This window comes from Tsuneonella dongtanensis, from assembly GCF_001698205.1.
Classification (GTDB): Bacteria; Pseudomonadota; Alphaproteobacteria; order Sphingomonadales; family Sphingomonadaceae; genus Tsuneonella; species Tsuneonella dongtanensis.
This window is the reverse complement of sequence record NZ_CP016591.1, coordinates 506,478-557,484: the sequence shown is the minus strand read 5'-3', so window position 1 is coordinate 557,484 and position 51,007 is coordinate 506,478. Positions and strand designations below refer to the sequence as shown.

Sequence of the window (51,007 nt, the reverse complement as noted above, 5' to 3'; positions counted from 1 at the left end):
GACATGACGATCGAACTGCTGGTCGAAGAAGGCGAGGAGGTGTCCCCGGGAGCGGACCTGATGCGCCTCGAAGGCAATGCCCGCGCGATGCTCACCGCCGAGCGCAGCGCACTGAACACCGTGCAGCATCTGTCGGGAATCGCGACGATGACCCGCGAGTATGTGCGGGCGATGGACAATCCGGCCTGCACCCTGCTCGACACGCGCAAGACGATCCCAGGTCTCCGCCATCTCGAAAAGTACGCCACCCGCATGGGCGGCGCGGCGAACCACCGGATGGGCCTGTGGGACGCGGCGATGATCAAGGACAACCACGTGCTGGTGGCGGGCACCGTGGGCGAGGCGGTGCGCCGCGCGGTCGCTGCGGGTGTGCAGGAGATCATCTGCGAGGTCGACCGGATCGACCAGATCGAACCCGCGCTCGCCGCCGGTGCCACCCGCCTGCTGCTCGACAACATGGACCCGGCCACCTTGCGCGAAGCGGTCGCGCTCGTCGCGGGGCGCGTCCCGACAGAGGCGAGCGGGGGTATCAACCTCGACACGATCAAGGCGAAGGCCGCGACCGGAGTGAACTACGTTTCGGTCGGCCGCCTCACCCAGAGTGCGCCCGCAGCCGACATCGGGCTGGATTTCACGCCGCTGTGACCTTTGTGAAGGGTCCGCGACCGCTGGCTGTTCGCGCTTTCGCCATCCTGTGCATCATGGCAGCGTTGCTCGGCTTGCTCGAAAGCCTGAGCGATTTCGGCTTCCTGCACGGAGACGGCACGTGGCATGTACCGGCCGACGAGGGCGAACGCGTCCGCGCTGTCAGCCTGACGTGCGCGCGGTTGAGCATCGCATTGATTCCCCTGGGGTTCATCTGGTTCCGCGCCAGCAACGCCGCCCGATGGCTGATCTTGATAGTCAGCGGAGTGAAGGTGTGGGCCACCGTCATCTCGGCCCGGGACAGTTTCGAGTCTCCCGCTGCACATCTCGACCCCCTGGGCGCGTTGGTATCATTGATCGGAGTCGTCGCCGCCGCCTTGTTGTTCACTCCCTCGGCCAACCGATGGTTCGCGGCCGCGCGGCAGCGGGTCGGATCCGTCTTTGAATAGGTCTTCCCTCCGGTCAGTCGCAGCGGCAGCGCTCGCCGGCGCCTTGCCGACGGCGGTCCACGCTCAGGCTTACCAGTGCCGCGCGCCCCAATCAGTGCAAGTGCCGCGAGTCCAGCCCGACGGGCCTGCTCGGCGTGTGCCGATCACCGCCTACACGTTCGCCCTCAGCTGGGCGCCCGAGTTCTGCAAAGGCCGCGAGACCCGCCCAGCGGACGCGGTACAGTGCTCGGGGCGCAGCGGGCGGTTCGGGCTGGTCGTGCACGGGTTGTGGCCCGAAGGACGCGGCACCTGGCCGCAGTGGTGCCCGACCGCCCGCAAGCTCGCGCCCGCCGAAGTGCGCCGGAACCTCTGCATGATGCCGTCGGCGCGGATGCAGGCGAACGAGTGGGCCAAGCACGGCGCGTGCATGGTGCGCCGCCCCGAGACCTACTTCCGGGTGACACGCATCCTGTGGAGCAGCCTGCGCCTGCCGGACCTCGACCGGCTGTCGAAAGAGGACAATCTCACCGTGGGCATGCTTCGCGACAGGTGGACCTATGCCAACCCCGCCTGGCCGCGCGAAGCGGTCGGCGTGAAGCTGAATCCGCGCGGATGGCTGCAAGAGCTGCGACTCTGCTACGATCGCAAGTTCATGCCCGAAGCGTGCGACAAGCGGCGAACCGGCGCAAAGGACGGCGCACCGCTGAAAATCTGGCGCGGGCTCTAGCGCCGCTCGCGGAAGAAATCGCGCAAGAGCGCTGCCGCCTCGCCCTCGCCGATTCCGGCCACCACCTCTGGCTTGTGAAGCGCCTGCGGGTGATCGAACACCCGTGCGCCGTGAGCGACCGCCCCGCCCTTGGGATCGGGCGCGGCGTATGTGACCCGGGCGAGCCGCGCATGGACGATCGCCCCCGCGCACATCGCGCAGGGTTCGAGCGTGACGAACAACTCGCACCCCGTCAGCCGTTCGTTGCCGAGTTCTTTCGCGGCGGCGCGAATCGCCGCGATCTCGGCGTGCGCAGTGGGATCGTGGGTCTCGCGCGGCGCATTGCGACCTTCGCCGATCACCGTTCCGTCCTTGACCACGACCGCGCCGATGGGCACTTCGCCCGCCTCGGCCGCCTCTCTGGCGAGTGCGAGAGCGCGCTGCATGGGCAGGGGAATCGGCCAGCGAGTCATCGAGCGGCTCTAGCAGCCGCTTGACGATTCGCGAGCCTCTCGCTAAGCGCGCGCCTTTCCCGGCACGGCCGTAACAGTTTACCGAAGAGATCAGTCATGTCCCGCATCTGCGAACTCACCGGCAAGGGCCGCCAGGTCGGCCACAACGTGAGCCACGCCAACAACAAGACCAAGAAGGTCTTCCTGCCCAACCTGCAGAACGTGACGCTGATGAGCGAGAAGCTCGATCGCAGCTTCAAGTTCCGCGTCTCGACCCAGGGCCTCCGCTCGGTCGAGCACAACGGCGGGCTCGACGCGTGGCTGCTCAAGACCAGCGACGAGAAGCTCTCGGCCAGCGCGCTCAAGGTGAAGCGCGAGCTGAAGAAGGCCGACAAGGCCGCGTAACTCGCCCGGAAGGCGATTGAAGGGGCGCCCGGTTCAGGCCGCGGCGCCCTTTTCGCGTCTATTGCGGCGGCAGGAACAGCAGCGGATCGAGGCGCGCGCCCTGCCATTCGAGCGACCAGTGGAGGTGCGGGCCGGTCGTGCGGCCGCTGGCGCCGACATAGCCGAGAAGCTGGCCCTGCGAGACCCGCTGGCCTTCGGTCACCGCCAGCCGCTGCGAATGCAGGAAGGCGCTGTTGAGCCCGCCGCCGTGATCGATCATCAGCAGATGGCCTTCGAGCGTGAACGGGCTCGTTGCCGCCAGCACGACAACTCCGTCGGCGGGAGCGACATAGGGAGTTCCCGCCCCCGGCGCGATGTCGAGGCCGGTGTGGTAGGATCCCGGCTCACCGCGATAGATGCGCTGCGAGCCGAACCGGCCCGAGATGCGCCCCTTCACCGGCCAGACGAAATCCTGCCGCCAGCCGCCCACGTCGCTTTCCACCTTGCGCGCGGCGGCGATGCGCGCAAGCTCGGGGCGACGCAGCGCCATGAAGGCCTCGGTCGATCCGCCCGGTCGGCGCGCGGCGTTGATTCGCTCGATCCGCCACGCCCTCGGCGAGACGGAAAGCGGGCTGCGCACCGTCCGCCCATCGGCGAGGCGCGCGGCGAGTGTGACGGTGCCGGGTGAATCGCGATCGAACGCAGCAAAGAAGCGTCCGTCGGAATCGAGCACCAGCGGCCTGTGCTCCAGCGTCGCGCTGACCGTTCCGCCCGGCGCCTCGCCCACGATCCAGCCGCCCTGTGTAAGCTCGCCGTCGAAGACGAAGGTGGGGGAACCCGTGACAGCGGGCGCCGGTGTCGGCACGGGTGCAGGTGTCGGACCGGGGGCCGGGGCGGGACTGCGAACCGGCTGGACTACCGCTACGCTCGTCGGCTGCGGCTCCCCGTCGCCCGCTGTGCAGGCGGCAAGCAGGATCGTCACTGTTGCGACCGCCGTACCTCTCACTCGCGAAGCAGCCTCCGCGTGGCGAGGTCGGCACTCGCATAGGCTTCCTGGAAATCGACGCTCCAGTAACGCAGCTCCTCGAGCGGTACCGCGACGCCGCTCACCGCGCAGAGCACGTGATCGCCGGGGCGCATTACGCGAAACCCGTTGGGACCGTAGATCAGTTGCGCGGGGCTGCTGCCCGATTTCATCAGCATGGGACGGGTCCTATCACCGATGCCTCACCCGAACAAATCGTCCTGTCGCCGGGGCGGCTCGGGTCGTTTGGATGAAGGCTGGGCGCGCGGCTTGCGCTGGACGCCGTCGACCGGAGCGACATCGAGCGGCCCGTCGCGGAAATGCAGCGTCAGCGCGGGCTCCTTCTTCGCCGCCGCCGCCTCGACCAGCGTGCGGCCGCCGGTTCCGGTCACCCGGACGTATCCCCTGCCGAGCAGGGTATCGGGGTTGAGCGACGCCATCAGCCGCGCGGTGGCCGCCAGCCGGTCCTGCGCGCGTTCGAAGCGGTGGCGAATCAGCGCCGGCGACAGCCTTGCGCGGTCGTGCTGGAGCGCCTCGCGTGCCTGCGCCGCGCGGTCGCGCAGCCCCTGCCGCAAGCGCGCCGCAAGATCGTCGAGCCGCTGCGCCTGCGGGGCCAGCAGTGCGTCGATCCGCGGCATCCGCCTGACCCGCGCCTCGAGCCGTTCGCGTCCCAGCTCGACCGGGCGCAGCGCGCATCGCTGCTTGCGTACGGCGAAGTCGGCAAGCGTTGCGACGAGGTCGCGGCGCACCGGCACCGCCATCTCGGCCGCCGCGGTGGGCGTCGGCGCGCGGCGATCCGCGGCGAAATCGGCCAGCGTGGTATCGGTCTCGTGGCCCACGGCGCTGATCGTCGGAATCGTGGAGTCGGCGATAGCCCGGACGACCACCTCTTCGTTGAAGGCCCAGAGATCCTCGATCGATCCGCCGCCCCGCGCGACGATGAGAAGGTCGGGGCGCAGCGCATGCCCCTCGGGAAGCGCGGAGAACCCGCGCACCGCCTGCGCGACCTGCGCCGCCGCGCCCTGCCCCTGCACGAGCACCGGCCAGACCACGACCCGGCTGGGGAAACGATCGGCCAGGCGGTGGAGGATGTCGCGGATCACTGCGCCGGTGGGCGAGGTCACTACGCCGATGGTGGTCGGGATGAACGGCAGCGGCCGCTTGCGCGCGGGGTCGAACAGGCCTTCGGCCGCGAGCCGCTGGCGCGTCTTCTCGAGCAACGCCAGCAGCGCGCCCTCGCCCGCGAGTTCGAGGCTGTCGATCACGATCTGGTACTTCGAGCGACCGGGATAGGTCGTCAGCTTCCCGCTCGCGACCACTTCCAGGCCATCTTCCGGCAGGAACGCGAGCCGTTCGGCCGAGCCGCGCCACATGACCCCGTCGATGACCGCCTTGTCGTCCTTGAGCGCGCAATAGAGATGACCCGAAGCCGCGCGCTTCACGCCCGACAGCTCGCCGCGCAGCCGGACGTGGCCGAAGCGATCCTCCACGGTCCGCTTGAGCAGGTTCGAGAGCTCGGAAACGCTGAGCGGCTCGGCGTTGTCGCCGGGCCGTCCCTTCGCTACCAGCGCCCCTTCTTCGGAATACGGATCATCGGGAGCGGGCATGAACATCCTTTTGCTGGGCAGCGGCGGGCGCGAACATGCGCTCGCGTGGAAGCTCGCGCAATCCCGCCTGCTCGCCGGGACAAGCGATACCCTCTACGCCGCGCCGGGCAACCCGGGGATCGCCGAGCACGCGCTTGCGGCGAGCCTCGACGTCTCCGACCATTCCGCGGTGGTCCATTTCTGCGAGACGCACCGCATCGGCCTCGTGGTGATCGGGCCCGAAGCGCCGCTGGTCGACGGGCTTGCCGATACTCTGCGGGCTGAGGGGGTGAGCGTTTTCGGCCCCTCTCAAGCGGCCGCGCAGCTCGAGGGCAGCAAGGGTTTCACCAAGGACCTGTGCAAGCGCGCCGAGATCCCGACCGCGGGCTACGTACGTACGACCTCGCTCGACGAGGCAAAGGCCGCCCTCGCCGATTTCACCCCGCCTTATGTGCTCAAGGCCGATGGGCTCGCCGCGGGCAAAGGCGTGGTCATCGCCGAAACCAGCGAGGACGCCGAAGCCGCGCTCGCCGAGATGTTCGGGGGCCAGTTCGGCGATGCCGGCGCCGAGGTGGTGATCGAGGAGTTCATGGAGGGCGAGGAAGTGAGCTTCTTCGCACTCACCGACGGTGCCAGCGTCCTCGCCTTCGGCAGCGCTCAGGATCACAAGCGCGTGGGCGAGGGCGATACCGGACCCAACACCGGCGGCATGGGCGCCTATAGCCCCGCCCGCGTGCTCACTCCTCTGCTGCGCGGTGAAGTGATCGAGCGGATCATCGCCCCGACCGTCCGCGCGCTGGCCGACGACGGCACCCCCTATTCGGGCGTGCTCTTCGCCGGGCTCATGCTGACTTCGGAGGGGCCCAAGCTCATCGAGTACAACTGCCGCTTTGGCGATCCGGAGTGCCAGGTGCTGATGATGCGGCTGGAGGACGATCTGGGCGAAATCCTCCTCGCCTGCGCCGAGAACCGCCTCAGCCGCGTGCAGCCGGTCAAGATGAGCAAGGACATCGCGCTGACGGTCGTCATGGCCGCCGACGGTTACCCCGGCACGCCTGCCAAGGGCGGCGCAATCGACCTCGGCGACGCGGAAGCGCTGGGCGCCAAGGTCTTCCATGCCGGCACGGCGCATGCTGCGGACCAGCTCGTTGCCAACGGCGGGCGCGTGCTGAGCGTCACCGCCAAGGGCGCAACCGTTCGCGACGCGGCGCTGAAAGCCTATGCCGCTGTCGACGCGATCGACGCGCCGAGCCTGTTCTGCCGGCGCGACATTGGCTGGCGGGAGATCGCGCGCGAGATGGACGCTGGCGCGGGTGCCTGATAAGAAGGCAGAATAAGGGGTCGCGGCAACCTGGGGAGGGATAGCCGTGCCGTATCGCCATGCGCATTACTATGTCGGGTTCGTCCTGCTGGTCATTTTGACCGGCTTCTGGGCGAGCTATTTCGCACCGATCGGATCGGTGCCGCTCGCGTTCCATGTCCATGCCGTCACCGCGATGACCTGGCTGGGCTTCCTGATCGTCCAGCACGTGTCGATCCATCGCCGGATGAACGCACTGCATCGCCAGGTCGGTCTGGCGAGCTTCGCGCTCTTCCCTCTGCTGATCGTGGGCCTGACGATGATCATCAACTTCTCCGCCGATCGACTCGCGGCGAACGAAGGCGAGTTCATCGCCTACGCCGGGCCCTCATTCGCGATCGGCATGGTCATCGCCATCGTTGCCTACCTCACCCTGTTCTACCTTGCGCTCAAGAACCGGCGGAACGTGAAGCTGCACGCCGGCTACATGCTGGCGACCCCGCTGATCCTGTTCGAATCGCCGTTCAGCCGGGTCATGGGTGATTACCTGCCGTGGATGAACGTGATCGGCAGCGAAGGTCCGCAGGCCATCTTCGATACCATCGCCATCAGCGACACGCTGGCCACGATCTTCGCGCTCGCGCTCTACTTCCGCGATCGCAAGAACGGCGCGCCGTGGCTGGTCGCCTCGGCCTTCATGATGACGCAGGCGGTGGTGATGTGGGTCACCCCCGGGAGCGCGGCGGTCCGCGAGATTTTCCGCGCCTATGCCGCGGTTCCCGATGCCGTCACGTTATCGGTTGCGGCCCTGCTCGGCCTCGCCGCGTGCTGGTTCGGCTGGAAGGCCGCGCCATCGCGTCCGCGTCGTCCCGAGATGCCGGCGGCTGCCTAGCCCAGCTTTTCCGCCATAAGCGCCTTGAGGTCCGCTTCGGGCCGTGCGCCGTAGTGACTGATGATCTCCGCCGCGCAGATCGCACCGCGCTTGAGGCAGGTCTCGAGCGCTTCGCCGCGGACGTGGCCATAGAGGAAGCCCGCGGCGAACAGGTCGCCCGCGCCGGTGGTGTCGACCACCGTGGTCGGCACGGCGGGCACCTCGGCCCGCTCGCCGCCGCGCACCGCGACCGCGCCCTCGGCACTGCGGGTGACGACAAGCGTCGGGACCTTGCCGTGGAGCGCCGAGATTCCCGCCTCGAAGTCCGAAGTGCCGGTCAGCGCCTCTAGCTCGGTGTGGTTGGCGAACAGGACGTCGATCAGGCCTTCTTCGATCAGCTGGCGGAAATCGTCGCCGTGGCGGTCGATCACGAAGACCTCGGACAGCGTGAAGGCGACCTCGCGGCCCGCGGCGCGTGCAGCCCCGATCGCCCGGCGCATCGCCGCGCGCGGTTCCTCCGGGTCCCACAGGTAACCTTCGAGATAGAGCACCTTCGCCGCGGCGATGGCGTCTTCGTCGAGCGCGGCTGCGGGGAGGTACTGGCTCGCCCCGAGGAAGGTGTTCATCGTCCGCTGCGCATCGGGGGTGACGAAGATCAGGCACTGCGCGGTCGGCGGCTCCGCTTCGCTCCGGACCGGCGTGTCGAAGTCGATACCGCCGGCACGGATGTCGTGCGCGAAGACCTTGCCGAACTGGTCGTCGGCGACCTGGCCGATGAAGGCACATTTCGCGCCCAGCGCGGCGAGACCCGCCAGCGTGTTCGCCGCCGAACCGCCCGAGATTTCCTTGGCCGGCCCCATCGCGTCGTAGAGCCGCCGCGCGCCCTCAGCGTCGACCAAAGTCATCCCGCCCTTGTTCAGCGAGAGCCGCTCGATCGTCGCGTCGTCGCTCGGCGCCATGATGTCGACGATCGCGTTGCCGATGGCGATGACGTCGTAGCGGGGTTCGGTCACTCGGATATCCTTGGAAGGGGAGACAAAATCCCGGCGCGCCTAGCGGGTTGCGCCGCCGAGGCCAAGCGGTAGGACACGACGGATGGCTGGAGTCTTCTCATCGTTCGCGCGCGCATTGGGCCAGCTCGGGGATGGCCGCGTGCTGCGCGTGCTTGCCAAGAGCATGGGGGTAACGCTGGCGATCTTTGCCGCGATCGGCTTTGCCGCATGGCGCGGCGCGGCCCTCGCGATCGAACGCTATGCCGCCGGGTGGGGCGAGGTCGGCGGGCTGGTCGCCCTCCTCCTCGCGGTGATCGGGGGCTGGCTGCTGTTCCGCATCGTCGCGCTCGCGGTGCTCCAGTTCTTCGCCGACGAGGTCGTGCGCGCGGTCGAGGTGCGGTTCTATCCCGACGAGGCCGCGAACGCCCGCGACCTGCCCTTCGCCGAGGACGCGAGGAATGCGCTCGGTGGCCTGTGGCGCGCCGTGCTGGTGAATGCGCTGGCGCTGCCGGTCGCGCTGCTTCTGCTGGTCACCGGGGTCGGCACCGCGATCCTCTTCTGGGCGGTCAACGCCTGGCTGCTGGGGCGCGAGCTGATGGACATGGTCTGGTTGCGACACCGGACCTCTCCAGAGGACGCTCCGCCGCTCTCCGGCTTGACACGGTTCGCGCTGGGCGGGATCGTCGCGGGCATGTTGCTCGTGCCGTTCATCAACCTGCTGGCGCCCGTGCTGGGGGCGGCGACGGCAACCCACCTCGTCCATTCGCGCAAAGGTCGCCCGTGAACCGATTGTTTCTCCTGGCCCCGCTCGCCCTTGCCGCCTGCGGACCGTCGACGGGGACGAAAGTCGCCTCGGCCTCGGCGCCGATTCCCGTGCGCGTGACCACCGTGCCCGCGCAAAGGCCCGCTGCGCCGCCTGCCGCTGGTTTCCGCACCGCGCGGGTGATGACCCTGCCGGGGCTGGAAGGCGTGATCGGCGCGGACACCGGCGCGCTGCAGCGCCAGTTCGGCACGCCCCGGCTCGATGTGTGGGAAGGGGACGCGAGGAAGCTGCAATTCTCTGGCGAAGCCTGCGTGCTCGACGTTTACCTGTACCCGCCTGCACCGGGCGGACAGCCGCTCGCGACCTATGTCGATGCGCGGCGTGCGAGCGACGGGCTCGACGTCGACCGCGCAAGCTGCGTCAGGGCGCTGAAAAAGGGTTAGTCGCCGAACTCGAGCGGCGCTTCGGCACCGCCCTGCTTGGGCCGCGGACCGCGCGGCGGCACTGCCGGGATTGGCATACCTGCCTCAGGCGGACGGCGCCGATGCCGTCCCGGACGGTTGCGGAAGATATCCGCCATCATCGCGTCGGTGCGCTTGCGGCGCTCCCTGTCTGCGGCGTTCGAAGCCCGTACCTTGGCGAAAAGGCCGAGGGCCATCAGAAGGAGGGTTGGTGTGCGGCTCACATAGCCATCATACCATGAAACTCTCGCCGCAGCCACACGCGCCCTTGGCGTTGGGATTGGCGAACACGAAGCCGGCAGTGAAATCGTCCTCAACCCAGTCCATCGTGCTGCCGACGAGGTAGAGCACGCTCGGCCCGTCGATGTAGAACGTGCCACCCGGGGTCTCGATCCTCTCGTCGAACTTCGTTTCTTCCGTCACGTAGTCGACCGAGTAGGCGAGGCCCGAGCAGCCACGCCGCGGGGTCGACAGCTTGACGCCGATCGCGCCCTCGGGAGCCTTTGCCATGAGGTCGGCCACCCGCGCCTCGGCGGCGGGGGTCAGGATCACGGCGGCGGGGCGCTGGCGGGCGGTGGTCTGGGTCATGGTCGGTTCCGATATGGGGACTTCTTAAAGCATTCCCAGTTCGAGCCGGGCCTCGTCGGTCATCTTGTCGGGGCCCCACGGCGGGTCCCAGACGAGATTCACCTCTGCATCGCGGACGCCCGGCACGCTGCCGACGCGCAGTTCGACCTCGCCCGGCATCGATTCGGCGACCGGGCAATGCGGGGTGGTGAGCGTCATGGTGACCTTGGCGTCGCCGTCCCCGGTCACCTCGACGCCGTAGATCAGGCCGAGATCGTAGATGTTCACCGGGATTTCCGGATCGTAGATCTCCTTGAGCGCATCGACGATCGCCTCGTAGAGGTCGCCGCCGGGCTCACCCGCGTGGGCCACCTGCGGCTTCTGCGCGAGGAAGCCTTCGAGATAGTCGCGCTTGCGCTCGAGCTTTTCTGCTGCCGTTTCAACGACATCTTCGACCGAAGCACGCGGGGGCTTGGCCACGCTCTCGACTTCCTCGGTCTCGATCCGGGTTTGCTCGTTCATGAAAAAATCCTCCGGGCGCGCTCGATCCCGCGGATCAGCGCGTCGATATCGGTATGGTCGCTGTAGAGCCCGAAGCTCGCCCGCGCGGTGGCGGGAACGCCGAGATGCTCCATCAGCGGCTGGGCGCAATGGTGGCCCGCGCGGATCGCCACGTTCTCCTCGTCGAGGATCGTGCCGAGGTCGTGCGGATGGATTTCATCCACGCTGAAGCTGACGATTCCTGCACTTTCATCAGGCCCGAACAGCGTCACGTCGTTCATCGGGCGCAGCGCATCGCGCAGGTGACGAACCAGATCGGCCTCGTGGGCGTGAATCGCCTCGAGCCCGATGCCGGACACGTAATCGCAGGCAGCCGCGAAGCCGATCGCCTCGATGATCGCGGGGGTCCCGGCCTCGAACCGCTGCGGCGGCGCGGCATAGGTCGTCTCCGCGAACGTCACGCGGTCGATCATCGAGCCCCCGCCCTGCCACGGGGGCATCGCATCGAGGTGCTTCGACCACAGCGCGCCGATCCCCGTCGGACCGTAGAGCTTGTGCGCGCTGAAGGCGTAGAAGTCGCAGTCGAGCGCGGCGACATCGACAGGCATGCGCGGCACGGCCTGGCAGCCGTCGAGCAGCAGCTTCGCGCCCACCGCGTGTGCCAGCTCGGCCGCGCGCTTCGCGTCGAGCACCGAGCCGAGCACGTTGGAGACATGCGCAAAGGCGACCATCGTGTGCTCCGGCGTCAGCATCGCCTCCGCCGCGTCGAGGTCGATCCGCCCATCGGGGGTGAGTGGGCAGACGTCGACCTGCCACCCGGCAAGCTGCCACGGCACGATGTTGGAGTGGTGCTCCAGAACCGACAGCAGCACCCTGCCCTTGCGTGGATAGCTGTAGGCGACGAGGTTGATCGCCTCGGTCGCGCCGCGGGTGAAAACCAGTTCCTCCTCGCGCCCGCCGACGAAGGCTGCGACCCGCCGCCGCGCCGCTTCGTAGCCGAGGGTCATCTGGGCCGAGCGGGCATAGACCCCGCGGTGCACCGTCGCGTAGTCCGCGCCCATCGCCCGCACCGTCGCGTCGATCACGCCTCTCGGTTTCTGCGCGGTGGCAGCGGTGTCGAGGTAGTGCCAGCCGCCGGCGAGGCCGGGGAATTCGTCCTTGCGGGTCATGGCCGTCATGACGTTCATGTCCGCGAATCCAGCACCGACAGCGCCGCTTCGAGCAGTGCGTCCGGCTCGCCGTGCGCCGCGAAGGCGTCGGCGACGAACGCGCGCACCAGCAGCGCCTGCGCGGCTTCGGGCGGAAGCCCGCGCGCGGCCATGTAGAACCGCGCCGCCTCGTCCATCTGGCCGACCGCGGCGCCGTGGGCGCATTTCACGTCGTCGGCGAATATCTCGAGCTCGGGCTTGGCGTTGGCCGAGGCGCCGCGTTCGAGCAGCAGGCCCTTGAAGCTCTGCGCCGCATCGGTCTTCTGCGCATCGCGCGCGACCGCGAGGCGGCCGAGGAAATTGCCCACGGAAGCTCCCCAGTGGACGCTGCGCACGACCTGGTTGCTGGTCGCGTTCGGCTCGGCGTGGTTCACCCGCGTGACGATCTCGCGCACGGCATCGCCGCCGCCGATGGTGACGCCGCCGAGTTCGAAATGGGCGCCGTCATGCAGCGTCACCTCGACCTCGAGCCGGGTGTAGGCGGGCGCCGAGAGGACCGCGAAGAGCTCGGCCCGCGCGCCCGCCCCCACGTCGATCCGCACGCGGTGGACGCCGGGATGGCCGGCATCGAGCACAAGGTCCTTCGCCCGCGTCTCGCCGGGAGCGAGCACGGTGTCGTGCCACGCGTCGAGGTCGGCGGGGACGAGCGCCTCCAGCGCCGCCGGGTCGGCATAGCGCCAGTCCTCGTCATGCGTGGTGGGGCGCCCTTCGAGCATCACGCGCCCTTCCCGCGCTTCAGCGCGAGTTCGGCGATACCCTGCCCGCGGTGCCGGGTCATGCATGTCTGCAGCGAATCGAGCTTGGCGCGCATCCGCAGCTTCTTGTCGTCCTCGGTCCCCTTGCCGTCGGCGATCGCCTTCAGCTCGGGATAGGCGGGTTTCACGCAGGTAAGCGTGGCGAAGCACCCGATCTTGTCGACCTCCTCGTCGCCCGAAGTCTTGACCGTGCGGCAGGCGAGCTTGCCGTCGACCGCGGCCCAGGTCCCGCGCCATTGGCGCAGCTTCTCGGTGATCACCGGCACCTGCGCGGCGACCTTGGGGTCGACCTTGGAGGTGTCCACCCCCGCAGGCGCGGCGGCTTGCGCAAGCACGAACAGGACGGACGCGAGCATGCTCATGCCGCGACCGCCTCGTAGCCCTCGCGTTCGAGCTCGAGCGCGAGTTCGGGTCCGCCCGATTTCACGATGCGGCCCTTCGACAGGATGTGCACCCGGTCGGGCTGCACGATGTCGAGCAGGCGCTGGTAGTGGGTGATCAGCAGCACCGCCTTGTCGGGCTTGCGCATGATCGTGTTGATCCCTTCGCCGACGACGCGCAGCGCATCGATGTCGAGGCCGCTGTCGGTCTCGTCGAGCACAGCCAGCTTCGGGTCGAGGATGCCCATGTGGACCATCTCGGCGCGCTTCTTCTCGCCGCCCGAGAAGCCGACGTTCACCTGCCGCTTGAGCATGTCCATGTCGAGCTGGAGCAGCCCCGCCTTCTCGCGCGCGAGCTTGAGGAAATCGCCGCCCGACAGCGGCTCCTCACCGCGCGCCTTGCGCTGGGCGTTCAGCGCTTCGCGCAGGAACTGGACGTTCGACACGCCGGGAATTTCGACCGGGTATTGGAAACCGAGGAACAGGCCAGCGGCGGCGCGCTCGTGCGGGTCCATCGCCAGCAGGTCCTCGCCGTCCAGCATGGCCGACCCCGCGGTCACTTCGTAACCGGGCCGTCCGCCGAGCGTGTAGGCGAGCGTCGACTTGCCCGCGCCGTTCGGGCCCATGATCGCGTGGACCTCGCCCGCGCCGATCTCGAGGCTGAGGCCGCGCAGGATCTCGGTCTCGCCGACCATGGTGTGGAGGTTGTCGATCTTGAGCAGGGTCATGAGGAGAATCCGGAAAAGTTGGCGACCGCATGGGCGATCTCGGCGTCGAGCTTGCGCGCGACCGCAGCCTTCGCGTCAGGCCCGGCGGCGGCGGCCATGCGGTGTTCGCGCACGCGCTTGATCTGCGCGCCGCAGAACGCGCGCACCTCGATCACTTTGGCGGCAAGCTGGGTCTGCCCGGGCGAGGTCGCGCCCGCGAGCAGACATCCGCGCAGGCGCGATTCGGCCAGGTCGGGCGGCACGTCGTCGGCGAGGGCAGGGGCGGCGAGGCCGAGGGCGAGCGCCGCAAGGGCGATGGGACGGATCATTCGCGGTTCTCCCGTGGCCGGCGGTTCGGCCGCTCGTAGTCCTGCCTGGGGTTCGCCGCGGCGTGTTCGCGCGCGCGGGTCTTCTTGTCGGCGATGCGCATCCGCATGCCCGCGGTGATGCGGGCGAGGACTGCGTCCATGTCATTCAGCACATCTGCCGCCGCGATCCGCATCACCTTGATGCCGACCGCGTTCAGGCTCTTGTCGCGGCGCTTGGCGATCACCGGGTCCTCGCCCTCCTCGTCGAGCATGATCGCCATGCCGAGCGTGGGGCTGCCGAAATCGACGATCGCGCTGCCGATCACCGCGTGGCGGGTGAATTTCCACTTGCCGAGGTCGGCCTTGGCGAACCGCTCGGCGAGCGCCTTGTGTGCCGGGCTCGAATGCCGCCGCTTCTCGCGCGCCATGTCGTGCAGCGCATCGAGCCGCTTCTCCGAGATTTCCCACCCGCGACCCTTCTTCTTGATCGCCGGTTCGGCATCGGCGGTCTCGTCGGGCGAGCGGAGCTGGAGGGTTTTGCGGTTAGTCATTGGCTTTCGCTCTTGCGATGAGTGCCAGCGCGAGCAGACCGGCGACGATTACCCACGGCAAATAAACCACTGTAACAGTGAACGGGTTGACCGGCGGCAAGTACGGAAAGCCGAGCATAAGAAAGCCGATCAGGAGACCAGCGCCCGATATGGCGAGCCATACGCCAAGCAGGATTCCGATCGAAAGGTGTCTCACCCCACACTCCCTTCTAAGGAGATCGCCAGCAGCTTCTGCGCCTCGACGGCGAATTCCATCGGCAGCTCTTTCAGCACCTCTTTCGCGAAGCCGTTGACGATCAGCGCCACGGCTTCCTCCTGCCCGAGCCCGCGCTGCATGGCGTAGAACAGCTGGTCGTCGCTGATCTTGCTGGTGGTCGCCTCGTGCTCGATCTGCGCGGTGGGGTTCTTGACCTCGATGTAGGGCACGGTGTGCGCGCCGCACTTGTCGCCGAGCAGCAGCGAATCGCACTGGGTGAAGTTGCGCACCCCGTCGGCATTGGCGGCGACGCGGACGAGGCCGCGGTAGGTGTTGTTGCTCTTGCCCGCCGAGATGCCCTTCGAGATGATCGTCGAGCGGCTGCCGCTGCCGTTGTGGATCATCTTGGTGCCGGTGTCGGCCTGCTGGAAGTTGTTGGTCACCGCGACCGAGTAGAACTCTCCGACCGAATCCTTCCCGTTGAGCACGCAGCTCGGGTACTTCCACGTCACCGCGCTGCCGGTTTCGACCTGGGTCCAACTGATCTTGGCTCTCGCGCCCTGGCACAGCCCGCGCTTGGTGACGAAGTTGTAGATCCCGCCCTTGCCCTCGGCGTTGCCGGGGTACCAGTTCTGCACGGTCGAGTACTTGATCTCGGCGTCTTCCATCGCGACCAGCTCGACCACCGCAGCGTGGAGCTGGTTCTCGTCGCGCATCGGCGCGGTGCAGCCTTCGAGATAGCTGACGTAGCTGCCCTTTTCGGCGACGATCAGCGTGCGTTCGAACTGGCCGGTGTTCTCCGCATTGATGCGGAAATAGGTGCTGAGCTCCATCGGGCAGCGCACGCCTTCGGGGATGTAGACGAACGTCCCGTCGGAGAAGACCGCGCAGTTCAATGTCGCGAAGTAGTTGTCGTGCTGCGGCACCACCTTGCCGAGCCACTTCTTCACGAGGTCGGGGTATTCCTTGATCGCCTCGCTGATCGAGCGGAAGATCACACCCGCGCGTTCGAGCTCGGCGCGGAAGGTGGTTGCGACGCTGACGCTGTCGAACACCGCGTCGACCGCGACCTTGCGCGCACCTTCGACCCCGGCGAGCACTTCCTGCTCGGCCACCGGGATGCCCAGCTTGTCGTAGACCGCCTTGATTTCGGGATCGAGCTCGTCGAGCGAGGCGAGCGTCGGCTTCTTCTTCGGCGCGGCGTAGTAGTACGCGTCCTGGTAGTCGATCGGCGGGTAGCCGAGCTTGGCCCAGTCGGGCTCCTTCATCGTCTGCCACAGGCGGAACGCCTTCAGGCGCCACTCGAGCATCCACTCGGGCTCGCCCTTCTTGGCGCTGATGAAGCGGACGGTGTCTTCGCTGAGGCCCTTCTCGGCGAATTCGGTCTCGATGTCGGCCGACCAGCCGTGTTCGTAGTCGGCGGCCTTCGCGGCGGCCTCGCGCGCTTCGCGGTCCTGGATGTCTGCGCCGTCGCTCATTGCGCGGTCTCCGCTCGATAATCCTGCGCCAGCCGCGTCAGCGGGACGCCGGCCAGCGCGCCCCTCAGCGTTTCGTTGACCAGCGGCCAGTGCGGCCGGACGCGGCAGTCGTGATCGACCGCACACTCGCCATCGATGCACGCGGCGAGCGCGATCGGGCCCTCGACCGCCTCGACGATATCGGCCAGCGTGATCGCCGCCGCGGGCCGGGCGAGCTGCAATCCGCCGTGCGCCCCGCGCACCGAGCGCAGGAGACCGGCGGCGGTCAGCTTGCTCACCACTTTCGCCACCGTCGGGCCGGGCAGGCCGGTTTCCGCCGCCAGCTCGCCCGCACTCGTCCGCCCCCCGCCGCAATGGCGGGCCGCGGCGCTCATCGTGACGACGGCGTAATCGGCGAGATTCGAAAGACGCATGGGTTCCTTGCCGGGCCCTGTGCGCGACAGCGCTGCGGGCTAATTCGGAATGATTCGTTCCGAATTGCAGCTAGGCGTCATCGTCGTCGCTTTCAAGTCGCGGGAGCGGGGCCACGTTGGGCTCGATCTCGCGGAAATTGCGCACGTCGAGCAGCGTCCGGACGATCGAATCGTCGTCCGCCAGCAACCGGGAGGGGGTCCGGCCGGTGAACTCGCGAATCTCGCGGATCATGTGCGACTGGTCGTAGAACTCGTCGGTCAGCGCGGCGACGCGAGCGTCGCTGACCCCCGGTTCGGAGAGCAGGGCCACCACGCGGGTCGCGCGGTAGGCGCGGACGAGGTGGGTCGGGCTCGATCCAAAATACCGGGCCACGATCCGCTGGACCTGGCGCGGCGAATAGCTGCTCGAATCGTACAGCGCCTGCACCGGCGGATGGAGGCTCGACCCCAGCCATGCCGTCACTTGTCCCACCACTTCCATGTGCGCCTTGGGAAGGGGACGCAGCCGGGCCCGCACGAACTCGTCGGCCATCTCGGCGAGGGCGCTTCCATCGGTCGTGGGGTCGCGCTCGTACGCGGCGCGAACCGCTGCGCCGAGCTCTCCGGCACCCGGTCCAAGCACCGCATTGGCATCGTGAAGCCGGTCCGCCGCCTTGTCGGCCGCAAGCCCGGTCAGCGCCGCCCAGCCAAGCGCGGACAGGGCAGCGCCGAACGTATGGAACGGGCCCTCGACATCGAAAGGCGCGGCTACGGTCGTCGGACCCTGCAGGGTCTCGGGAAACGATCGGTCGGTCCGGCCGTGGGGATAGAGCATGCGGCCGTGCCCGCGCAGGTAGACCTGCAGCTGGCCGACCGCGGCCGGCTGGACATCGCGAATGACGTGCTCGTCGCAGCGGAACAGGAAATAGGTGGTGACGAACGGCTGCAGATCTGCGGCAGGCGGGAGATAGGTCAGGCTCATCTTCTCGGCGGCCGTCAGGCCGGCCTCAGCGCCATCAACCGCGTTGGTCCACGCGGCGTCCCCGGTCGCCCGATCCATTGCACGCTTCCCCGAATTCCACTCCGCAACCCTGCCGGTGCCGGTAAAGGCAACCACGCCCTCGATCAATCTGTCGCCGACCGTGGAGCCATTCATATCGCGAAAAAAAGGCGGCCCCTGCCGAAGCCGGGGCCGCCATTGAGTGGAGGAACTCGTTGCCGTTCAAAGCTTCGAGCCCTTCGGGTCGCAGCGGCTGATTAGCCCGATTCGCTTGGGGGTGATTGTATGAAAGCGACGGAAACCGGGTCGCTTCGATGACAATCGTTGTAGGATTTGGACAATTTGCGCACATTCGTGTCGCCTCGACATCGCGTCGGCCCCGCGCCATAGGCCCGCACCGATGCTCTATCGCCTCGCCGCCCCCGCCCTTTTCGCGCTCGATCCGGAGCGCGCGCACCGGCTCACGATCGCCGGCCTCAAGCTGGCGCCCGTTCTGCCCCTTCCGGCCCCCGGTCCGCTGGCGACGACCGTCGCCGGGGTCGCATTCGCCAACCCCGTCGGCCTCGCCGCGGGGTTCGACAAGGACGCCGAGGTGCCCGACGCGGCGATGGGGCTCGGTTTCGGATTCGTGGAGGTCGGCTCGATCACCCCGCGACCGCAGGCGGGCAACCCCAAGCCGCGCCTGTTCCGCCTTGCCGCCGACCGCGCGGTCATCAACCGGATGGGCTTCAACAACGGCGGAGCGGAGGCCGCTGCGACACGTCTAGCGAAGCGCGAGCGCCGGGGCGTGCTGGGCATCAACGTGGGCGCGAACAAGGATTCGGCCGACCGCATCGCCGACTACCTGAACGGGATCGCGACCTTCGCGCCGCTGGCCGATTACCTGACGGTCAACGTGTCCTCTCCCAACACCCCGGGCCTGCGCGACCTCCAGTCCGAAGGCGAACTCGCCGCCCTGCTGTCCGCCATCGCGGGCGCGCGCACGGCGGAAACGCCGCCGGTCTTCCTCAAGGTCGCCCCCGACCTTGCCGAGGGAGATCACGAACGGATCGTTCGCGCCGCGCTCGACAACGGGATCGCAGGGCTGATCGTCTCGAACACGACCGTTTCCCGCCCCCACCTGCGATCGGTCCACGCTGGCGAGGCGGGCGGCCTGTCGGGCGCTCCCTTGCGCGACCTCGCGCTCGACCAGCTGCGCCGGTTCCGCTCGGTCGCCGGATCCGAGCTGCCCCTGATCGGTGTCGGCGGCATCGCTTCGGCCGAGGATGCCTGGGCGCGCATCCGCGCCGGCGCGAGCCTGGTCCAGCTCTATAGCGCGCTTGTCTACGAAGGACCGGGGCTGGCGCGCACGATCGTGCGCGGGCTCGAGCGCCTGATGAAACGCGACGGCTTCGTGTCGATTGCCGACGCGGTCGGGACCGAGTAGCACTGCGCCCAATGCTGCGTCGTTTTCTAGCCCCGTTCGCCGCGCTGCCGCTTCTCGCGGCGTGCGCCACCCTCCCCTCCCAAGCCACTTCGCCGGTCGTTCCGTTAGCCGGCAACGTCAGCGCCGCCGACCCGCGCGCCGAGGAAGCAGGTCTCGCCATGCTGCGGCAGGGAGGCAACGCCACCGACGCGGCGATCGCGACGATGATCGCGCTGACCGTGGTCGAGCCGCAAAGCTCCGGGATCGGTGGCGGCGGATTCCTCGTGCGCGGCACGGCCGACGGCACGGTGGCCTCCTACGACGGCCGCGAGAAGGCACCCGCGGGCGCCTTTCCCGGCTGGTTCCTCGACGAAGCGGGCAAGGTCCCGTCGTTCGATGCCTCTGTAAAGAGCGGGCTCAGCGTGGGCGTGCCGGGCAATATCGCGATGGCGGCCAAGGCCCATGCCGAGCACGGCAAGCTGCCCTGGCCCGAGTTGTTCGAACCGGCGATCGCGCTGGCCCGCGACGGATTCCGGATGAATCCGCGCCTCGTCCAGTCGCTTACGAACACCGCCGATCGCGCCGGCTGGACTGCCGGGGGCCGCGCGCTGTTTTTCGGAGCGGACGGAAAGCCGCTTCCCGCGGGTACGCTGGTGAAGAACGAGGAGCTGGCGAAGACGTTCGAGGCGATCGCCAAGGCAGGGCCGGCCGCATTCTACTCCGGCCCGCGCGCGGAGGAGCTGGCCCGCACCGTCGCCGCGGCAACCCCGCGACCGCAACCCATGAGCGTTTCCGACCTCGCGGCCTACGACGCCAAGCAGCGCCCGGCGGTGTGCGGCGACTACCGCGGATATCGCCTCTGCGGCATGGGCCCGCCGAGCTCGGGCGGCATCGCCGTGCTGCAGATCCTCGAAATGCTCGAACGCTTCGACCTCAAGGCGCTGGGCAAGGACAATCCGGTGACCTGGCACCTGTTCCTCGAGGCGCAGCGGCTCGCCTATGCCGACCGTGAGCTCTACGCGGCGGACAGCGATTTCGTAGCGGTCCCGGTCGCGGGACTGATCGATCCGGCCTACCTCGCGGCGCGCTCGGCGATGATCGATCCGGCCAAGACCATCGAGAATCCCCGGGCGGGCACTCCGAAGGGCGCGAAGACCGCGCTCGCAGATGGCGACGAGCCGGAGGAGCACGGCACATCGCACTTCGCCGCGACCGACGCGAGCGGGACGATGGTCAGCTACACCTCGACCATCGAAAGCGCCTTCGGCTCGGGCCTGATGACCGGCGGGTTCTATCTCAACAACGAGCTGACCGATTTCAGCCGCGCGCCCGAGGTCAACGGGGTACCGGTGGCCAACCGGGTCGAGGGCGGCAAGCGACCCCGCAGCTCGATGGCGCCGATGGTGGTGTGGGACCCGGCGGGCAAGCCGTTCCTCGTCGTCGGCGCGGCAGGCGGAGGTACCATTCCCGTGTCCACCACCCGCGCGATCATCGGCATGATCGACTTCGGTCTCGACGCCGAAACGGCGCTCGGCCTTCCGTTCGTCATGGCGTTCGGCCCGACGATCCTGGTCGAAAAGGGCACCTGGGCCGAAGCCGCCATCCCGCAGTTCGAGGCGCTCGGGCACACGAAGTTCATGGCGCGCGAGGCACCCATAAAGGTCAATGCGCTGCTGCGCACGCCTGCGGGATGGCAGCGCGCGCGCGAACCGCGGATGGACAGCCTGATAGAAGCGCCCTGACCCGTCTTGCCGCTGCCGCGTGTGCGGCCTAGTGCGGGTGCGACCGCCAAAGGCGGCACGATGCAGGTGGAGCAGGAGATTGGCTTGCAGCTGAGCGATATCGATTCGGCGGGCAACCTCGTCGAACTATTCCTGAAGCGCGCCGACGCGCGCGGGAGCCGGCCGTTCCTCGGCGCGCGGATCGGCGGGCAATGGAAGACGCAGAGCTGGCGGGAGGTTGCCGACAAGGTCTGCGTGCTGGCGGAGAACCTGCGCGGACTGGGCCTCGAGCCCGGCGACCGGGTCATGCTGGTGTCGGAAAACCGCCCCGAATGGTGCATCGCCGACCTCGCGATCATGGCTGCGGGCTGCATCACGGTGCCCGCCTATGTCACCAATACCGAACGCGACCACCAGCACATCCTCGACGATTCGGGCGCGCGCGCCGTCATCGTCTCGACCGAGAAGCTTTCGGTCCCGCTGATCCCGGCGATCATGCGTTCGGGCCATGCCGAACACCTGATCCCGATCGACGGCATCCGCCATTTCCAGGGCGGGCAGGTTTCCTGCCACCCGTGGGCGAAGATGATCGAGGGCGACGCCGCAGCGGCCCGCCAGGCGGTCGAGGCGCGGATCGCCGGAATCGCGCGGAGCGACACCGCGTGCATCATCTACACCAGCGGCACCGGCGGCAGTCCGCGCGGCGTGATGCAGCACCACGGCGCCATCCTCTGCAACGTCGCCGGCGCGGCCGAGGTGCTCGCCGAGGATTTCGGGCTGGGCGACGACGAGCGGTTCCTGTCGTTCCTGCCGCTGTCCCACGCCTACGAGCATACCGGCGGTCAGTACCTGCCGATCGCCTGCGGGGCGGAGATCTATTTCTCCGAGGGCCTGGAAAAGCTCGCCAGCAACATCGAGGACACGCGCCCGACGGTCATGGTCGTGGTCCCGCGCCTGTTCGAGGTCCTGCGCACGCGGATCATGAACCAGATCGAGAAGCAGGGCAAAGTGCCCAACTACCTGATGACCCGCGCGCTGCAGATCGCGTCCCAGCCGAGGAAGCGGCTGCGCGATCGCCCCGCCGACCTGGTCATCGAGAAACTGCTCCGCCCCAAGATCCGCGCCAAGTTCGGCGGCCGGATCAAGGCGATGGTTTCTGGCGGCGCGCCGCTCAATCCCGAAGTCGGCAACTTCTTCGAAGCCATGGGGCTGACGATGCTCCAGGGCTACGGCCAGACCGAGGCCGGGCCGGTGATCTCGTGCAACCGCCCCAAGGCGGGAATCAAGATGGACACGGTCGGCCCGCCGCTGAAAGGCGTCGAGGTGAAGATTGCGGAGGATGGCGAGATTCTCTGCCGCGGCGAGCTCGTCATGCACGGCTACTGGCAGAACAAGGCCGAGACCGAGCGGGCGCTCAAGGACGGGTGGCTGCACACCGGCGACATCGGCCATCTCGACGAGAAGGGCCGCATCGTCATCACCGACCGCAAGAAGGACATGATCGTCAACGACAAGGGCGACAACGTCGCCCCGCAGAAGGTCGAAGGGATGCTCACCCTGCAGCCCGAGATCGCGCAGGCGATGGTCAGCGGCGACAAGCGGCCCTACCTCGTCGGGCTGATCGTGCCCGACGCCGAATGGGCGCTGGAATGGGCCAAGGCCAACGGCGAGAAGTTCGACCTCAAGGCACTGCAGGACCTTCCCGCCTTTCGCAGCGCGGTCCGCGCCGCGGTCGATCGGACCAACCAGGACCTTTCGGTGATCGAAAAGGTCCGCCAGTTCGCCTTCGCCGACGAGCCCTTCACCACCGACAACGAGGAAATGACCCCGAGCCTGAAAATCCGGCGGCACAAGATCAGGGAACGCTACGGCGCGCGGATGGACGGGTTGTACAAGGGTTAGAGCGAGCGGAGGCGGACTACACTGCTTGGGTCTGCCAAAATATTGCGAACCTGGTCTGCGATCGAGCGCCCGTCATTGGTCGCCTGACGGAGCAATTCTTCCCGCTCGTCCAGCGTCCAGAGTCTATCAGGTGTAACGTCGTCCCTGTCGCGGGGCAGCGTCCGGGTGATGAGCATCGGACGTCCAGCTCCATCAATCAGTTCGACCAGTGTTGCGTGCGCGAGCAGGTGTCGCATTGCGCGATAGGAACTCCATCGTGTGATGCGGTTGTCGAGCAGGGTGAAGCGCTTCTCGCCCGCCGCGACCAGCTTGCGGCGGGCTTCGTTCAGGCTCGAGAGCGGCCCCGATGCGATGGGAAGATCAAGTCCGGCGCACAACTTGCCCAGCGCTTGCTCAGCGACTGCGAAGTTCGTGAGGACCCGTGCAAGCCACTCATACGGACACCGCTCTGCCGCCGCAGTTGGCCCTGGCGGTTGCAGATGTTCCACCGCTAGGCCGCCTCGCGCTCGATATATTCCGGATAGAAGCTCGGAGCGCGGTCCGACCAGCCGGGCGCGGTCGCGGCGGCTTCGCTGAGCGACTGCAGCAGCACCTTGCGACGGCTCGGCTTGATCTGCGGTAGGGCGCTGGCGGCGCAGAAGGCGCTCGGCAGCCACGGGCGGGCGTCGGCGCCGATCAGGCGTTCATACAAGAAGCGGAAGGCGGAAAAACTCTCGATCCGGTCCTGCGCCAGGTCGAACGCGGCGACGCGGGTGAGCTTGCCGATGAACCCTTCTACCACTTCGAAGCCCGTCTCGTCGGGGATCGAGGCGCGCAGCACCTTGAGGTCCTGGTAGGCGACGTACTGGCTGCGGATCGCGGCGTTCTCGTCCGCGGTGCGCGCCCACAGCTTGAAGGCGTCCTGCCGCCCGAGCCCGATATCGAGGCTGCGGCGGATGTAGCGCTGCTCGGCAGGCGTGAAGCTCGCGAATTCGCGCATCTCGGAAATCGTCATCGACGCGGCATTGGTGACGGCCATGGCCGGATACCCCCCTGTTCGATAAGAGCTTCGCGCAGGATGGTTAATTTCGCGTTAGCCTCGACCCGAGGCGCCCGGAACGAAGGCTAAGGTCCCACGTTTCCACGCCAAATGTCCGCCTGGTCCCTCGCCATCCTCCAGCTTGCAGCGGCCCAGCCGAGCGCTCCGCTGCCCGATATCGAGCTTCGCGCTAACGTTCGTGCGCGCGAGGTCGTGATACGCCAGCAAGGCGAAGCGTCGCTGATGCTGCGGGCCGATCCTGGAGAGACAGCCCCGGTCGAAGTCGAGCGTTCGGAGCCGGCCGGGGCCACACGCTATCGCAATCTGGAAATCAAGCTCCGCGGGACTGCGAAGATCGCGCCGCAAGACCGGCCGCAACAGGGGAAATCCGATGAAACTATTTCGCCACGCTAGCCTTTCGATCGCCGCCGCCGTTGCGGCAGCAACGCTCGCCGCGCCGGTCCACGCGCAGGATCGCAATCGCGTGCAGAGCGGCAACAGCCCCGCAGTCGCTATCCTCAACGCCGCGCCGGCCGACCAGCAGCCCGACGTCGTGCTCGATATCCCCAACCTTTCGGTCGAATCGATCACGCTCGAAGTGCAGGGGCTCGAGGCGCATGTCGCGCTCGACGCCAAACTCGCCAGTCTGCTGAGCCTGACCGCAGGCGCCGATGCGAAGCTGGAATCCGTCAAGCTCGACATCAAGGGCGTACAGGCGCAGGCAGCCCTGATTGTGCGGCTCGACAATGTCCGCGCGATCATAGAGCGCACGCTGCAGACGCTCGACAACAACCCGCAGATCATCACCCAGCTCACCGGCACGGTAGACAATGCCGTGAACGTGACCGGCGGAGTGGTGAACAACACGGTCGGAACGGTCGGCAACCTGACCCAAGGCATCCTGCGTTCGGGCGCGGTGCTCGACCTGGCGCGCAGCGGTTTGTCGACAGTGTCCGAAACGGTCAATTCGGCAGGCGAGACGGTCCGCCGCCTGCGCGCGAGCGATGGCGCGATCTACGAGGTCGTGACCAACACGGCGGGCCGCATCCTGCGCTCCGCACGCGTCGGCAGCTGACGCGCACGCCGGAGACGCTGGCGGGGGTTCAGATCAACCCTGCCAGCGGGCTCGATGGGTCGGCATACTTGCGCGTGCCCATGCGTCCCGCGAGATAGGCGTTGCGGCCGGCCTCGACCGCCAACTTCATCGCGCGGGCCATGCGGATCGGATCCTTCGCCTCGGCGATCGCGGTGTTCATGAGGACGCCGGTGCAGCCGAGCTCCATCGCGACCGCCGCGTCACTCGCCGTGCCGACGCCGGCATCGACCAGCACCGGCACCTTCGCGCCCTCGACGATCAGGCGGATGGTCACCCGGTTCTGGATGCCGAGGCCGGAGCCGATCGGGGCGCCCAGCGGCATGACCGCGACCGCCCCGGCCTGCTCCAGCTGCTGCGCGGCGATCGGGTCGTCGACGCAGTAGACCATCGGCTTGAAACCCTCGTTCGCAAGGATCTCGCACGCCTTCAACGTCTCGCGCATATCGGGGTAGAGCGTGCGCGCCTCGCCAAGCACTTCGAGTTTCACGAGGTCCCAGCCCCCTGCCTCGCGCGCGAGGCGCAGCGTGCGGATAGCGTCGTCGGCGGTGAAGCAGCCGGCGGTGTTGGGAAGGTAAGTGACCTTCTTCGGGTCGATGAAATCGGTCAGCATCGGCGCGGACGGATCGCTGACGTTCACGCGTCGCACCGCGACAGTGACGATCTCCGCCCCGCTCGCCTCGAGCGCGGCGGCGTTCTGCGCGAAATCCTTGTACTTGCCGGTGCCGACGATCAGCCGCGAACTGAAGCGATGTCCGGCGACTTCCCAGGAATCCTCCTCGTGGTCGCCGCCCCCGACAAAATGGACGATCTCGAGCACGTCACCATCGGCGAGCGGGACATCGGAAAGGGTCGATCGCGGGGCGATCTCGCCGTTCCGCTCGACCGCCACCTTCTCGGGCGCAAGGCCAAGCTCGCGAACGAGGTCGGCGACGGTAGCGGCGGAAGTGCGGCGGCTTTCGCCGTTAACGGTCAGGGTCAGCGGTGCAGGCATGCTCGCCAGATAGCGAACAGTGGCAGGCGCGCAAGTTGAGGATGTGACCGAGCGACACCAGCGCCACGCCGATGATCGTCAGGATCGCCTCTTCGAAGCCGTGCGGGACCGCGAGCGCGCCGCCCATGAAGGAGAGGCCGGTCATCGCGGTGACGAAGGGCGCAGCGCGGCGGTGCTTGAGGGCGCCCCAGCCGATTGCGACCGCGGCGACGATCATCGCCAGCACAAGGCCGACTTCGTGGATGATCGGATCGGCCAGCAATTCTCCGCCGAGGCCAAGCGCCGAGACCAGCACCAGCGTCGCCAGGCAATGCACCACGCACAGCGCGGACAGGGTGATGCCAGCGCGGTCGAGGTTGCCCCGAATCGAGAAGATGAACGCATTGGCCATGACGTGCCGCCGATGTATGTAACGCTGTATCGTTACGCAAGCCTTTCCGGCGCGGATACGCTTGCGATTCGCGGTCGGACGGCCCATTTGCGCGCCCGATGGTGTCTCCTTCGATTTCGACCGACACGAACCGGCCGCGCGCGATCGCGCGCTGGCTGTTTGCCGTCGCCGTGCTCGTCGTCGCGATGGTGGCGGTGGGCGGCATAACCCGCCTGACCGAATCGGGGCTGTCGATCACCGAATGGAAACCCGTGACCGGTGCGATCCCTCCGCTCAGCGAGGCGCAGTGGCAGGCCGAGTTCGACGCATACAAGCAGATCGGCGAATACCGGCAAGTGACCGGTCCGGCCGGAATGACGCTGGCGGACTACAAGTTCATCTATTTCTGGGAGTGGTTCCACCGGCTGCTCGGGCGGATCATCGGCCTTGCCTTTGCCGTGCCGCTGGCGTGGTTCTGGATCCGCAAGGCGATTCCCGCAGGGTACAAGCCGCGGCTCGTCGCCCTGCTCGCGCTGGGCGGAATGCAGGGTGCGTTCGGCTGGTTCATGGTCCGCTCCGGCATCAACGAGACGTCGACCGACGTCAGCCATTTCTGGCTCTCGATCCACCTGCTCACCGCGCTGTTCACGCTCGCAGGGCTGGTGTGGACCGCACTCGACCTCCTGGCACTCGACCGCGACAAGTCGGCACGACCTGCGCGGATCACCGGGCTTGCGGCGCTGGTCGGGGGAGTGCTCTTCGTCCAGCTGCTCCTCGGTGCCTGGGTCGCGGGTCTCGACGCAGGGCTCGCTTCGGACACCTGGCCGCTGATGCAGGGCCGGCTGGTGCCCGAATACGATGCGAGCCGCGGCTTCGTGTGGGCCGCGCTTCATGACCCGTTCCTGATCCATTTCCTCCACCGCTGGTGGGCATGGGTCGCGGTGGCGTTTCTGATCCTCCTTGCGCGCAAGGTGCGCGGGATCGAGCGGCGCGCATCGATTGCAATCCATTCGGCGTTCGGGGTGCAGATTCTGCTCGGCATCGCCACGGTGATGACCGGCGTCGCACTGTGGATTGCGGTGCTCCACCAGTTCGTCGGCGCGCTGCTGGTCGCCGCGACCGCGTGGGGCATGCACATCGCCGGGCGCCGCGCGGCATGAGCCTGGGCGCCCCGGCGCTGATCTGGACCCCGGTCGACACGGCGGAGAATGCGCGCAACCTGGCGATTTCCATCGTCGGTTCGGGCCTTGCGGCCTGCGCCAACGTCATCGGGCCGATCGAATCGCATTTCGTCTGGAAGGGCGCGATGCAGCGATCCGAGGAATACGGGGTGCTGATCAAGCTCGATGCGCGTACCCTCGATGCGGCGGTGGCGATGGTCGAGGAACTGCACGTCTACGACGTTCCGGTGGTGATCGGATGGCGAGCGGACAGCGCGCCGCCGGCGACGCTGGCGTTCCTCGCATACGGCCTCGATTAGCTCACGGTATTATTTTACCTCTCCGCAAACCCGCCGATTTGCTTGACTTGCGGCGCCAGTTTCGCCAGAGGCGCCGCTCCGCGCGGCCATTGCCGTGCATTCAATTCGCAAACCAAGGACCAGCCATGAAGGCGCTCAGCAAGACCACCCGGTCGATCAAGCCGGCCGAGGTCGAGAAGAAGTGGCACCTGATCGACGCCGAAGGGCTCGTCGTCGGCCGCCTCGCCTCGATCGTCGCCAACATCCTGCGCGGCAAGCACAAGCCGAGCTACACCCCGCACGTCGACTGCGGCGATCACGTGATCGTGATCAACGCCGACAAGGTGCGTTTCACCGGCAAGAAGCTGGGTGAGAAGACCTATTACAAGCACACCGGCTATGCCGGCGGGATCAAGGCCATCACCGCGGACAAGGTCCTCGGCGGCCGCTTCCCCGAGCGCGTGCTGGAGAAGGCCGTCGAGCGCATGGTCCCCCGTGGGCCGCTCGGCCGCCAGCAGATGAAGGCGCTGCACCTCTATGCCGGCACCGAGCATCCGCACGCCGGCAACCAGCCCGAGACGCTCGACGTCGCTTCGATGAACCGCAAGAACAAGGTCACCGCGTAATGGCCGACGAACAGAACACCGTGTCGGATCTCGCCGACCTCAAGACGCTGGCGGGCGACGCCCCGGCAGCCGATACCGCCGAAGAGACCCAGGCCCCGGCCAAGGTCAGCAACGCCCCGTTGCGCGAGCAGGAGCTCGACAAGCAGGGCCGCGCCTACGCCACCGGCCGCCGCAAGGACGCCACCGCGCGCGTCTGGCTGAAACCCGGCACCGGCAAGGTGACCGTCAACGGCCGCGACCAGGAAGTCTACTTCGCGCGTCCGACGCTGCGCCTCGTCATCGACCAGCCCTTCACGATCACCGATCGGCAGGGCCAGTACGACGTGGTCGCCACCGTCAAGGGCGGCGGGCTTTCGGGCCAGGCCGGTGCGGTCAAGCACGGCATCGCCCAGGCGCTGTCGAAGTACGAGCCCGCGCTCCGCGCGACGGTCAAGGCCGCCGGCTTCCTCACCCGCGACAGCCGCGTGGTCGAGCGCAAGAAGTACGGCCGCGCCAAGGCCCGCCGCAGCTTCCAGTTCAGCAAGCGCTGATCCGGCAACAGATTTCCGCGACGGCGGAATGGAAGGGCGGCCTCGCAAGAGGTCGCCCTTTTCGTTTGCCTAGTGAACCGGTGGATCGACGCGGGGCACGGCGTTGACCGGTGCGACCGGTTCGCCCGGCTCGCGCGGCGGAGTGGCGTCCTCGGGCACGGAGTCGATCTTCATCGCCTCGGTCGGGACGTCCTGGAGGTTGCGCGCTTCGACGGTGAGCGTGCCGTCCGGCGCGAAGTGGAGTTCGTTGAAGCTCTGCGGGGTCGAGCGGATGCGCTGCGACAGGGTGCCCGCCCCGATCATCCGCACGGGCCCGTTGGCGGTCTGCTGGGTCAGGTCGAACGGATCGTGCACATGCCCCGAGAGAACCGCGGTTACATTGCGCTTTGCCAGCTCGGCGAGCGCGCGGGTCCCACCGTGGGTGAGCGCGGTGCCCCTGGTGCCGACCTCGACAAGCGGATGGTGCGCGGTGACGAGGACCTTCGTGCCCGGCGGCAGGGCGTCGATCGCGGCGAGGCATTTCTCCAGCGCCGCATCGCTGATCCACCCCTTCGACCAGTTGAGCCGCGGCTGCATCCGCGCGGCGGTCTTTAATGGCACGATCGAGATGCCCGGCAGATCGATTTCCCGCTCGACCACCGATTCCATGCCGCGGAACTTGCGGTAGGGATCGAAGAAGCGCTCGTAGGGATTGAAGTAGGGCAGGTCGTGGTTGCCGACCTCGACCGTCACCGGGGCTTCGAGCGACAGGATCCAATCGCGCGCCGCGGCGAATTCGCGGGTGCGCGCGCGCATCGTCAGGTCGCCGGTAATCAGGACCGCTGCCGGCTTGCGCGAGACGATCTCGGCGGCCACCCAGTCGAGTGCGCGGTTGTGTTCGAGCCCGAAGTGGATGTCGGACAGGTGAAACAGCAGCGTACTATCGACCATCCACGATCCCAAGCAGATCGACGTCCAGCCTGTCGAGGGAAAAGCGCAATGTGGAGCCGCCCTCGCTGCGCTCGCCGTCGACCATCAACGGTATCGCCTCGCCGTCGAGCGAACGGCACTCGACAGAAGGGGCAGAGCCCAGGTTGTCGTGTGGGCCTTCGCGGAAATCGCGCTTGAGGATCGCGATGCCCTGCTGGATGTAATCGCCGATACCTTCGGCGGCATAGCCATGCAGCGCGATGCCGTTCGCCTTCGGGCACATGCGGATACCCGCATAACCTTCCTCTTTCCCGGCAGCGGGCGCGGCGAGGGCGACCATCGGTCCGACCGTGCTGGTGGCCGCGGCGTCCCACCCCTTGGCAAGCAGCTCTCCGACATCGCCGTCGCGCAGCTCCTCGCGCACGTCGGCCCATTTGGCTCCCGGGCCGGCAAGCAGTTCGCACAGGGCAAGCACGCCTTCGCCGCGGATGCACGTCCGGCGCCGGACGCCGAGATGCCCCTTGCCGAGCAAATCGATGATCTCGATCGGGTCCCGCTCACCGAAGATTTCGCGGCTGAGGAGGTTGAACGTGCCGCCCGGCAGGACAAGCACCTGGCCACCGAAGCCTTCCAGTTTCTCGATCGTCCGGCTGAGCGTTCCGTCGCCGCCGTGCACGACGATCAGCTCGAGCCCCGCCCGGTCGGCCTCTTCTGCATCGGGCGTTCCATCCTTGCAGTCGATCAGGCGGTCGGGCGGTCGTCCGGCTGCACCCAGGGCATCGACGATCCCTTGCAGCAATTCGTCGTCATGGCTGCCGCTCGCGCTGTTGTAGATGAGCCAGGTTAGGTTGCTTGCCATGCGGCCTAAGCGAAGCCGCGCGCTTCCGGTTCCCCGCGATCACACGCGGCGGGTCAGAATCAGCCACGCGGCCAGAGCGTTCAGCGCCGAATAGCCGAAATAGAGCCACGCCGCCCAGGCCCACCCTTCGGCGACGAGCAGCATTGCCGCGAAGAGCAGGAGGAATTCCGTGATCAGCGTGATCCGGCCGCCCAGCCGGTGAACATACCACGGGCTGCGTCCCAGCATCGGGTGGCCGCTGTTCATCACGGCCCGGTGCATCGCGAAGTTGGCGATACCGAGGATGAAGATCGCGAAGAGGGCCATCGCTATCGATGTGGGAAGCGGCAGCGCGAAGACAATGCGCGTCCGCGGCCGTCGAAGCAATCATCTGCGCCGACCGAACACCGGACGATCGTTCGTCGGACCGATCCGGTCCTTGGTCGACGCCGCATGCGGTTCCGGCGAAGCCGCCCTGCAGTTGTCGATAACCGGATGCACTGCGCGAAATAGGGGACCATCAATTGCCGCAGAGCTGCCGGTCGAAGGTAGCTTCGCAACCAGAGGATCGCTCTATGAACATTCTTCTCCAAGCAAGTGCTGCGGCTGTGCTGGCCGCCAGTCTCACGGTCCCGGCCACGGCGGCATCCGATGGCGCACACGCCAGACTGATAGCGACGGTCAATGTCGATGGTCTCGACCTTTCGACCCCGGAAGGCAGGTTCGCTTTGGAAAAGCGGATCGACAAGGCTTCCCGACGCTACTGCGCAGTCGACGGCAACGGTCAGGTTCCTTCGCGCAAGGACGAAAAGGCGTGCCGCGCAAAGGCGCACGCTGCGCTCGTCAGCCATTTCGTTGCCGCTGCCTGACCGGGCTCGCGCACACGAATCGATCGCCGCTTCCCCGCGGCATCGGAGCCCGGGCGGGACAGCCCCCCTCCCGGGCTCAATCCGCGTGAGCCGTGCGCAAGACCGGCCGAAGCGGCCGTTCAGCGCCCGGCCATCGCCTTCACCTTCGCCATGTAGGTCCGCCCGATACGCAGGGCCTGGCCGCCATCGACCTCGATCGACCAGATACCCAGGCCGTCGTGGCGAAGGCCGCGGATGCAATCGCGGCGAAGAATAGTCGAACGATGGATGCGGATGAACTGGGACGGGTCCAGTCGCTCCTCCAGCCCGGCGATGGTCTGGAGGAGCAGGTACGTGCGATCCCCGACATGGAGCCGGACATAATCGCGTTCCGCATCGATGCGACTGACCTGCGAAACGTCGATCCGCAGGAGTTCGGAGCGATGGGGAACCCACAACTCTGTCAACCAGCGTGCTTCGGAACGGCCGCCGCGTACCTCGCTGCGCGCGAGCGCCCGATCAATCGCGCGACCCAGCCGCTCCGGCGTCACAGGCTTGAGGACGTAATCGACTGCTTCAAGATCGAATGCCTCAACGGCGAAATGTTCGTGCGCGGTCACGAAGATGATCGCCGGGCGCTGGGCGCGCTTGGCGAGAGCGCGCGCGACGGCAAGCCCATCGAGCTCGGGCATCGTCATGTCGAGCAGGACCAGGTCGGGCGCCAACGCTTCGACCAGGCGCAGCGCCGCGGCACCGTCGCTGGCGGTCCCGACGACCTGGAGTTCGGGAATTTTCGCAGAGATGATCTGCATGCGTTCGATCGCCAGCGGCTCGTCATCGACGATCAAGGCGCGAAGCGGCTTCGCGCCCTGGCCCCCGGTAGGAGTAAGCGCCGCGTCACGCATGGCGCAACATCGGCAAACGAAACTCGCTGCGGTAGCCGCCCTCCACAGGACCGGATACGATAGTCGCGTCCCGGCCATACCTCGCTTCGATCCGGTCGCGAACGTTAGCGAGCCCGATACCGAAGCCATGCTCCGCACTATCGGGCACGCCGGGCCCATCGTCGGCGACGGTGAGGACGAGCCGTCCGTATTCCTCCCGGGCTGAAATCGTGATTGTCACGGGCCGTGTGACGGGTGCGACCGCGTATTTCACCGAGTTCTCCACGAGCGGTTGCAGGATCATGCCGGGGACGTCGAGATAAGCCAGGTGGTCCGGCAAATCGATGACCACGCGGAGACGCTCGGGGAAACGAAGTGCCTCGATGGCGAGGTAATCGCGCTGGAGCGCAATCTCGTCTGTCAGCGCGACATCCCCGGTCGGATCTTCGGTCAGACTGTGTCGGTAGAAGCTCGAGAGGCGCTGGATCATTTCCTCGGCCCTGTCGCCCTTGCCGGTCATGACGAGCGCGGAAAGCGAGTTGAAGGCGTTGAACAGGAAATGCGGATTGACCTGGTAGCGAAGCGAACGAAGTTCGGCCGCGCGGGCCGCGCTGCGGAATTCGGCTTCGCGGCGTTCGGCTTCGCGCGCTCGGCCAATGGCGACCATCGCAAGGTAGAGCGCGGCCCAAGAGAGCAAGAGGAAGTAGCGCCCGATCGCCAGTTCGATCAGGGGCAGCCAGGCTTTGCCGTTCGCATCGTCGGCTGGCAGCACGACGCGCGACATGCCTGCGTTGTCCGGTCCGATCGGCCCGTCGGCGTCGGCATTGGGCAGCGCGGGTGCCTCGATCACGATGTTGCCCGCCGAATCCCGGCTGATCGAGTAGCCGCGCCGCTCCGCAATCTTGCTCTCGACCCGCTCCTGAACCTCGGCGAAAATCGAAATGTTGATCTGCGCGATCGCCAGCGATGCGGGGATCGCCAGTACCAATGCGGCCACGATCTGCACGCCCAGCGAGCGGCGCTCGACCAGGCGCAGCACCCGCCACATCGCGAACGTGATCGCCATGCCGATGAGGCAGACGAGGGCGCGGCGCCATAGCAGTTCGGTCTGCATCTCGAGACCGATCGCCGCTCGGATCGTCACGAGCACGAAATAGCAGGCCCACAGCCCCGCGATCGACGCGAGCACCGTGCGCAGCGGCACGCGGGACGAAGGGGAACCGAAAGAAGCGGTCATCGAGTGGGCTGATGCACCAGACGACACAGGAGCGCCAGTGCCTGCGTCGGGCGGAATCGGCGCTTCATCGTGCAGATCACGCCGTCGGCAGAAGGCCCTCCTGCGCGATCCGTTCCCGCCACTCCGCAGGGGCCAGCGTGTGCACGTTGGCGCCGTCGGCATCGACCGCCACCGTCACCGGCATGTCTTCCACCCGGAACTCGTAGATCGCTTCCATCCCGAGGTCTTCGAACGCGACGACCTTCGCTTCGCGGATCGCCCGCGAGACAAGGTACGCCGCCCCGCCGACCGCCATGAGATAGGCGACCTTGTGCTTCGCGATCTCTTGCACCGCGCCCTGTCCGCGTTCGGCCTTGCCGATCATCGCGAGGAGCCCGAGTTCGAGCATCATGTCGGTGAACTTGTCCATCCGCGTCGCCGTGGTCGGTCCCGCGGGCCCGACCACTTCGCCGACCACTGGATCCACCGGGCCGACGTAGTAGATCGCGCGGCCCCTGAAGCTGACCGGGAGTTCCTCACCCTTGTCGAGCATGTCCTTGATGCGCTTGTGCGCGGCATCGCGACCGGTGAGCATCGCACCGTTGAGGAGCAGCCGGTCGCCGGCCTTCCAGCTCGCCACTTCCTGCGCGGTGAGCGAATCGAGGTCGACCCGCTTCGCTGCGGCATCGGGCGTCCAGTGCACTTCGGGCCAGTCCGACAGCTTCGGCTTCTCGAGGAAGCTGGGCCCCGAACCGTCCAGCGTGAAGTGCGCGTGGCGGGTCGCGGCGCAGTTGGGGATCATCGCGACCGGCTTGCCCGCCGCGTGGCATGGCCAGTCCATGATCTTGACGTCGAGGATGGTCGAAAGGCCGCCCAGCCCCTGCGCGCCGATGCCGAGCGCATTGACCTTGTCGAAGATCTCAATCCGCAGCGCCTCGATATCGTTCTGCGGTCCGCGGGCCTTGAGCTGGCCCATGTCGATCGGGTCCATCAGGCTTTCCTTGGCCAGCTTGACGCAGTGTTCGGCGGTCCCGCCGATGCCGATGCCGAGCATGCCGGGCGGACACCACCCCGCGCCCATCTGCGGCAGCATCTCGAGCACCCAGTCGACGATCGAATCGCTGGGATTCATCATCTTGAACTTGGACTTGTTCTCGCTGCCCCCGCCCTTGGCGGCTACATCGATCGAGACGGTGCGTCCCGGGACCATCTCGACCGAAAGGACGCACGGCGTATTGTCGCGGGTATTGCGACGCGTGAATGCGGGATCGGCAAGGACCGAGGCGCGCAGCTTGTTCTCGGGATGGTTGTAGGCGCGGCGCACGCCCTCATCGATGACGTCCTGGAGCGAGCGGGCGGAGCCCAGCCGGCAGTCTTGTCCCCATTTCACGAAGACGTTGACGATCCCGGTGTCCTGGCAGATCGGCCGGTGCCCTTCGGCGCACATCCGGCTGTTGGTCAGGATTTGCGCGATGGCGTCCTTCGCCGCGGGCCCCTGCTCGGCCTCATAGGCTTCGCCGAGCGCCCTGATGTAGTCCATCGGATGATAGTAGCTGATGTACTGCAACGCATCGGCGACGCTCTCGATCAGGTCGTCTTCGCTGATTGTCACCATGTCGCTCATCGGATGCTCACTCCTCCTGATCGAATCGCCCATGGGCGATAGGCTTTGCGGTGCCTAGGCGTCAAAGCGCTTGGCGTACCGCCGCGATTGCGCCAAAGACCCGGGCGCCTCAGCAGGGCATTGACCCGCTGTGTTATGTTGCTAATACAGGTAACGTGAAGATGACTGCCGCCCCCACCATCGATTTCGCTGCCGCGCGCCGGGCCATGATCGACAGCCAGCTGCGTACCAGCGGCGTCAACGAACCGTGGGTGCTCGCCCGGATGAACGCCGTCGCGCGCGAGGATTTCGTGCCGGGCGCCGCCCGCAGTGCGGCCTACATCGACCGTGCGGTCCCGCTTGGCGACGGCGCGATGCTGCCGGCCCCGCTGGTCCATGCGCGCATGCTCGCCGAAGCCCGGCCGACCCCGGAAGACCGCGTGCTGGTGGTCGACGGCGGCATCGGCTACCTGCCGGCACTGCTCGAGGGACTGGCCGGATCGGTCTCGACCATTTCCGCCGACGATGCGGTCAAGGGCGGCAAGAAGGGCGATTTCACGCTCCTCATGATCGACGGCGCCATCGAAGCGCTGCCTGACGGTCTGGCGAAACGCCTGGCCGACGACGCACGCGTCGTGACCGGCCTTGTCGAAGGTGGAGTGACGCGGCTGGCGATCGGTCGCAAAGCGGCGGGGCGCGTTGCGCTGCTGCCCCTGACCGAAATCGGCATCCCGCGCCTGTCGGCGTTCGACACCGCAAAGGCGTGGAGCTTCTGACCATGATTGCCAAGGGCCGCGCATCCCTGCTGCTGGGCAGCGCGCTGCTGGTCCTTCCGGCTGCGCCGGCGCACGCCGATACGCTGCGCGACGCCCTCAACGGCGCCTATCGCACGAACCCGACTCTCCAGGCCGCACGCGCACAGCAGCGCGCCACCGATGAAAGCGTGCCGATCGAGAAATCGGCCGGCCGCCCGAGCGTGACCGGAAGCGCGCAGTACATCGAGTTCGTCAAGCAGAGCTCGAGCAGCTTCACGGCGCCAGAGAGGCAGATTTCCGCGGGCGTGGACTTGGGCGTTCCGATCTATTCTGGTGGAGCGGTCAAGAACGCGGTCAAGGCGGCGGAGAACCGTGTCGAGGCGGGCCAGGCCGACCTGCGCGGCACCGAATCGGCCATCTTCGCGCAGGTCGTCGCCGCTTACATGGACGTGATCCGCGGCGAGGCGCTGGTCGGGCTGAACGCGAACCAGGTCGAAGTCCTGACGGTCAATGCCGAGGCGACGTCCGACAGGTTCGAGATCGGCGACCTCACCCGCACCGACGTCGCGCAATCGCAATCGCGGCTGGCTCTCGCCCAGGGCGACCTGCGCAGCGCCGAGGCGAACCTCATCGCAGCGCGCGAGGCCTACATCCAGCTGACCGGCATGGCGCCCGACGACCTGCAGCCGCCGCCGCCGCTGCCGGGGCTGCCCGCAAGCGCGGAGGACGCCGTCGCTGTCGCCCTCGACGACAATCCCGACCTTATCGCCGCTCGCGAGCGGGCCGAAGCCTCACGCTACGACATCGACGTCGCAGGGTCGGGCCGCCTTCCGCGGGTGTCGATCTTCACCGGAGGCGATTACAACAATTTCCTCGGCACCATCTCGAGCCCGCAGCCGGGGGCGAATATCCCGCAGACCTCGACCGCGGCCCAGGCGGGGGTGAGTGTCTCGATCCCGATCTTCCAGGGCGGGCGCCCTGCGGCGCTCCAGCGGCAGGCGCAGGCCCGGTCCGCCGCCGCGCTCGAGAACGTGATCGCGGCCGAGCGCGAAGTGATCGCGCAGGTCCGCTCCGCCTGGTCGAGCTGGCAGGCCGCCACGCAGATCATCGCCAGCACCCAGTCGGCGGTCGATGCCGCGGAACTCAGCCTCGAAGGCGTCCGCGCCGAGAACACGGTCGGCAATCGCACGATCCTCGACATCCTCAATGCCGAGCAGGAACTCGTACTCGCTAAGTCCCAGCTCGTCAGCGCGCGGCGCAATGCCTACGTCGCGGGTTTCAGCCTGCTCGCTGCCATGGGCAAGGCCGAGGCGCGCGACCTGGGGCTGGGCGACGACGGCGTCCTCTACGACCCGGTGACCAACTATGAGCGCGTGAAGGGCAAGTGGAACGACTGGTCGCGCGATCCCGACCCCGTCGTCCAGTCGACACGGACCGTTGACATCCCGGCACCGACAGCGGAGATTCCGCGTTAACGATGATTCGGCGCCGGTCGATGCCGGCGCCCCATCGTCGAAGGGTTGAAGGGGGGTCCAGTCGCATGCGCCACGAAGGCGAGGCTTCGGTCGAGGAAATTCTCGAATCGATCAAGAAAGTCATCGCGCGCGATAACCGCGCGACCGCGATCGACACGCGCCGCCGGCGCGAGACCGCCGGTATGGATACCCTGCCCGAGCCGGCCGACGACGACGAGGCCGACGAGGTGCTCGACCTTGCCGCGGCCGATTTCGTGGAGCAGGCGCCCGAGTTCGCCGAATTCGACGACGACACGGCCGAGGACGACGATGCCGGAGACGACGCTCCGCTGCTGACCGACGCCGCGCGTGACGCGATGCGGGAGAACCTGGCGGCGCTCGCGATGCTCGCCGAGCCCGGCGTCCCGCCGCAGATCGTCCGCTCCGGCGAGACCTCGCTGGAGGGACTGACGCGAGAGCTGCTGCGTCCGATGCTGGCCGAATGGCTCGACAAGAACCTACCCGCGATGGTCGAGCGGATGGTGCAGCAGGAAATCGCCCGGATCGCCGGCAAGCGGGGCTGACCCTTTCCCCTGCGCGGCCTTCGGGCTAGTCCCGCGGCGATGGAACTGAAAATCGGGATCGCCTGGACCGCCGCTACCGTGTCCGACCTGTTCGCGCGCCGCCCGAATTGCGCCCAATGACGCCCGAGCCGGACATCGCGAAAGCACGCGCGGCACTCGCCAAGATCGGCGGCGAGCGGGTCGAGCGGCAGATCTTCCTCTGCGCCATGTCGGAAAAGCAGAAGTGCTGTTCGCGCGAGGAGGGGGAGCGCGCGTGGAAGTTCCTCAAGCGCAGGCTGAAGGAACTGGGGCTGGTCGGACGCACGGTTCAGCGCGCCAAGGCCGACTGCCTGCAGGTCTGCGAGGCAGGACCGGTCGCGGTCGTCTGGCCGGACCGGGTCTGGTACCATTCGTGCAACGAGGCCGCGCTCGAGCGAATCATCCAGGAACACCTGATCGGCGGCGTGCCGGTCGAGGACTTGCGCCTGCGCGAACTTTAGTCGCGGTCGCCCATCGGATCGGCCACCGAATCGTCGTGGCCCGTTCCGTTCGACATGAATACCAAGCCCATCAGCGCGCCCATCAACATCATCGCGGCGGAAACGCCGAGCCCGGTGGCGATGTAGAAGTGGATCGACATCGCGGTGCCCGAATACCACAGGTAGAACAACAGCATCGCCACCGTCGCGGCGGTCACCGCGCCCATCAGTCGCATCAGACGCTTCCAGCGACCCCAGGCGAATGCGGCGCTGTCAGGATCGTCGAGCGGCGATGGTTTGGTCATGTGGGGCTATCTGGGCGCGCGCGGCTGCGCTGGCAATGGGGGCAAGCTGGCCTTCGCCGCGGTTTCATGGCATTCTGACCACACAAGGGAACAAAAAGAAGGGAGAGTCCAATGGACATCGCCCGTTTGCTCAGCGGCCGCGCGAGCAGCGACGTGATCACCTGCGACGTCGACATGTCGATGCGCGAGGCGCTGTCGATCCTTGCCCAGCGACGGATAGGCGCCCTGCCGGTGATGCAGGGCGGAGCGGTGGCCGGCATCTTTTCCGAACGCGACGTGATCTACTGCCTCGAGGCGGAAGGCGAAGCGAGCCTGTCAAAGAAGGTCGGCGAAGTGATGACCGCGCCGCCGATCACCGTCGATCCGAGCGCCAAGGTCGACGAGGCGCTCGAACTGATGACACGGCGCCGCATCCGCCATCTTCCCGTCGTCAAGGACGGCGCGATGTGTGGTTTCGTTTCCATCGGCGACCTCGTGAAAACGCAGGTGGACAGCCTGGCGCAGGAAGCCGAGGCGATGAGGAGCTACATCCAGAGCGCCTGAAGCGCTTGAGCGAAGGCCGCCCACTCCCTACATCGGCCGCATGGCCGAGCCGCTCACCCTGACTTCGAACGCCGCGAAGCGCATCGCAGCGATCGCCGCGCGCCAGGCGAAGCCGGCGATCCTGCGCCTTTCGGTCGAGGGCGGCGGCTGCTCCGGCTTCCAGTACAAGTTCGATCTCGCCGACGCGCCCGATGGCGACGACTCGGTGAGCGAGACCGACGGCGTGAAGCTCGTGGTCGACCCGGTCAGCCTCGACCTCATTGCCGGCAGCACGGTCGATTTCGTCGAATCGCTTGGCGGAGCCGCCTTCAAGGTCGACAATCCGCAGGCTGCCGCCGGTTGCGGTTGCGGTTCCAGCTTCGGCATCTAGAACCTGCCGGATGCGCATCGCATCCTTCAACATCAATGGCGTGAAAGCGCGCCTGCCGCGGCTGCTCGAGTGGCTGTCCGAGACCCGCCCGACGGTCGCCTGCCTGCAGGAGATCAAGAGCCAGGACGAGGGCTTCCCGTTCGAGGAATTCGAGAAGATCGGATACCAGGCGATCTGGCACGGCCAGAAAAGCTTCAACGGCGTCGCCATCCTGGCCGACGGCACGAAGCCGATAGAAACCCAGCGCACTCTACCGGGGGACCCGGAGGACGAACATGCCCGCTACCTCGAAGCCGAGGTCAACGGCGTTCGGATAGCGTGCATCTACCTGCCCAACGGCAACCCGGTGCCGGGGCCGAAATTCGACTACAAGCTCGCCTGGATGGAACGCCTGCGTGCGCGCATGCGCGAGCTGTGGGCGCTCGAGGTGCCGGTCGCGGTGGTCGGCGACTTCAACGTCATCCCCGAGGACAAGGACGTGTGGTCGCCCACGGCGATGGCTTCGGATGCGCTCATGCAGCCGGAATCGCGCGATGCCTATGCCCGCCTGCTGGGCGACGGGTGGACCGACGCCATCGATACGCTGAATCCGCGTGGGGGCGTGTGGACCTACTGGGATTACCAGGCGGGCGCATGGCAGCGCGACCACGGCTTTCGAATCGACCACCTGCTGCTGTCACCCGAGCTGGCCGACCGGATGGTGGCTGCGGGCGTCGACAAGGAATACCGCGGCCGCGAGAAAGCGAGCGATCACGCGCCAGTCTGGGTCGAAGTGCGGGACTGAACGCCCCGCCACCCCCAATCACCGATAGAAGATATGGCTGTCGATGGTCGCGCGGGCGACTTTCGTGCGGCTCCATCTCGGCTTCACGTAGTTCGCGTGAAAGAACAGCGCATCGCGGACTTCGCTGTCCCACAGGCCCTCGTGCGCGATCTTGGCGACTACCGTAGCGCGGCCCCAGGCGGCGGAGTTACGGTCGATCCGTGGCATCTTGCCGCCACGAACGAACGAGAACTGCGACTTCTGGTAGACGACCCCGCAATAGTCCGAGGGAAACTTGCCCGAAGCGGCGCGGTTCACGACGACCTGGCCCACGGCCAGCTGGCCCGCGAGCGGCTCGCCGCGCGATTCGAAGTAGATCGCACCGGCAAGGCATTCCATTTCGCGCGAGAGCGCGGCAGGGCGCGGCATGGTCGAGACGAGTTCGTGGAGCGAGTCTGCGCGCGAGGCCTCGTCGGCCTCTTTGGTCGCGGGAAGGGGCTGAACCACTTCTTCGGAAACGAATTGAGCCGGGACCGTTTCGTCCGTGAGCTCACTAGTCGAAGGCGAAGCCTGCGCTTCGGTGCGGAGGATCTCGCTGCTGTCAGCGTTGGCGCCGGATCCGTCGGCGGTAAACAGGGTAAGAACCACAGTCGCGGCGAGCGCCGCGATGGTCGAGCGATGAAACTGCATTGATCCCGTCGGTCAAGGCGGTGAACGCGCTCCGTCGCAGGTAGGGACCCATCCGCGTTCGTTGCGGTAATGGTCGGGTCCGATGTCAGCCTGCCGGCCGTTCCCCGTCTGCGCGCTGACCGGCCGACCCCATGTCGACCGAGCCGCCTGCGCCCGTAGAAGGTGGGCGGCCCAATAATTGCTGCACCTGCGAAGTCAAATCAGCCGGGCAATCCTGCGACGAACCGTTCCCTTTCCGGGACATCTGCCTCGATTAACCATAAATCCGGGTCGCGCTGGCGACGACGCTCGAGAATCGCTGAAAATTCTTCTTTGTTTTCAGCGTCCTCTTCGGCGGTGCACACGAAAGGGCGGTTCCCGTCCAGTTGAGGCATACGTTCGTAAAGCCGCGCCGGTTCACCGCGACCGATAATTACGATCCCTATCGTGCCGGCATCCCGCTCTCCGCGAGACAGGATCGTGGCGAACCCGCCCATCGATTCCGCGAGCCTGCGGATGCCGGCCGCTTCGAGATGCGCGGGAAGTCGATCGTCCATGGAGCGATCAGGGCGCCGCGGCGTAGCCGGGCAGGCTCGAGAGCGGGATGCGCGATCGCATGAACGTGCCTGTGCCGCGTCCGATCTCCTCACCCTCCGAATCGACGAGGCGCGATTCTGCCACCAGCACGCGCCGGCGCCCGCTGACCCAACGCCCTTCGGCCACGACTTCGCCCTCGCGCACCGGCTTGGTGAAGTGCAGGTTGAAGGAAGTGGTCAGGAGAAAACGGTCAGTGACCAAGGTATTGGCCGCGTAGAACGCCGCATCGTCGAGCATCTTGAAATAGATCGTTCCGTGCGCGGCCCCGGCAGCATGATAGACCGTCCGGTCGACCGTGAACACGAGGCGCGAGCGCCCCTCGGAGACGATCTCCAGACGCGAATTGAACAAGGTGTTGACCGGAGCCGCGTCGTATAGCCGCTCCAGCGCACGGTGGTGCAGGCCCGCCCCGCTGGCGTTCCGCCCCTCGCTCGATTCAGGCAGCGTCACGATCCGAAGCGTTGGTCAGCACGGCGTAGAGCGTTTCCGTGTCGGTCGCTTCGACCAGCGCACGGTGCATGTCCTCGTCGCGTACCAGTCGCGACAGCGCGGCGAGCGCATGCAGGTGGGTGGCACCGGCGTTGATCGGTGACAGCAGGCCGATCGCCAGATCGACCGGCATCCGGTCCGCGGCGCCGAAATCGACCGGCTTGCCCAGCTTGAGCAGCGCCGCGACCGGCCGGTTCAACCCGTCGAGACGGGCGTGCGGCAAGGCCACGCCGCGGCCGAACCCGGTGCTGCCGAGCGCCTCCCGCTCTTCCAGCCCTTCCAGCACCTGGTCGCGGTCGAGCGAATAGACCTTGGCGAAGCGCGTCGCGAGCGCCCCCAGGATCGCAGGCTTGTCGGCCGGGGAATCGATCCACACGGCTTCCGGCAGCAGCTTGAAGATGACGTTCATTGGCAGACAATCGGACGTAAGGGCCGGACTTTGCCGGCGGACACTGGGCATTGCTGGCTGGACGGTGCGCGCTCGCGCGTCGGTCTCAGCGCGGTTCGACCCAACCGATCGATCCGTCGCGGCGGCGATAGACCATATTGTGTCGCCCCGTTCCAGCGTTTTTGAAAAACATCGCATTGGTATCGCGCAGGTCGAGCATCATGACCGCGTCGGCCACGCTCGTTTCGGGAATGTCGGCGGTCGTTTCGGCGATGATCATCGGCGCATCGGCGATCTCGACTTCCTCGGCATCGGCGTCGGGAGCGGCGATGATCGTATAGGCAGCAGTCTCCTCGCGCGCCGCGTGGTCGGCCTGTTCGTGGCGGTCCTTGATCCGCCGCTTGTAGCGCCTCAACTGCTTGTCGATCTTCTCGGCCGCCTGGTCGAGCGCCTGATGTGCGTCCTGCGCGACGCCGTGGGCTTTCAGGATCAGGCCTTGCATGACGTGTGTGACGATATCGCAGCTAAAGGCGCCCGCGGGGGCCTTCCCGAATGTCACGTGGCTCGAAAGTGCGCGGCTGAAATACTTGTCGACGATGCCGTTGAGGCGTTCGTTCACATGTTCCTGCAGGGCAGCCCCCGTATCGACCTGGTGGCCCGAAACGCGAATATCCATCGGCACGCTTTCTCCTGTGCTTGGCGACCTTCAGTCCAACAACGTCACGCGGTCCACATCGCTCCCTCGATCCTGGCGACGAATGCGCTGTGACGCGCGATTTCCTCGGCGGTTGGGGCGTGCGGACGCGGCGGACGAAATGCACGCTCGCGGGCGGGCTGGAAACCGGCCTCGACGATCGTCTCGTCGACCGCGGATCCGGCAAGGGCGAACCCGATCTGCCGGCCGCCCGTAAGCTCGACATAGACCTGGGCTAGCAGCTCGGCGTCGAGCAGCGCACCGTGCTTGACCCGGTGGCTGCGGTCGATCCCGTAGCGCGTGCACAGAGCATCGAGCGATAGCTTGGCCCCCGGATGCCGCCGCTTGGCGATGGCGACGGTATCGATCATCCGGCTCATGCAGACCGGCTCAAGACCGCACAAGTCGAGCTCGGTGTTGAGGAATCCGAAGTCGAACCCGGCGTTGTGCGCGACCAGCGGCGAATCGCCGATGAAGGCGAGCAGTTCTTCTGCCTTGTCGCGGAAACGCGCCTTGTCGGAGAGGAACGCGGCAGACAGGCCGTGCACGGCTTCGGCCGCTTCGGGCATGTCGCGATCGGGATTGAAGTAGGCGTGATAGGTGGCGCCGGTGGGCACCCGGTTCACGAGCTCGATGCAGCCGATCTCGACCATCCGGTCGCCCGTCCGAGGATCGAGGCCAGTGGTTTCGGTATCGAACACGATTTCGCGCATGTGAGCCCTTTCTATCGGCCCGTTCGGGCGGGCATGCAAGGGGTCCCGGCGCTTTGCCGCGCGTCAGGCGGCGCGCAGCTTTGCGATCAATGCCTTGACCTCTTCCTCCGTCTCCCGAAGCGAGGTGCCGGTATCGATCACGTGGTCGGCGCGGGCACGCTTTTCGGCGTCGGGCACCTGCAGCGAGAGGATGTGCGCGAACTTTTCTGGCGTCATGCCGGGACGGGCGAGCACCCGGCGACGTTGCACTTCGGCCGGGGCGGAGACCACCGCCACCGCATCGACCTGCTCCCATCCGCCCTTTTCATAGAGAAGCGGGATGTCGAACACGACGAGCGGCTCGCCGGCGTGCTCGATCAGGAACGCATGGCGCTCGGCAGCGACCGCCGGGTGCACGATCCCCTCGAGGCGGGCGAGCGCCTGCGGGTCGGCGAACACCTGCGCGCCGAGTTTCTCGCGCAGGACACCGCCTTCGCCGGTCGATCCGGGAAACGCCGCTTCGATCGCCGGAAGCAGGGTTCCATGCGGCCCCTGAAGGCGGCGTACAGTCGCATCGGCGTCGAATACCGGTACGCCCGCCGCCTCGAACATCGCCGCGACGGTCGATTTGCCCATGCCGATCGAGCCGGTGAGGCCGAGGATAAAGGGGCGGCTCATGCCGTGAGGAGCCTGCGCAGTTCGTGGTCGTGCTCACGCGGCGGCGCGACGCCGAAGAACCGTTCGAACGCGAGCGCGGCCTGGCCGATCAGCATGGCAAGACCGTCGACCGAACGATGACCCCGGGCCCGCGCGCCCGCGAGAAAGGAGGTGTCGAGCGGGTTGGTGACGATGTCGTAGGCGACGGCCCCGGGCGGGGCATGGCTCCAGTGGAAGAGAAGTGGGGGCTGGCCGGCCATTCCCAGGGGACTGGCGTTGACGACGAGGTCGAGGCAGCCCTCTCGGTCGTCGAAAGGAAAGTCGGTGGGATCGGCAAACTGCGCAAGGTCGGTCACGTGATGTTCGCCGTCCGGGTCGATGGCCTCGATGATCGCGCGCGCCTTTGCGGGGTCGCGTCCGGCAAGGACGATCGTGAAACCCTGATCGGCGAGCGCCGCCACGATCGCCCGCGCCGCGCCGCCGGTGCCGAGGATCCGGGCCATGCGGAAGTAGTGCGTCTGCGCGAGGTCATGCGCGAGCGGTTCAAGAAATCCGCCGACATCGGTGTTGGAGCCGATGAGCGCGCCGTTGTGGCGCCGCGTCACGGTGTTGACCGCGCCGACCAGTTCGGCGCCGATCTCCAGCCGGTCGAGATGGGCGATGACGGCCTGCTTGTGCGGCATCGTCACGTTGCATCCGCGCCAGTCGGGATCCTCGCGCCGCTCGGCGATGTAGCGGGCGAGACCGTCCGCAGTCACATGGCACGCGCGATAGTCCGCCTCGATCCCGAGCTTATCCAGCCAGAACCCGTGGATCGCGGGTGATTTCGATTGCGCGATAGGGTCGCCGATCACTTCGGCATAGGGGCGGCTCATGCGGGCAGTTCCCCGAGGTCGCGCAGCGCGCCGAGGACCGGCAGCAGCGGCATGCCGAGCACGGTGAAATGGTCTCCCTCGATCCGATCGAACAACTGGACGCCGCGCGCCTCTATGCGGAACACCCCGACGCAATGCGAGACCGCCGGCCATTCGGCGTCGAGATAGCCCTCGATGAAGTCTTCCGACAGCGTCCGCACCTGCAGCGTCGCGATCGCCGTGTGCCGCCAGACCACCGCGCCGCCGCGTGCGATCGCCGCCGCGGAATGGAGCTGCATGGGCCTGCCGGAGAACGCCCGCAGGTGCCGGGCTGCATCCTCACGGCTGGCCGGCTTGTCGAACCGCTGGTCGCCGACGACCACAAGCGAGTCGCTGCCGAGAACCGGGCGTTCTGGCTCATCCACCGCCAGGGCCTTGGCTTCTGCAAGTGCGAGGGCGACCTGATCGGGCCGGGCCTCTGCCATCGATGCCTCGAGCGCACGTTCGTCGATCGCGGCGGGGCGCGCTTCGAACGCCACACCGGCCGCCGCCAGCATCTCCGCGCGCGACGCGCTCTTCGACGCCAGTACGATCATATCGGCTTCGGCCCGACGACCGGCGGAGTGCTGCGATGGGCGCGTTCCGAATAGAGCCGGATCACCGCCGCGGCGGTCTCCTCGATCGAGCGGCGGGTGACGTCGATCACCGGCCAGTCGTTGTCGGCGAACATGCGGCGGGCGAAGCGCACTTCCTCGGCCACGCGCTCGGCGTCGGCGTAGCTCGTCTCGCGACCCTCGGCGATCGACAACAGGCGGTTGCGGCGTACCTGGACGAGTCGTTCCGGAGCGGTCGTCAGTCCGACGACGAGCGGACGCCGCAGCTTGAACAACTCGCGCGGCGGCGGGCTTTCGACCACCAGCGGAATGTTCGCGACCTTGTAGCCGCGGTTGGCGAGGTAGATGCTGGTCGGGGTCTTCGAACTGCGCGATACCCCGGCGAGCACGATGTCGGCTTCCTCCCAGTCCTCGTGACCGACCCCGTCGTCGTGCGCGATCGTATACTGGATCGCCTCGACCCGCGCGAAGTAGGCTTCATCCATCGCGTGCTGGCGCCCGGGCCGGCCGTGTGCTTCCTGCCCGAGATGATCCTCCAGCGCCGCGGTCACGGCATCGAGAACGGGAACCGCAGGCAGGCCGAGAATGCGGCAATGCTCCTCGAGCCGCGCGCGCGTTTCGTCGTTGACCAGCGTGAACAGCACGAGGCCGGGATTGGCGGCGAGATCGGGCACGATCCGGTCGAGGTGCTGCTTCGAGCGCACCATGGGCCAGAAATGCCGCTGGATATCGGCCTCGTCGAACTGGGCGAGCGCGGCCTTGGCGATCATCTCCAGCGTCTCGCCGGTCGAATCCGACAGGAGGTGGAGGTGGAGGACGGGCATCGGCTCCGGTTCGGCTGCCTGTGGAGAATGTGCGGCATAAACCACGGGAGGGAAGCGGGGACAAGCGAGCGAGCCGATTCCATGCCCGCTGACAGATTCCGGCCCCGAGCCTTGTGGACATGGCGACAAGGTTTTCGACAGCCCGGGGATAGCGTGGACAACGATCGGTTGACGCGGATTCATCGCGATTCGCACGGTGCGAAAATCTGGCCACGCCGGGAAAAATCGGGCAGGGCACCGCTGTCCCCGGTTTCCACAGGGCCAACAGACTCCTTCATCTTATTCTTAGAATCTCATTGAATTGGATTAGACGCGATGCCCGGCTTGCTTCTCGACACTTTGCGCGGGTCCCGGGGTGAGCAGGTCCCGATGTGGCTGATGCGCCAGGCCGGACGCTATCTGCCCGAATATCGCGCGCTGAGGGCAGAGAAAGGCGGTTTCCTCGAGCTGGTCTACGATACCGAAGCCGCGGCCGAAGTGACTCTCCAACCAATCAGGCGGTTCGGCTTCGACGGGGCGATCCTGTTTTCCGACATCCTCATCGTGCCCTATGCGATGGGCCAGGATCTCGCGTTTCTGGCCGGGGAGGGCCCACACCTCTCGCCCCGGCTCGCCGATACCGCCCTCAGTGCCCTACAGGCGGTCCCTGAGCGCCTCGGGCCGATCTACGCAACCGTGGCCGCCGTGAAGGCCGGCCTTGGCCCTGAGACGACGCTTCTGGGCTTTGCGGGCTCGCCCTGGACCGTCGCGACCTACATGGTGAATGGCGAGGGATCGAAGGACCACCACGCCGCACGCGAACTCGCCTATCGCGACCCCGGTGCATTCGGTGCGATCATCGATGGAATCGCACACGTCACGATCGAGTATCTCGTCGGCCAGATCGAAGCGGGCGCGGAGGCCGTGCAGCTGTTCGATTCGTGGGCCGGCAGTCTTGCGCCCGACGAATTCGAACGCTGGGTCATCGCGCCGAATGCCGCGATCACCGCCTCCGTGCAGGCGCGCTGTTCCGGCGTGCCCGTGATCGGCTTTCCCAAGGGCGCCGGCGCCAAGCTCGCCGCCTATGCCCGCGAGACCGGGGTCGATGCGGTCGGGGTGGACGAGACGATCGATCCGGCCTGGGCCGCGCGGGAAATTCCTGCTGGCATGCCGGTGCAGGGAAACCTCGATCCGCTCCTGCTGCTTGCCGGCGGCGACCGGCTTGTGGAACGGACGAACGCGATCCTGGCCGCCTTCGCGGACCGGCCGCATGTCTTCAACCTGGGCCACGGCATCGGCCAGCACACCCCGATCGATCATGTCGTGACGCTGCGCGACACGGTTCGCGCATGGAGGGGGTGACGATGGCGTGCCGGCACCCTAAATGCCGCGCATGGACGGCGTTCTCGCGATGACTTACCTCTGGCTCAAGGCGGGCCACGTGATCTTCGTGATATTCTGGATGGCCGGCCTGTTCATGCTCCCGCGCTATCTCGTCTACCACCAGGAAGCCGCTCCGGGCTCGCCCGAGGAAGCGCTGTGGGTCGACCGCGAGCGGAAGCTGCTGAAGATTATCCTCCTGCCGTCGATCATCGTGGTGTGGGTCCTGGGCATCCTGCTAGCGACGACCGCGGGTCTCTGGAGCGAACCGTGGCTCCACGCCAAGCTGCTGCTGGTCCTCGTCCTCTCGGGGTATCACGGCTGGATGGCGGCCTATGCGAAGAAACTCGCCCGCGGCGAGCGCACCCTTACCGGCAAGCAGCTGCGCCTGCTGAACGAAGTGCCTGGCCTCGTCGCGGCGATCGTGGTCGTGCTGGTGATCGTCCGCCCCTTCTAGGCATCGCGGGTGAATGTGACGCTGCGACGAACGGAGCACGCAGCGAATTGACCGGGCGCCGCGCCGGGCCTATTCCCCGCGCCACCAACCGGCTTTCCGGCCCGCGACGCAGCGCGGAGACCGGGTCGCGCTTTCCCCAAGCCCATACGACCGGCCGGCCGCTTCCAGACTACGGAAAAACAAGAAATGCACCTGAGAGACCTCAAGAAGAAAACCCCGGCCGAGCTCGTCGAGATGGCCGAAGACCTGGGCGTCGAAGGCGCCAGCACGATGCGCCGGCAGGACCTGATGTTCTGCATCCTGCGCGAGCTGGCCGAAGACGAGGAATACGAAGAATCGATCATGGGCGTGGGCACCATCGAGGTGCTGCAGGACGGCTTCGGCTTCCTGCGCAGCCCCGAGGCCAATTACCTCGCCGGTCCGGACGACATCTACGTGTCGCCCAACCAGGTCCGCAAATGGGGCCTGCGCACCGGCGATACGGTCGAGGGCGAAATCCGCGCTCCCAAGGAAGGCGAGCGCTATTTCGCGCTGACCAGCCTCACCAGCGTCAATTACGAAGATCCCGACCAGGTCCGCCACCGGACCAACTTCGACAACCTCACGCCGCTCTATCCGGAAGAAAAGCTGTCGCTCGACACCCTTGACCCGACGGTAAAGGACAAGTCGGCGCGGGTGATCGATATCATCAGCCCCCAGGGCAAGGGCCAGCGCGCGCTGATCGTCGCCCCGCCGCGCACCGGTAAAACGGTTCTGCTGCAGAATATCGCCAAGGCGATCACCGACAACCATCCCGAGGTGTTCCTGATCGTCCTGCTGGTCGACGAGCGGCCCGAGGAAGTCACCGACATGCAGCGCAGCGTGAAGGGCGAGGTCATCTCCTCGACCTTCGACGAGCCGGCGACGCGCCACGTGCAGGTCGCCGAGATGGTGATCGAGAAGGCCAAACGCCTGGTCGAGCACAAGAAGGACGTGGTGATCCTGCTCGACTCGATCACACGCCTCGGCCGCGCCTACAACACCGTCGTTCCCTCAAGCGGAAAGGTTCTGACCGGCGGTGTCGACGCCAATGCGCTGCAGCGTCCCAAGCGCTTCTTCGGCGCGGCGCGCAACATCGAGGAAGGCGGCTCGCTCTCGATCATCGCCACCGCGCTGATCGACACCGGCAGCCGGATGGACGAAGTCATCTTCGAAGAGTTCAAGGGCACCGGCAACTCGGAAATCGTCCTCGACCGCAAGGTCGCCGACAAGCGCATCTTCCCCGCGCTCGACGTGGGCAAGAGCGGCACCCGCAAGGAAGAGCTGCTGGTCGAGAAGGACAAGCTGTCGAAGATGTGGGTCCTCAGGCGCATCCTCATGCAGATGGGCACGATCGACGCGATGGAGTTCCTCCTCGACAAGATGAAGGATTCCAAGACCAACGAGGACTTCTTCGCGACGATGAATCAGTAGTCGGTTGGGCGTCGGAGGGTGGCGGAATTGCCGTCCGACCTGAGGCGCACACTCGGTGCCGTTGCAGGGTTGCTCGTCTATACGAATGAACCCTGGTGGGTAATGTCGAGTGCGGCCGCAGCCCTGCACGGGGCGATGCCGCTTCCGGTACGCGACGTCGATGTGCTGCTCGGCGAGAAGGATGCGGTTGCTCTCTTCGGCAGTCTGGGTCTGCCGCTCTCGCCGGGCGTGCCGGACGATCGCTTCTCGTCGCGCATGTTCGCAACCTGGATGGGGGCTCCACTACCGGTCGACCTGATGGCCGGGTTCAGTTTGAGCAAGCCCGAGGGCTGGCGGCTGGTAGAGCCGCGCACCCGCGAGGAGGTCGCCTTGCCCGAAGGTCGAGTCTACATGCCGAGCCGGCTGGAGCTCGCAGACATCCTCGACAGCTTCGACCGGCCCAAGGACCGGGTTCGCTCCGCCACGCTGCGCGCGGTCTAGCCCGCCTTCGCCTGTTCCAGCTGCGCGCCCATCATCTCCCAGACCTTGTTGATGGCCTTCAGGGGCCGGACCATGACCTTGAAATCGGTGATGAATCCATCGTCGTCGAAGGTGATGATATCGACACCATTGATGTGGATCCCGTCGAGTTCGGTGACGAATTCGAGCAGTGCGTTGTTCCCTTCCGCGAACTCGCGGACATAGCGGAACTTGTCGGTGTTGAGCACGACGCCCGCCGCGGCAAGGTAGGCCACCACGAGGTCGCGGCCCTTCTGCGGCGTATGAACGACCGGCGAGTGGAACACCGCATCCTCGCGGATGATCGCTGCGAGCTCGGCTGGCTTGTTGCCACCGGACAGGACCCGGTGCCATAGATCGAGTCCCTTATGCGCCATCCCGTTTCCTCCCCGGCTGTTTCACGTACTGGCTATCAGCAGTCGGCCCCGTTGGCGAGGGTCGCTCGGTGACTCCCGATCAG

General features: G+C 67.1%; 70 protein-coding genes (2 of these 70 only partly in view). 30 read left to right on the top strand and 40 right to left on the bottom strand.

Annotated features, from left to right (window positions below; genetic code table 11):
• The 3 genes from nadC to A6F68_RS02720 all read left to right on the top strand — a co-directional run.
• Positions 1-645 carry the 3' portion of a carboxylating nicotinate-nucleotide diphosphorylase gene (gene nadC, locus A6F68_RS02730; protein WP_067676011.1) on the top strand. It extends 216 nt beyond the left edge of the window, so only the last 645 of its 861 coding nucleotides appear in the window; the start codon falls outside the window, past its left edge; it ends in the stop codon at positions 643-645.
• A gap of 56 nt (positions 646-701) precedes the next feature.
• The gene (locus A6F68_RS02725; protein ID WP_157096625.1) at positions 702-1,094 is read left to right on the top strand and encodes a hypothetical protein; all 393 of its coding nucleotides are present in this window, start codon (positions 702-704) and stop codon (positions 1,092-1,094) included.
• A gap of 100 nt (positions 1,095-1,194) precedes the next feature.
• A complete protein-coding gene (locus A6F68_RS02720) occupies positions 1,195-1,800 on the top strand; it encodes a ribonuclease T2 family protein (RefSeq protein ID WP_232308186.1) in 606 nt (201 codons plus the stop codon).
• Here A6F68_RS02720 and tadA read toward each other — a convergent pair.
• Entirely contained in the window at positions 1,797-2,252 is a 456-nt protein-coding gene (tadA, locus tag A6F68_RS02715; protein ID WP_067676002.1) for a tRNA adenosine(34) deaminase TadA, read from the bottom strand. The genes A6F68_RS02720 and tadA overlap by 4 nt on opposite strands.
• A 96-nt stretch (positions 2,253-2,348) precedes the next feature.
• On the opposite strand from tadA, the gene rpmB reads away from it, so the two are divergent.
• Positions 2,349-2,636, top strand: a complete 288-nt coding sequence (rpmB, locus tag A6F68_RS02710; protein ID WP_067675999.1) for a 50S ribosomal protein L28 — start codon at positions 2,349-2,351, stop codon at positions 2,634-2,636.
• Between the two features lie 58 nt (positions 2,637-2,694).
• Here the strand turns inward: rpmB and A6F68_RS02705 are convergent, their stop codons facing one another.
• The 3 genes from A6F68_RS02705 to xseA are packed head-to-tail and all read right to left on the bottom strand — an operon-like array spanning position 2,695 to position 5,246.
• Positions 2,695-3,621, bottom strand: a complete 927-nt coding sequence (locus A6F68_RS02705) for a M23 family metallopeptidase (protein WP_232308185.1) — start codon at positions 3,619-3,621, stop codon at positions 2,695-2,697.
• Positions 3,618-3,818 carry a DUF2093 domain-containing protein gene (locus tag A6F68_RS02700; RefSeq protein ID WP_067675996.1) on the bottom strand — a complete coding sequence of 67 codons (201 nt, stop codon included), beginning with the start codon at positions 3,816-3,818 and terminating at the stop codon, positions 3,618-3,620. Before A6F68_RS02700 ends, A6F68_RS02705 begins: the two co-directional genes overlap by 4 nt.
• A 24-nt stretch (positions 3,819-3,842) precedes the next feature.
• Complete coding sequence (xseA, locus tag A6F68_RS02695; protein ID WP_067675993.1) at positions 3,843-5,246, bottom strand: exodeoxyribonuclease VII large subunit; 1,404 nt, start codon at positions 5,244-5,246, stop codon at positions 3,843-3,845.
• Here xseA and purD point away from each other — a divergent pair.
• Positions 5,245-6,546: a phosphoribosylamine--glycine ligase gene (gene purD, locus A6F68_RS02690; protein WP_067675989.1), complete on the top strand. Its 1,302-nt coding sequence runs from the start codon at positions 5,245-5,247 to the stop codon at positions 6,544-6,546. The two genes, xseA and purD, sit on opposite strands and share 2 nt — an antisense overlap.
• Before the next feature lie 46 nt (positions 6,547-6,592).
• Positions 6,593-7,417, top strand: a complete 825-nt coding sequence (locus tag A6F68_RS02685; RefSeq protein ID WP_067675986.1) for a hypothetical protein — start codon at positions 6,593-6,595, stop codon at positions 7,415-7,417.
• Here the strand turns inward: A6F68_RS02685 and A6F68_RS02680 are convergent.
• Positions 7,414-8,409, bottom strand: coding sequence for an adenosine kinase (locus tag A6F68_RS02680; protein WP_067675983.1), 996 nt, complete (start codon positions 8,407-8,409; stop codon positions 7,414-7,416). The two genes, A6F68_RS02685 and A6F68_RS02680, sit on opposite strands and share 4 nt — an antisense overlap.
• Positions 8,410-8,491: 82 nt before the next feature.
• Here A6F68_RS02680 and A6F68_RS02675 point away from each other — a divergent pair, with 82 nt between their 5' ends.
• Positions 8,492-9,172 (top strand): EI24 domain-containing protein, encoded by a 681-nt coding sequence (locus A6F68_RS02675; RefSeq protein WP_067675979.1) that lies wholly within the window; start codon positions 8,492-8,494, stop codon positions 9,170-9,172.
• Entirely contained in the window at positions 9,169-9,594 is a 426-nt protein-coding gene (locus A6F68_RS02670) for a hypothetical protein (RefSeq protein ID WP_067675976.1), read from the top strand. Before A6F68_RS02675 ends, A6F68_RS02670 begins: the two co-directional genes overlap by 4 nt.
• Here the strand turns inward: A6F68_RS02670 and A6F68_RS02665 are convergent.
• The 13 genes from A6F68_RS02665 to A6F68_RS02605 all read right to left on the bottom strand — a co-directional run bounded on the left by A6F68_RS02665 (position 9,591) and on the right by A6F68_RS02605 (position 17,811).
• On the bottom strand, positions 9,591-9,809 hold the full coding sequence (locus tag A6F68_RS02665) for a hypothetical protein (protein WP_067675973.1): 219 nt from the start codon (positions 9,807-9,809) through the stop codon (positions 9,591-9,593). The two genes, A6F68_RS02670 and A6F68_RS02665, sit on opposite strands and share 4 nt — an antisense overlap.
• Before the next feature lie 34 nt (positions 9,810-9,843).
• Positions 9,844-10,200, bottom strand: a complete 357-nt coding sequence (locus A6F68_RS02660) for a HesB/IscA family protein (protein WP_067675970.1) — start codon at positions 10,198-10,200, stop codon at positions 9,844-9,846.
• A gap of 24 nt (positions 10,201-10,224) precedes the next feature.
• A complete protein-coding gene (locus A6F68_RS02655; RefSeq protein WP_067675967.1) occupies positions 10,225-10,701 on the bottom strand; it encodes an SUF system Fe-S cluster assembly protein in 477 nt (158 codons plus the stop codon).
• On the bottom strand, positions 10,698-11,867 hold the full coding sequence (locus A6F68_RS02650; protein WP_067675964.1) for an aminotransferase class V-fold PLP-dependent enzyme: 1,170 nt from the start codon (positions 11,865-11,867) through the stop codon (positions 10,698-10,700). Before A6F68_RS02650 ends, A6F68_RS02655 begins: the two co-directional genes overlap by 4 nt.
• The gene (locus A6F68_RS02645) at positions 11,864-12,604 is read right to left on the bottom strand and encodes a SufD family Fe-S cluster assembly protein (protein WP_067675961.1); all 741 of its coding nucleotides are present in this window, start codon (positions 12,602-12,604) and stop codon (positions 11,864-11,866) included. Before A6F68_RS02645 ends, A6F68_RS02650 begins: the two co-directional genes overlap by 4 nt.
• Positions 12,604-13,005, bottom strand: coding sequence for a hypothetical protein (locus tag A6F68_RS02640; protein ID WP_067675958.1), 402 nt, complete (start codon positions 13,003-13,005; stop codon positions 12,604-12,606). Before A6F68_RS02640 ends, A6F68_RS02645 begins: the two co-directional genes overlap by 1 nt.
• Complete coding sequence (gene sufC, locus A6F68_RS02635) at positions 13,002-13,745, bottom strand: Fe-S cluster assembly ATPase SufC (RefSeq protein WP_067681913.1); 744 nt, start codon at positions 13,743-13,745, stop codon at positions 13,002-13,004. Before sufC ends, A6F68_RS02640 begins: the two co-directional genes overlap by 4 nt.
• Before the next feature lie 2 nt (positions 13,746-13,747).
• A complete protein-coding gene (locus A6F68_RS02630; RefSeq protein ID WP_067675955.1) occupies positions 13,748-14,059 on the bottom strand; it encodes a hypothetical protein in 312 nt (103 codons plus the stop codon).
• The gene (locus A6F68_RS02625; RefSeq protein WP_067675952.1) at positions 14,056-14,589 is read right to left on the bottom strand and encodes an endonuclease domain-containing protein; all 534 of its coding nucleotides are present in this window, start codon (positions 14,587-14,589) and stop codon (positions 14,056-14,058) included. The genes A6F68_RS02630 and A6F68_RS02625 overlap by 4 nt, the downstream gene beginning before the upstream one ends.
• Positions 14,582-14,785, bottom strand: coding sequence for a hypothetical protein (locus A6F68_RS02620; protein WP_067675949.1), 204 nt, complete (start codon positions 14,783-14,785; stop codon positions 14,582-14,584). Before A6F68_RS02620 ends, A6F68_RS02625 begins: the two co-directional genes overlap by 8 nt.
• A complete protein-coding gene (gene sufB / locus A6F68_RS02615) occupies positions 14,782-16,263 on the bottom strand; it encodes a Fe-S cluster assembly protein SufB (protein ID WP_067675946.1) in 1,482 nt (493 codons plus the stop codon). The genes A6F68_RS02620 and sufB overlap by 4 nt, the downstream gene beginning before the upstream one ends.
• Positions 16,260-16,676, bottom strand: coding sequence for an RrF2 family transcriptional regulator (locus A6F68_RS02610; protein WP_067675943.1), 417 nt, complete (start codon positions 16,674-16,676; stop codon positions 16,260-16,262). The genes sufB and A6F68_RS02610 overlap by 4 nt, the downstream gene beginning before the upstream one ends.
• A gap of 70 nt (positions 16,677-16,746) precedes the next feature.
• A complete protein-coding gene (locus A6F68_RS02605; protein ID WP_067675940.1) occupies positions 16,747-17,811 on the bottom strand; it encodes an AraC family transcriptional regulator in 1,065 nt (354 codons plus the stop codon).
• 244 nt (positions 17,812-18,055) lie between these two features.
• Between A6F68_RS02605 and A6F68_RS02600 the strand changes: the two genes are divergently transcribed.
• From A6F68_RS02600 to A6F68_RS02590, 3 genes are read left to right on the top strand one after another with little or no spacing between them, the layout of a single operon-like run.
• On the top strand, positions 18,056-19,081 hold the full coding sequence (locus A6F68_RS02600; protein ID WP_067675937.1) for a quinone-dependent dihydroorotate dehydrogenase: 1,026 nt from the start codon (positions 18,056-18,058) through the stop codon (positions 19,079-19,081).
• Positions 19,082-19,092: 11 nt separating this feature from the next.
• Positions 19,093-20,802 (top strand): gamma-glutamyltransferase, encoded by a 1,710-nt coding sequence (ggt, locus tag A6F68_RS02595; RefSeq protein ID WP_067675934.1) that lies wholly within the window; start codon positions 19,093-19,095, stop codon positions 20,800-20,802.
• A gap of 60 nt (positions 20,803-20,862) precedes the next feature.
• Positions 20,863-22,683, top strand: coding sequence for an AMP-dependent synthetase/ligase (locus A6F68_RS02590; protein WP_067681908.1), 1,821 nt, complete (start codon positions 20,863-20,865; stop codon positions 22,681-22,683).
• On the opposite strand, the gene A6F68_RS02585 is transcribed toward A6F68_RS02590, so the two are convergent.
• Both A6F68_RS02585 and A6F68_RS02580 read right to left on the bottom strand, forming a co-directional pair.
• The gene (locus A6F68_RS02585) at positions 22,680-23,171 is read right to left on the bottom strand and encodes a hypothetical protein (RefSeq protein WP_157096624.1); all 492 of its coding nucleotides are present in this window, start codon (positions 23,169-23,171) and stop codon (positions 22,680-22,682) included. The genes A6F68_RS02590 and A6F68_RS02585 overlap by 4 nt on opposite strands.
• 2 nt (positions 23,172-23,173) lie before the next feature.
• Entirely contained in the window at positions 23,174-23,701 is a 528-nt protein-coding gene (locus A6F68_RS02580; RefSeq protein ID WP_067675928.1) for a hypothetical protein, read from the bottom strand.
• A gap of 111 nt (positions 23,702-23,812) precedes the next feature.
• Here A6F68_RS02580 and A6F68_RS02575 point away from each other — a divergent pair, with 111 nt between their 5' ends.
• Together A6F68_RS02575 and A6F68_RS02570 are read left to right on the top strand one after the other, a co-directional pair.
• Entirely contained in the window at positions 23,813-24,115 is a 303-nt protein-coding gene (locus tag A6F68_RS02575) for a hypothetical protein (RefSeq protein ID WP_067675925.1), read from the top strand.
• On the top strand, positions 24,093-24,776 hold the full coding sequence (locus A6F68_RS02570; protein ID WP_067675922.1) for a hypothetical protein: 684 nt from the start codon (positions 24,093-24,095) through the stop codon (positions 24,774-24,776). Before A6F68_RS02575 ends, A6F68_RS02570 begins: the two co-directional genes overlap by 23 nt.
• A 28-nt stretch (positions 24,777-24,804) precedes the next feature.
• On the opposite strand, the gene thiS is transcribed toward A6F68_RS02570, so the two are convergent.
• Both thiS and A6F68_RS02560 read right to left on the bottom strand, forming a co-directional pair.
• Complete coding sequence (gene thiS, locus A6F68_RS02565) at positions 24,805-25,788, bottom strand: sulfur carrier protein ThiS (RefSeq protein WP_074428263.1); 984 nt, start codon at positions 25,786-25,788, stop codon at positions 24,805-24,807.
• Positions 25,760-26,179, bottom strand: coding sequence for a MerC domain-containing protein (locus tag A6F68_RS02560; RefSeq protein WP_067681903.1), 420 nt, complete (start codon positions 26,177-26,179; stop codon positions 25,760-25,762). Before A6F68_RS02560 ends, thiS begins: the two co-directional genes overlap by 29 nt.
• A 98-nt stretch (positions 26,180-26,277) precedes the next feature.
• On the opposite strand from A6F68_RS02560, the gene A6F68_RS02555 reads away from it, so the two are divergent.
• From A6F68_RS02555 to rpsI, 4 genes are all read left to right on the top strand, one after another.
• On the top strand, positions 26,278-27,318 hold the full coding sequence (locus A6F68_RS02555; protein ID WP_067675920.1) for a COX15/CtaA family protein: 1,041 nt from the start codon (positions 26,278-26,280) through the stop codon (positions 27,316-27,318).
• Positions 27,315-27,638 (top strand): divalent-cation tolerance protein CutA, encoded by a 324-nt coding sequence (gene cutA, locus A6F68_RS02550; protein WP_067675917.1) that lies wholly within the window; start codon positions 27,315-27,317, stop codon positions 27,636-27,638. The genes A6F68_RS02555 and cutA overlap by 4 nt, the downstream gene beginning before the upstream one ends.
• Before the next feature lie 125 nt (positions 27,639-27,763).
• Positions 27,764-28,243 (top strand): 50S ribosomal protein L13, encoded by a 480-nt coding sequence (gene rplM, locus A6F68_RS02545; protein WP_067675914.1) that lies wholly within the window; start codon positions 27,764-27,766, stop codon positions 28,241-28,243.
• Positions 28,243-28,773, top strand: a complete 531-nt coding sequence (gene rpsI, locus A6F68_RS02540) for a 30S ribosomal protein S9 (RefSeq protein ID WP_074428261.1) — start codon at positions 28,243-28,245, stop codon at positions 28,771-28,773. Before rplM ends, rpsI begins: the two co-directional genes overlap by 1 nt.
• A 69-nt stretch (positions 28,774-28,842) precedes the next feature.
• Here rpsI and A6F68_RS02535 read toward each other — a convergent pair whose 3' ends face one another.
• The 3 genes from A6F68_RS02535 to A6F68_RS02525 are packed head-to-tail and all read right to left on the bottom strand — an operon-like array spanning position 28,843 to position 30,847.
• Positions 28,843-29,703, bottom strand: coding sequence for a metallophosphoesterase family protein (locus A6F68_RS02535; RefSeq protein WP_067675911.1), 861 nt, complete (start codon positions 29,701-29,703; stop codon positions 28,843-28,845).
• Entirely contained in the window at positions 29,693-30,541 is an 849-nt protein-coding gene (locus A6F68_RS02530) for a diacylglycerol/lipid kinase family protein (RefSeq protein WP_067675907.1), read from the bottom strand. The genes A6F68_RS02535 and A6F68_RS02530 overlap by 11 nt, the downstream gene beginning before the upstream one ends.
• Before the next feature lie 39 nt (positions 30,542-30,580).
• Complete coding sequence (locus A6F68_RS02525; protein WP_067675904.1) at positions 30,581-30,847, bottom strand: hypothetical protein; 267 nt, start codon at positions 30,845-30,847, stop codon at positions 30,581-30,583.
• A 248-nt stretch (positions 30,848-31,095) separates the two neighbouring features.
• Here A6F68_RS02525 and A6F68_RS02520 point away from each other — a divergent pair, with 248 nt between their 5' ends.
• On the top strand, positions 31,096-31,389 hold the full coding sequence (locus tag A6F68_RS02520) for a UrcA family protein (RefSeq protein ID WP_067675901.1): 294 nt from the start codon (positions 31,096-31,098) through the stop codon (positions 31,387-31,389).
• A 119-nt stretch (positions 31,390-31,508) separates the two neighbouring features.
• Here A6F68_RS02520 and A6F68_RS02515 read toward each other — a convergent pair whose 3' ends face one another.
• The 3 genes from A6F68_RS02515 to A6F68_RS02505 all read right to left on the bottom strand — a co-directional run bounded on the left by A6F68_RS02515 (position 31,509) and on the right by A6F68_RS02505 (position 35,092).
• A complete protein-coding gene (locus A6F68_RS02515) occupies positions 31,509-32,273 on the bottom strand; it encodes a LytR/AlgR family response regulator transcription factor (RefSeq protein ID WP_067675898.1) in 765 nt (254 codons plus the stop codon).
• Positions 32,266-33,489: a sensor histidine kinase gene (locus A6F68_RS02510; protein WP_067675895.1), complete on the bottom strand. Its 1,224-nt coding sequence runs from the start codon at positions 33,487-33,489 to the stop codon at positions 32,266-32,268. The genes A6F68_RS02515 and A6F68_RS02510 overlap by 8 nt, the downstream gene beginning before the upstream one ends.
• Before the next feature lie 76 nt (positions 33,490-33,565).
• Positions 33,566-35,092, bottom strand: a complete 1,527-nt coding sequence (locus A6F68_RS02505; protein ID WP_157096622.1) for a fumarate hydratase — start codon at positions 35,090-35,092, stop codon at positions 33,566-33,568.
• A gap of 161 nt (positions 35,093-35,253) precedes the next feature.
• Between A6F68_RS02505 and A6F68_RS02500 the strand changes: the two genes are divergently transcribed.
• The 4 genes from A6F68_RS02500 (at position 35,254) to A6F68_RS02485 (ending at position 38,343) form a co-directional block, all read left to right on the top strand.
• Positions 35,254-35,847: a protein-L-isoaspartate O-methyltransferase family protein gene (locus A6F68_RS02500; RefSeq protein ID WP_067681892.1), complete on the top strand. Its 594-nt coding sequence runs from the start codon at positions 35,254-35,256 to the stop codon at positions 35,845-35,847.
• A 2-nt stretch (positions 35,848-35,849) separates the two neighbouring features.
• Positions 35,850-37,301 carry a TolC family outer membrane protein gene (locus tag A6F68_RS02495; protein ID WP_067675889.1) on the top strand — a complete coding sequence of 484 codons (1,452 nt, stop codon included), beginning with the start codon at positions 35,850-35,852 and terminating at the stop codon, positions 37,299-37,301.
• A gap of 65 nt (positions 37,302-37,366) precedes the next feature.
• Complete coding sequence (locus A6F68_RS02490) at positions 37,367-37,864, top strand: DUF2497 domain-containing protein (protein WP_067675886.1); 498 nt, start codon at positions 37,367-37,369, stop codon at positions 37,862-37,864.
• Between the two features lie 116 nt (positions 37,865-37,980).
• Positions 37,981-38,343: a (2Fe-2S) ferredoxin domain-containing protein gene (locus tag A6F68_RS02485; RefSeq protein ID WP_067675883.1), complete on the top strand. Its 363-nt coding sequence runs from the start codon at positions 37,981-37,983 to the stop codon at positions 38,341-38,343.
• On the opposite strand, the gene A6F68_RS02480 is transcribed toward A6F68_RS02485, so the two are convergent.
• Positions 38,340-38,627: a hypothetical protein gene (locus A6F68_RS02480; RefSeq protein ID WP_067675879.1), complete on the bottom strand. Its 288-nt coding sequence runs from the start codon at positions 38,625-38,627 to the stop codon at positions 38,340-38,342. The two genes, A6F68_RS02485 and A6F68_RS02480, sit on opposite strands and share 4 nt — an antisense overlap.
• A gap of 111 nt (positions 38,628-38,738) precedes the next feature.
• Between A6F68_RS02480 and A6F68_RS02475 the strand changes: the two genes are divergently transcribed.
• From A6F68_RS02475 to xth, 3 genes are read left to right on the top strand one after another with little or no spacing between them, the layout of a single operon-like run.
• A complete protein-coding gene (locus A6F68_RS02475) occupies positions 38,739-39,170 on the top strand; it encodes a CBS domain-containing protein (protein WP_067675876.1) in 432 nt (143 codons plus the stop codon).
• Positions 39,171-39,210: 40 nt separating this feature from the next.
• Positions 39,211-39,540 (top strand): HesB/IscA family protein, encoded by a 330-nt coding sequence (locus A6F68_RS02470; RefSeq protein WP_067675873.1) that lies wholly within the window; start codon positions 39,211-39,213, stop codon positions 39,538-39,540.
• Between the two features lie 10 nt (positions 39,541-39,550).
• The gene (xth, locus tag A6F68_RS02465; RefSeq protein ID WP_067675869.1) at positions 39,551-40,324 is read left to right on the top strand and encodes an exodeoxyribonuclease III; all 774 of its coding nucleotides are present in this window, start codon (positions 39,551-39,553) and stop codon (positions 40,322-40,324) included.
• Between the two features lie 18 nt (positions 40,325-40,342).
• On the opposite strand, the gene A6F68_RS02460 is transcribed toward xth, so the two are convergent.
• The 10 genes from A6F68_RS02460 to A6F68_RS02415 form a co-directional block, all read right to left on the bottom strand.
• Positions 40,343-40,993: a cell wall hydrolase gene (locus A6F68_RS02460; protein WP_067675867.1), complete on the bottom strand. Its 651-nt coding sequence runs from the start codon at positions 40,991-40,993 to the stop codon at positions 40,343-40,345.
• A 200-nt stretch (positions 40,994-41,193) separates the two neighbouring features.
• On the bottom strand, positions 41,194-41,529 hold the full coding sequence (locus tag A6F68_RS02455; RefSeq protein ID WP_067675865.1) for a DUF1491 family protein: 336 nt from the start codon (positions 41,527-41,529) through the stop codon (positions 41,194-41,196).
• A 7-nt stretch (positions 41,530-41,536) separates the two neighbouring features.
• A complete protein-coding gene (locus A6F68_RS02450) occupies positions 41,537-42,019 on the bottom strand; it encodes a PaaI family thioesterase (protein ID WP_067675862.1) in 483 nt (160 codons plus the stop codon).
• Positions 42,006-42,467, bottom strand: coding sequence for a PTS sugar transporter subunit IIA (locus A6F68_RS02445; RefSeq protein ID WP_067675860.1), 462 nt, complete (start codon positions 42,465-42,467; stop codon positions 42,006-42,008). The genes A6F68_RS02450 and A6F68_RS02445 overlap by 14 nt, the downstream gene beginning before the upstream one ends.
• 85 nt (positions 42,468-42,552) lie before the next feature.
• Positions 42,553-43,122: a ribosome hibernation-promoting factor, HPF/YfiA family gene (hpf, locus tag A6F68_RS02440; protein WP_067675858.1), complete on the bottom strand. Its 570-nt coding sequence runs from the start codon at positions 43,120-43,122 to the stop codon at positions 42,553-42,555.
• A gap of 44 nt (positions 43,123-43,166) precedes the next feature.
• Complete coding sequence (gene dnaQ / locus A6F68_RS02435) at positions 43,167-43,853, bottom strand: DNA polymerase III subunit epsilon (protein ID WP_067675857.1); 687 nt, start codon at positions 43,851-43,853, stop codon at positions 43,167-43,169.
• A 63-nt stretch (positions 43,854-43,916) separates the two neighbouring features.
• Positions 43,917-44,510: a dephospho-CoA kinase gene (gene coaE / locus A6F68_RS02430; protein ID WP_067675855.1), complete on the bottom strand. Its 594-nt coding sequence runs from the start codon at positions 44,508-44,510 to the stop codon at positions 43,917-43,919.
• The gene (locus tag A6F68_RS02425) at positions 44,507-45,364 is read right to left on the bottom strand and encodes a shikimate dehydrogenase family protein (protein WP_067675853.1); all 858 of its coding nucleotides are present in this window, start codon (positions 45,362-45,364) and stop codon (positions 44,507-44,509) included. Before A6F68_RS02425 ends, coaE begins: the two co-directional genes overlap by 4 nt.
• On the bottom strand, positions 45,361-45,939 hold the full coding sequence (locus tag A6F68_RS02420; protein WP_067675850.1) for a Maf family protein: 579 nt from the start codon (positions 45,937-45,939) through the stop codon (positions 45,361-45,363). Before A6F68_RS02420 ends, A6F68_RS02425 begins: the two co-directional genes overlap by 4 nt.
• Complete coding sequence (locus tag A6F68_RS02415; protein ID WP_067675847.1) at positions 45,936-46,781, bottom strand: pyruvate, water dikinase regulatory protein; 846 nt, start codon at positions 46,779-46,781, stop codon at positions 45,936-45,938. Before A6F68_RS02415 ends, A6F68_RS02420 begins: the two co-directional genes overlap by 4 nt.
• 315 nt (positions 46,782-47,096) lie before the next feature.
• Here A6F68_RS02415 and hemE point away from each other — a divergent pair, with 315 nt between their 5' ends.
• From hemE to A6F68_RS02395, 4 genes are all read left to right on the top strand, one after another.
• Positions 47,097-48,122, top strand: a complete 1,026-nt coding sequence (gene hemE / locus A6F68_RS02410; protein ID WP_067675843.1) for a uroporphyrinogen decarboxylase — start codon at positions 47,097-47,099, stop codon at positions 48,120-48,122.
• 31 nt (positions 48,123-48,153) lie between these two features.
• Positions 48,154-48,597, top strand: a complete 444-nt coding sequence (locus A6F68_RS02405) for a CopD family protein (protein ID WP_084001528.1) — start codon at positions 48,154-48,156, stop codon at positions 48,595-48,597.
• Positions 48,598-48,783: 186 nt separating this feature from the next.
• A complete protein-coding gene (gene rho, locus A6F68_RS02400) occupies positions 48,784-50,049 on the top strand; it encodes a transcription termination factor Rho (protein WP_067675837.1) in 1,266 nt (421 codons plus the stop codon).
• A gap of 102 nt (positions 50,050-50,151) precedes the next feature.
• The gene (locus A6F68_RS02395; RefSeq protein ID WP_084001526.1) at positions 50,152-50,529 is read left to right on the top strand and encodes a hypothetical protein; all 378 of its coding nucleotides are present in this window, start codon (positions 50,152-50,154) and stop codon (positions 50,527-50,529) included.
• On the opposite strand, the gene A6F68_RS02390 is transcribed toward A6F68_RS02395, so the two are convergent.
• Positions 50,526-50,924 carry a nuclear transport factor 2 family protein gene (locus tag A6F68_RS02390; protein ID WP_067675835.1) on the bottom strand — a complete coding sequence of 133 codons (399 nt, stop codon included), beginning with the start codon at positions 50,922-50,924 and terminating at the stop codon, positions 50,526-50,528. The genes A6F68_RS02395 and A6F68_RS02390 overlap by 4 nt on opposite strands.
• A gap of 68 nt (positions 50,925-50,992) precedes the next feature.
• On the opposite strand from A6F68_RS02390, the gene A6F68_RS02385 reads away from it, so the two are divergent.
• Positions 50,993-51,007: the start of an aspartyl/asparaginyl beta-hydroxylase domain-containing protein gene (locus tag A6F68_RS02385; protein ID WP_067675834.1), read on the top strand. It continues 1,122 nt past the right edge of the window; only the first 15 of its 1,137 coding nucleotides appear in the window; its start codon is at positions 50,993-50,995; the stop codon falls past the right edge of the window.

Bases quoted from the DNA above. Each gene is read 5' to 3' on its own strand.
- A6F68_RS02675 (WP_067675979.1), top strand. From the start codon at position 8,492: ATGGCTGGAGTCTTCTCATCGTTCGCGCGCGCATTGGGCCAGCTCGGG.
- A6F68_RS02510 (WP_067675895.1), bottom strand. From the start codon at position 33,489: ATGACCGCTTCTTTCGGTTCCCCTTCGTCCCGCGTGCCGCTGCGCACG.
- coaE (WP_067675855.1), bottom strand. From the start codon at position 44,510: ATGAGCCGCCCCTTTATCCTCGGCCTCACCGGCTCGATCGGCATGGGC.
- sufB (WP_067675946.1), bottom strand. From the start codon at position 16,263: ATGAGCGACGGCGCAGACATCCAGGACCGCGAAGCGCGCGAGGCCGCC.
- A6F68_RS02420 (WP_067675850.1), bottom strand. From the start codon at position 45,939: ATGATCGTACTGGCGTCGAAGAGCGCGTCGCGCGCGGAGATGCTGGCG.
- A6F68_RS02625 (WP_067675952.1), bottom strand. From the start codon at position 14,589: ATGACTAACCGCAAAACCCTCCAGCTCCGCTCGCCCGACGAGACCGCC.
- A6F68_RS02600 (WP_067675937.1), top strand. From the start codon at position 18,056: ATGCTCTATCGCCTCGCCGCCCCCGCCCTTTTCGCGCTCGATCCGGAG.
- A6F68_RS02490 (WP_067675886.1), top strand. From the start codon at position 37,367: ATGCGCCACGAAGGCGAGGCTTCGGTCGAGGAAATTCTCGAATCGATC.
- A6F68_RS02470 (WP_067675873.1), top strand. From the start codon at position 39,211: ATGGCCGAGCCGCTCACCCTGACTTCGAACGCCGCGAAGCGCATCGCA.
- A6F68_RS02630 (WP_067675955.1), bottom strand. From the start codon at position 14,059: ATGATCCGTCCCATCGCCCTTGCGGCGCTCGCCCTCGGCCTCGCCGCC.
- A6F68_RS02700 (WP_067675996.1), bottom strand. From the start codon at position 3,818: ATGCTGATGAAATCGGGCAGCAGCCCCGCGCAACTGATCTACGGTCCC.
- A6F68_RS02460 (WP_067675867.1), bottom strand. From the start codon at position 40,993: ATGCAGTTTCATCGCTCGACCATCGCGGCGCTCGCCGCGACTGTGGTT.
- A6F68_RS02570 (WP_067675922.1), top strand. From the start codon at position 24,093: ATGAAACTATTTCGCCACGCTAGCCTTTCGATCGCCGCCGCCGTTGCG.
- A6F68_RS02390 (WP_067675835.1), bottom strand. From the start codon at position 50,924: ATGGCGCATAAGGGACTCGATCTATGGCACCGGGTCCTGTCCGGTGGC.
- dnaQ (WP_067675857.1), bottom strand. From the start codon at position 43,853: ATGCGCGAAATCGTGTTCGATACCGAAACCACTGGCCTCGATCCTCGG.
- A6F68_RS02580 (WP_067675928.1), bottom strand. From the start codon at position 23,701: ATGGCCGTCACCAATGCCGCGTCGATGACGATTTCCGAGATGCGCGAA.
- A6F68_RS02495 (WP_067675889.1), top strand. From the start codon at position 35,850: ATGATTGCCAAGGGCCGCGCATCCCTGCTGCTGGGCAGCGCGCTGCTG.
- A6F68_RS02535 (WP_067675911.1), bottom strand. From the start codon at position 29,703: ATGGTCGATAGTACGCTGCTGTTTCACCTGTCCGACATCCACTTCGGG.
- xth (WP_067675869.1), top strand. From the start codon at position 39,551: ATGCGCATCGCATCCTTCAACATCAATGGCGTGAAAGCGCGCCTGCCG.
- tadA (WP_067676002.1), bottom strand. From the start codon at position 2,252: ATGACTCGCTGGCCGATTCCCCTGCCCATGCAGCGCGCTCTCGCACTC.
- cutA (WP_067675917.1), top strand. From the start codon at position 27,315: ATGAGCCTGGGCGCCCCGGCGCTGATCTGGACCCCGGTCGACACGGCG.
- A6F68_RS02505 (WP_157096622.1), bottom strand. From the start codon at position 35,092: ATGAGCGACATGGTGACAATCAGCGAAGACGACCTGATCGAGAGCGTC.
- A6F68_RS02640 (WP_067675958.1), bottom strand. From the start codon at position 13,005: ATGAGCATGCTCGCGTCCGTCCTGTTCGTGCTTGCGCAAGCCGCCGCG.
- A6F68_RS02525 (WP_067675904.1), bottom strand. From the start codon at position 30,847: ATGGCCCTCTTCGCGATCTTCATCCTCGGTATCGCCAACTTCGCGATG.
- A6F68_RS02530 (WP_067675907.1), bottom strand. From the start codon at position 30,541: ATGGCAAGCAACCTAACCTGGCTCATCTACAACAGCGCGAGCGGCAGC.
- A6F68_RS02480 (WP_067675879.1), bottom strand. From the start codon at position 38,627: ATGACCAAACCATCGCCGCTCGACGATCCTGACAGCGCCGCATTCGCC.
- A6F68_RS02575 (WP_067675925.1), top strand. From the start codon at position 23,813: ATGTCCGCCTGGTCCCTCGCCATCCTCCAGCTTGCAGCGGCCCAGCCG.
- A6F68_RS02650 (WP_067675964.1), bottom strand. From the start codon at position 11,867: ATGAACGTCATGACGGCCATGACCCGCAAGGACGAATTCCCCGGCCTC.
- A6F68_RS02655 (WP_067675967.1), bottom strand. From the start codon at position 10,701: ATGAACGAGCAAACCCGGATCGAGACCGAGGAAGTCGAGAGCGTGGCC.
- A6F68_RS02395 (WP_084001526.1), top strand. From the start codon at position 50,152: ATGTCGAGTGCGGCCGCAGCCCTGCACGGGGCGATGCCGCTTCCGGTA.
- hemE (WP_067675843.1), top strand. From the start codon at position 47,097: ATGCCCGGCTTGCTTCTCGACACTTTGCGCGGGTCCCGGGGTGAGCAG.
- A6F68_RS02500 (WP_067681892.1), top strand. From the start codon at position 35,254: ATGACTGCCGCCCCCACCATCGATTTCGCTGCCGCGCGCCGGGCCATG.
- xseA (WP_067675993.1), bottom strand. From the start codon at position 5,246: ATGCCCGCTCCCGATGATCCGTATTCCGAAGAAGGGGCGCTGGTAGCG.
- A6F68_RS02605 (WP_067675940.1), bottom strand. From the start codon at position 17,811: ATGAATGGCTCCACGGTCGGCGACAGATTGATCGAGGGCGTGGTTGCC.
- thiS (WP_074428263.1), bottom strand. From the start codon at position 25,788: ATGCCTGCACCGCTGACCCTGACCGTTAACGGCGAAAGCCGCCGCACT.
- A6F68_RS02445 (WP_067675860.1), bottom strand. From the start codon at position 42,467: ATGAACGTCATCTTCAAGCTGCTGCCGGAAGCCGTGTGGATCGATTCC.
- A6F68_RS02485 (WP_067675883.1), top strand. From the start codon at position 37,981: ATGACGCCCGAGCCGGACATCGCGAAAGCACGCGCGGCACTCGCCAAG.
- A6F68_RS02555 (WP_067675920.1), top strand. From the start codon at position 26,278: ATGGTGTCTCCTTCGATTTCGACCGACACGAACCGGCCGCGCGCGATC.
- A6F68_RS02665 (WP_067675973.1), bottom strand. From the start codon at position 9,809: ATGGCCCTCGGCCTTTTCGCCAAGGTACGGGCTTCGAACGCCGCAGAC.
- A6F68_RS02515 (WP_067675898.1), bottom strand. From the start codon at position 32,273: ATGCGTGACGCGGCGCTTACTCCTACCGGGGGCCAGGGCGCGAAGCCG.
- A6F68_RS02610 (WP_067675943.1), bottom strand. From the start codon at position 16,676: ATGCGTCTTTCGAATCTCGCCGATTACGCCGTCGTCACGATGAGCGCC.
- rpmB (WP_067675999.1), top strand. From the start codon at position 2,349: ATGTCCCGCATCTGCGAACTCACCGGCAAGGGCCGCCAGGTCGGCCAC.
- ggt (WP_067675934.1), top strand. From the start codon at position 19,093: ATGCTGCGTCGTTTTCTAGCCCCGTTCGCCGCGCTGCCGCTTCTCGCG.
- A6F68_RS02645 (WP_067675961.1), bottom strand. From the start codon at position 12,604: ATGCTCGAAGGGCGCCCCACCACGCATGACGAGGACTGGCGCTATGCC.
- A6F68_RS02415 (WP_067675847.1), bottom strand. From the start codon at position 46,781: ATGCCCGTCCTCCACCTCCACCTCCTGTCGGATTCGACCGGCGAGACG.
- A6F68_RS02405 (WP_084001528.1), top strand. From the start codon at position 48,154: ATGGACGGCGTTCTCGCGATGACTTACCTCTGGCTCAAGGCGGGCCAC.
- A6F68_RS02425 (WP_067675853.1), bottom strand. From the start codon at position 45,364: ATGAGCCGCCCCTATGCCGAAGTGATCGGCGACCCTATCGCGCAATCG.
- A6F68_RS02590 (WP_067681908.1), top strand. From the start codon at position 20,863: ATGCAGGTGGAGCAGGAGATTGGCTTGCAGCTGAGCGATATCGATTCG.
- hpf (WP_067675858.1), bottom strand. From the start codon at position 43,122: ATGGATATTCGCGTTTCGGGCCACCAGGTCGATACGGGGGCTGCCCTG.
- A6F68_RS02455 (WP_067675865.1), bottom strand. From the start codon at position 41,529: ATGGACGATCGACTTCCCGCGCATCTCGAAGCGGCCGGCATCCGCAGG.
- rho (WP_067675837.1), top strand. From the start codon at position 48,784: ATGCACCTGAGAGACCTCAAGAAGAAAACCCCGGCCGAGCTCGTCGAG.
- A6F68_RS02660 (WP_067675970.1), bottom strand. From the start codon at position 10,200: ATGACCCAGACCACCGCCCGCCAGCGCCCCGCCGCCGTGATCCTGACC.
- rpsI (WP_074428261.1), top strand. From the start codon at position 28,243: ATGGCCGACGAACAGAACACCGTGTCGGATCTCGCCGACCTCAAGACG.
- A6F68_RS02520 (WP_067675901.1), top strand. From the start codon at position 31,096: ATGAACATTCTTCTCCAAGCAAGTGCTGCGGCTGTGCTGGCCGCCAGT.
- A6F68_RS02725 (WP_157096625.1), top strand. From the start codon at position 702: ATGGCAGCGTTGCTCGGCTTGCTCGAAAGCCTGAGCGATTTCGGCTTC.
- purD (WP_067675989.1), top strand. From the start codon at position 5,245: ATGAACATCCTTTTGCTGGGCAGCGGCGGGCGCGAACATGCGCTCGCG.
- A6F68_RS02475 (WP_067675876.1), top strand. From the start codon at position 38,739: ATGGACATCGCCCGTTTGCTCAGCGGCCGCGCGAGCAGCGACGTGATC.
- rplM (WP_067675914.1), top strand. From the start codon at position 27,764: ATGAAGGCGCTCAGCAAGACCACCCGGTCGATCAAGCCGGCCGAGGTC.
- A6F68_RS02560 (WP_067681903.1), bottom strand. From the start codon at position 26,179: ATGGCCAATGCGTTCATCTTCTCGATTCGGGGCAACCTCGACCGCGCT.